52 protein-coding genes (1 of these 52 running past the window's edge) are annotated in these 56,258 nt (G+C 73.6%); 21 read left to right on the top strand and 31 right to left on the bottom strand.

The features are described from left to right. A protein-coding gene (locus tag ACFWIS_RS10270; protein ID WP_380450982.1) for an ATP-binding protein crosses the window boundary here: on the bottom strand, positions 1-867 show its 5' portion. Its footprint begins 843 nt before the window's first position; 867 of the gene's 1,710 nt are visible here — the first part of the coding sequence; its start codon is at positions 865-867; its stop codon lies beyond the left edge, outside the window. A 164-nt stretch (positions 868-1,031) separates the two neighbouring features. Here ACFWIS_RS10270 and ACFWIS_RS10265 point away from each other — a divergent pair, with 164 nt between their 5' ends. Beyond that, the gene (locus tag ACFWIS_RS10265) at positions 1,032-2,441 is read left to right on the top strand and encodes a cation:dicarboxylate symporter family transporter (protein ID WP_380450984.1); all 1,410 of its coding nucleotides are present in this window, start codon (positions 1,032-1,034) and stop codon (positions 2,439-2,441) included. A gap of 198 nt (positions 2,442-2,639) precedes the next feature. Here the strand turns inward: ACFWIS_RS10265 and ACFWIS_RS10260 are convergent, their stop codons facing one another. Together ACFWIS_RS10260 and ACFWIS_RS10255 are read right to left on the bottom strand one after the other, a co-directional pair. After that, positions 2,640-3,605: a hypothetical protein gene (locus ACFWIS_RS10260; protein ID WP_380450986.1), complete on the bottom strand. Its 966-nt coding sequence runs from the start codon at positions 3,603-3,605 to the stop codon at positions 2,640-2,642. Positions 3,606-3,786: 181 nt separating this feature from the next. Further along, on the bottom strand, positions 3,787-4,380 hold the full coding sequence (locus ACFWIS_RS10255) for an RNA polymerase sigma factor (RefSeq protein WP_380450988.1): 594 nt from the start codon (positions 4,378-4,380) through the stop codon (positions 3,787-3,789). A 225-nt stretch (positions 4,381-4,605) separates the two neighbouring features. Here ACFWIS_RS10255 and ACFWIS_RS10250 point away from each other — a divergent pair, with 225 nt between their 5' ends. Beyond that, positions 4,606-4,977, top strand: coding sequence for a hypothetical protein (locus ACFWIS_RS10250; RefSeq protein ID WP_380450990.1), 372 nt, complete (start codon positions 4,606-4,608; stop codon positions 4,975-4,977). A 121-nt stretch (positions 4,978-5,098) separates the two neighbouring features. Here ACFWIS_RS10250 and ACFWIS_RS10245 read toward each other — a convergent pair whose 3' ends face one another. From ACFWIS_RS10245 to ACFWIS_RS10215, 7 genes are all read right to left on the bottom strand, one after another. Next, positions 5,099-5,713, bottom strand: coding sequence for an ATP/GTP-binding protein (locus tag ACFWIS_RS10245; RefSeq protein WP_380450992.1), 615 nt, complete (start codon positions 5,711-5,713; stop codon positions 5,099-5,101). An 85-nt stretch (positions 5,714-5,798) separates the two neighbouring features. Then, positions 5,799-6,146, bottom strand: a complete 348-nt coding sequence (locus ACFWIS_RS10240; RefSeq protein WP_380451171.1) for a DUF742 domain-containing protein — start codon at positions 6,144-6,146, stop codon at positions 5,799-5,801. Between the two features lie 161 nt (positions 6,147-6,307). Further along, a complete protein-coding gene (locus tag ACFWIS_RS10235) occupies positions 6,308-6,718 on the bottom strand; it encodes a roadblock/LC7 domain-containing protein (protein ID WP_380450994.1) in 411 nt (136 codons plus the stop codon). Continuing rightward, positions 6,715-9,606: a nitrate- and nitrite sensing domain-containing protein gene (locus tag ACFWIS_RS10230; RefSeq protein WP_380450996.1), complete on the bottom strand. Its 2,892-nt coding sequence runs from the start codon at positions 9,604-9,606 to the stop codon at positions 6,715-6,717. Before ACFWIS_RS10230 ends, ACFWIS_RS10235 begins: the two co-directional genes overlap by 4 nt. A 130-nt stretch (positions 9,607-9,736) precedes the next feature. Beyond that, a complete protein-coding gene (locus tag ACFWIS_RS10225) occupies positions 9,737-10,585 on the bottom strand; it encodes an MHYT domain-containing protein (protein WP_380450998.1) in 849 nt (282 codons plus the stop codon). A 362-nt stretch (positions 10,586-10,947) separates the two neighbouring features. Next, positions 10,948-12,309: a cytochrome P450 gene (locus tag ACFWIS_RS10220; RefSeq protein ID WP_380451000.1), complete on the bottom strand. Its 1,362-nt coding sequence runs from the start codon at positions 12,307-12,309 to the stop codon at positions 10,948-10,950. Positions 12,310-12,493: 184 nt separating this feature from the next. Continuing rightward, positions 12,494-13,561, bottom strand: a complete 1,068-nt coding sequence (locus ACFWIS_RS10215) for an RNA ligase (ATP) (RefSeq protein WP_380451002.1) — start codon at positions 13,559-13,561, stop codon at positions 12,494-12,496. A 389-nt stretch (positions 13,562-13,950) separates the two neighbouring features. On the opposite strand from ACFWIS_RS10215, the gene modA reads away from it, so the two are divergent. The 4 genes from modA (at position 13,951) to ACFWIS_RS10195 (ending at position 17,076) form a co-directional block, all read left to right on the top strand. Further along, on the top strand, positions 13,951-14,829 hold the full coding sequence (gene modA, locus ACFWIS_RS10210) for a molybdate ABC transporter substrate-binding protein (RefSeq protein WP_380451004.1): 879 nt from the start codon (positions 13,951-13,953) through the stop codon (positions 14,827-14,829). Positions 14,830-14,954: 125 nt separating this feature from the next. Then, the gene (locus ACFWIS_RS10205; protein ID WP_380451173.1) at positions 14,955-15,785 is read left to right on the top strand and encodes an ABC transporter permease; all 831 of its coding nucleotides are present in this window, start codon (positions 14,955-14,957) and stop codon (positions 15,783-15,785) included. Continuing rightward, entirely contained in the window at positions 15,782-15,970 is a 189-nt protein-coding gene (locus ACFWIS_RS10200; protein WP_380451005.1) for a hypothetical protein, read from the top strand. The genes ACFWIS_RS10205 and ACFWIS_RS10200 overlap by 4 nt, the downstream gene beginning before the upstream one ends. Next, positions 15,967-17,076, top strand: a complete 1,110-nt coding sequence (locus ACFWIS_RS10195) for an ABC transporter ATP-binding protein (RefSeq protein ID WP_380451007.1) — start codon at positions 15,967-15,969, stop codon at positions 17,074-17,076. Before ACFWIS_RS10200 ends, ACFWIS_RS10195 begins: the two co-directional genes overlap by 4 nt. 113 nt (positions 17,077-17,189) lie before the next feature. Here the strand turns inward: ACFWIS_RS10195 and ACFWIS_RS10190 are convergent, their stop codons facing one another. Further along, entirely contained in the window at positions 17,190-17,849 is a 660-nt protein-coding gene (locus tag ACFWIS_RS10190; protein ID WP_380451009.1) for a response regulator, read from the bottom strand. Positions 17,850-17,916: 67 nt separating this feature from the next. After that, complete coding sequence (locus ACFWIS_RS10185; protein WP_380451010.1) at positions 17,917-19,200, bottom strand: sensor histidine kinase; 1,284 nt, start codon at positions 19,198-19,200, stop codon at positions 17,917-17,919. 203 nt (positions 19,201-19,403) lie between these two features. Between ACFWIS_RS10185 and ACFWIS_RS10180 the strand changes: the two genes are divergently transcribed. Genes ACFWIS_RS10180 through ACFWIS_RS10170 form a run of 3 tightly spaced genes read left to right on the top strand, consistent with a single transcriptional unit; the run spans position 19,404 to position 21,856 of the window. Further along, positions 19,404-20,321: an ATP-binding cassette domain-containing protein gene (locus ACFWIS_RS10180; RefSeq protein ID WP_380451012.1), complete on the top strand. Its 918-nt coding sequence runs from the start codon at positions 19,404-19,406 to the stop codon at positions 20,319-20,321. Then, positions 20,318-21,055 (top strand): hypothetical protein, encoded by a 738-nt coding sequence (locus ACFWIS_RS10175; RefSeq protein ID WP_380451014.1) that lies wholly within the window; start codon positions 20,318-20,320, stop codon positions 21,053-21,055. Before ACFWIS_RS10180 ends, ACFWIS_RS10175 begins: the two co-directional genes overlap by 4 nt. A gap of 45 nt (positions 21,056-21,100) precedes the next feature. Next, a complete protein-coding gene (locus ACFWIS_RS10170; protein ID WP_380451015.1) occupies positions 21,101-21,856 on the top strand; it encodes a hypothetical protein in 756 nt (251 codons plus the stop codon). A gap of 256 nt (positions 21,857-22,112) precedes the next feature. On the opposite strand, the gene ACFWIS_RS10165 is transcribed toward ACFWIS_RS10170, so the two are convergent. Then, positions 22,113-23,252 carry a PucR family transcriptional regulator gene (locus tag ACFWIS_RS10165; RefSeq protein ID WP_380451017.1) on the bottom strand — a complete coding sequence of 380 codons (1,140 nt, stop codon included), beginning with the start codon at positions 23,250-23,252 and terminating at the stop codon, positions 22,113-22,115. Positions 23,253-23,339: 87 nt separating this feature from the next. Between ACFWIS_RS10165 and ACFWIS_RS10160 the strand changes: the two genes are divergently transcribed. From ACFWIS_RS10160 to ACFWIS_RS10150, 3 genes are all read left to right on the top strand, one after another. Next, positions 23,340-24,419 carry a ferredoxin reductase gene (locus tag ACFWIS_RS10160; RefSeq protein WP_380451019.1) on the top strand — a complete coding sequence of 360 codons (1,080 nt, stop codon included), beginning with the start codon at positions 23,340-23,342 and terminating at the stop codon, positions 24,417-24,419. 6 nt (positions 24,420-24,425) lie between these two features. After that, positions 24,426-25,544 carry a fatty acid desaturase family protein gene (locus tag ACFWIS_RS10155; RefSeq protein WP_380451020.1) on the top strand — a complete coding sequence of 373 codons (1,119 nt, stop codon included), beginning with the start codon at positions 24,426-24,428 and terminating at the stop codon, positions 25,542-25,544. Between the two features lie 75 nt (positions 25,545-25,619). Beyond that, positions 25,620-26,573, top strand: coding sequence for an aminoglycoside phosphotransferase family protein (locus ACFWIS_RS10150; protein ID WP_380451022.1), 954 nt, complete (start codon positions 25,620-25,622; stop codon positions 26,571-26,573). 68 nt (positions 26,574-26,641) lie between these two features. Here the strand turns inward: ACFWIS_RS10150 and ACFWIS_RS10145 are convergent, their stop codons facing one another. The 5 genes from ACFWIS_RS10145 to ACFWIS_RS10125 form a co-directional block, all read right to left on the bottom strand. Continuing rightward, a complete protein-coding gene (locus ACFWIS_RS10145; RefSeq protein WP_380451024.1) occupies positions 26,642-27,982 on the bottom strand; it encodes an NADH-quinone oxidoreductase subunit D in 1,341 nt (446 codons plus the stop codon). A 254-nt stretch (positions 27,983-28,236) separates the two neighbouring features. Continuing rightward, positions 28,237-28,509: a hypothetical protein gene (locus ACFWIS_RS10140; protein WP_380451025.1), complete on the bottom strand. Its 273-nt coding sequence runs from the start codon at positions 28,507-28,509 to the stop codon at positions 28,237-28,239. 568 nt (positions 28,510-29,077) lie between these two features. Then, on the bottom strand, positions 29,078-29,866 hold the full coding sequence (locus tag ACFWIS_RS10135; protein WP_380451027.1) for a peptidyl-tRNA hydrolase: 789 nt from the start codon (positions 29,864-29,866) through the stop codon (positions 29,078-29,080). Between the two features lie 93 nt (positions 29,867-29,959). Further along, positions 29,960-30,496, bottom strand: a complete 537-nt coding sequence (locus ACFWIS_RS10130) for a hypothetical protein (RefSeq protein ID WP_380451029.1) — start codon at positions 30,494-30,496, stop codon at positions 29,960-29,962. 71 nt (positions 30,497-30,567) lie between these two features. After that, positions 30,568-31,500, bottom strand: a complete 933-nt coding sequence (locus ACFWIS_RS10125) for a hypothetical protein (RefSeq protein ID WP_380451031.1) — start codon at positions 31,498-31,500, stop codon at positions 30,568-30,570. Positions 31,501-31,625: 125 nt separating this feature from the next. Between ACFWIS_RS10125 and ACFWIS_RS10120 the strand changes: the two genes are divergently transcribed. Then, the gene (locus tag ACFWIS_RS10120) at positions 31,626-31,997 is read left to right on the top strand and encodes a YbjQ family protein (RefSeq protein WP_375890615.1); all 372 of its coding nucleotides are present in this window, start codon (positions 31,626-31,628) and stop codon (positions 31,995-31,997) included. A 58-nt stretch (positions 31,998-32,055) separates the two neighbouring features. Further along, positions 32,056-33,252, top strand: a complete 1,197-nt coding sequence (locus ACFWIS_RS10115; RefSeq protein WP_380523804.1) for an NAD(P)-binding domain-containing protein — start codon at positions 32,056-32,058, stop codon at positions 33,250-33,252. Between the two features lie 11 nt (positions 33,253-33,263). On the opposite strand, the gene paaE is transcribed toward ACFWIS_RS10115, so the two are convergent. From paaE to ACFWIS_RS10075, 8 genes are all read right to left on the bottom strand, one after another. Next, positions 33,264-34,391 carry a 1,2-phenylacetyl-CoA epoxidase subunit PaaE gene (gene paaE / locus ACFWIS_RS10110; protein WP_380451034.1) on the bottom strand — a complete coding sequence of 376 codons (1,128 nt, stop codon included), beginning with the start codon at positions 34,389-34,391 and terminating at the stop codon, positions 33,264-33,266. Next, positions 34,392-34,979, bottom strand: coding sequence for a 1,2-phenylacetyl-CoA epoxidase subunit PaaD (gene paaD / locus ACFWIS_RS10105; RefSeq protein ID WP_380451036.1), 588 nt, complete (start codon positions 34,977-34,979; stop codon positions 34,392-34,394). It abuts the gene before it with no gap. Then, positions 34,973-35,908, bottom strand: a complete 936-nt coding sequence (gene paaC / locus ACFWIS_RS10100) for a 1,2-phenylacetyl-CoA epoxidase subunit PaaC (protein ID WP_380451038.1) — start codon at positions 35,906-35,908, stop codon at positions 34,973-34,975. The genes paaD and paaC overlap by 7 nt, the downstream gene beginning before the upstream one ends. Further along, complete coding sequence (paaB, locus tag ACFWIS_RS10095) at positions 35,892-36,185, bottom strand: 1,2-phenylacetyl-CoA epoxidase subunit PaaB (RefSeq protein ID WP_030234269.1); 294 nt, start codon at positions 36,183-36,185, stop codon at positions 35,892-35,894. Before paaB ends, paaC begins: the two co-directional genes overlap by 17 nt. Further along, the gene (paaA, locus tag ACFWIS_RS10090; protein WP_380451040.1) at positions 36,182-37,222 is read right to left on the bottom strand and encodes a 1,2-phenylacetyl-CoA epoxidase subunit PaaA; all 1,041 of its coding nucleotides are present in this window, start codon (positions 37,220-37,222) and stop codon (positions 36,182-36,184) included. Before paaA ends, paaB begins: the two co-directional genes overlap by 4 nt. 266 nt (positions 37,223-37,488) lie before the next feature. Next, positions 37,489-38,847, bottom strand: coding sequence for a M20/M25/M40 family metallo-hydrolase (locus ACFWIS_RS10085; RefSeq protein ID WP_380451042.1), 1,359 nt, complete (start codon positions 38,845-38,847; stop codon positions 37,489-37,491). Between the two features lie 717 nt (positions 38,848-39,564). Further along, on the bottom strand, positions 39,565-40,224 hold the full coding sequence (locus ACFWIS_RS10080) for a response regulator (RefSeq protein WP_380451044.1): 660 nt from the start codon (positions 40,222-40,224) through the stop codon (positions 39,565-39,567). Beyond that, positions 40,221-41,549, bottom strand: coding sequence for a sensor histidine kinase (locus ACFWIS_RS10075; protein WP_380451046.1), 1,329 nt, complete (start codon positions 41,547-41,549; stop codon positions 40,221-40,223). Before ACFWIS_RS10075 ends, ACFWIS_RS10080 begins: the two co-directional genes overlap by 4 nt. Positions 41,550-41,878: 329 nt before the next feature. Between ACFWIS_RS10075 and ACFWIS_RS10070 the strand changes: the two genes are divergently transcribed. The 4 genes from ACFWIS_RS10070 to ACFWIS_RS10055 all read left to right on the top strand — a co-directional run bounded on the left by ACFWIS_RS10070 (position 41,879) and on the right by ACFWIS_RS10055 (position 45,583). Then, entirely contained in the window at positions 41,879-42,640 is a 762-nt protein-coding gene (locus ACFWIS_RS10070) for a class I SAM-dependent methyltransferase (protein ID WP_380451048.1), read from the top strand. Between the two features lie 211 nt (positions 42,641-42,851). Then, complete coding sequence (locus ACFWIS_RS10065; RefSeq protein ID WP_380451050.1) at positions 42,852-43,865, top strand: aldo/keto reductase; 1,014 nt, start codon at positions 42,852-42,854, stop codon at positions 43,863-43,865. A gap of 84 nt (positions 43,866-43,949) precedes the next feature. Continuing rightward, complete coding sequence (locus ACFWIS_RS10060) at positions 43,950-44,540, top strand: TetR family transcriptional regulator (RefSeq protein WP_380451052.1); 591 nt, start codon at positions 43,950-43,952, stop codon at positions 44,538-44,540. Positions 44,541-44,653: 113 nt separating this feature from the next. Next, entirely contained in the window at positions 44,654-45,583 is a 930-nt protein-coding gene (locus ACFWIS_RS10055) for an ADP-ribosylglycohydrolase family protein (RefSeq protein WP_380451054.1), read from the top strand. Positions 45,584-45,665: 82 nt separating this feature from the next. Here ACFWIS_RS10055 and ACFWIS_RS10050 read toward each other — a convergent pair whose 3' ends face one another. Next, positions 45,666-45,932 carry a GlsB/YeaQ/YmgE family stress response membrane protein gene (locus tag ACFWIS_RS10050; RefSeq protein ID WP_380451056.1) on the bottom strand — a complete coding sequence of 89 codons (267 nt, stop codon included), beginning with the start codon at positions 45,930-45,932 and terminating at the stop codon, positions 45,666-45,668. A gap of 199 nt (positions 45,933-46,131) precedes the next feature. Between ACFWIS_RS10050 and ACFWIS_RS10045 the strand changes: the two genes are divergently transcribed. After that, the gene (locus tag ACFWIS_RS10045) at positions 46,132-47,397 is read left to right on the top strand and encodes a glycosyltransferase (RefSeq protein WP_380451058.1); all 1,266 of its coding nucleotides are present in this window, start codon (positions 46,132-46,134) and stop codon (positions 47,395-47,397) included. A gap of 86 nt (positions 47,398-47,483) precedes the next feature. Here the strand turns inward: ACFWIS_RS10045 and ACFWIS_RS10040 are convergent, their stop codons facing one another. The 4 genes from ACFWIS_RS10040 to ACFWIS_RS10025 form a co-directional block, all read right to left on the bottom strand. Further along, positions 47,484-49,025 carry an NCS1 family nucleobase:cation symporter-1 gene (locus tag ACFWIS_RS10040; protein ID WP_380451060.1) on the bottom strand — a complete coding sequence of 514 codons (1,542 nt, stop codon included), beginning with the start codon at positions 49,023-49,025 and terminating at the stop codon, positions 47,484-47,486. Positions 49,026-49,161: 136 nt separating this feature from the next. Then, positions 49,162-50,175, bottom strand: coding sequence for a TIGR03842 family LLM class F420-dependent oxidoreductase (locus tag ACFWIS_RS10035; protein WP_380451061.1), 1,014 nt, complete (start codon positions 50,173-50,175; stop codon positions 49,162-49,164). Positions 50,176-50,244: 69 nt separating this feature from the next. Continuing rightward, complete coding sequence (gene hydA, locus ACFWIS_RS10030) at positions 50,245-51,675, bottom strand: dihydropyrimidinase (RefSeq protein ID WP_380451063.1); 1,431 nt, start codon at positions 51,673-51,675, stop codon at positions 50,245-50,247. A gap of 11 nt (positions 51,676-51,686) precedes the next feature. Continuing rightward, on the bottom strand, positions 51,687-52,529 hold the full coding sequence (locus tag ACFWIS_RS10025; protein ID WP_380451065.1) for a nitrilase-related carbon-nitrogen hydrolase: 843 nt from the start codon (positions 52,527-52,529) through the stop codon (positions 51,687-51,689). A gap of 438 nt (positions 52,530-52,967) precedes the next feature. Between ACFWIS_RS10025 and ACFWIS_RS10020 the strand changes: the two genes are divergently transcribed. Then, positions 52,968-55,982, top strand: coding sequence for a hypothetical protein (locus ACFWIS_RS10020; RefSeq protein WP_380451067.1), 3,015 nt, complete (start codon positions 52,968-52,970; stop codon positions 55,980-55,982). A 194-nt stretch (positions 55,983-56,176) separates the two neighbouring features. After that, positions 56,177-56,254, top strand: a complete 78-nt coding sequence (locus tag ACFWIS_RS10015) for a putative leader peptide (RefSeq protein WP_101948289.1) — start codon at positions 56,177-56,179, stop codon at positions 56,252-56,254. Positions 56,255-56,258: the final 4 nt, after the last annotated feature.

Here is a 56,258-nt window from a genome sequence, read left to right as displayed (position 1 = left end):
CTCGCCGAGCACGGCGGCCACCAGCGTCTCCGGCAGTTCCAGTTCCGCCACCGGGCGACCGTCCAACTCGCCTTCCAGCCCCAGCAGTTCGCGGGCCGCGTCGTTGCAGAGCACCACCCGGTGCGCACGGTCGAGCAGGATCAGCCCCTCCCGCACCGAGCGCAGGGTCGCCTGGTGGTACTCGTAGAGGTGGCTGAGTTCGTCCGGCCGCATGCCGTGGGTGTGCCGCCGCAGCCGGGAGTTGGCGAGGTAGGTGCCCACCCCGCCGAGCGCGAGAGCGGCGACCGCGACCCCCACCAGGGCGAGCAGCGGGCCGCTCAACTGGGCGGAGATCGACTCCAGCGTCAGCCCGACGCTGACCAGCGCGACCACCCGGTGCCGGTCATCCAGTACCGGGGTGACCACCCGCACGGACGGGCCGAGCGTGCCGGTGTACGTCTCGCTGCGGGTCTCGCCTGCCAACGCCCAGTCGATGTGCCCGAGGTAGCGCTTGCCGATCTGCTCGGGCAGCGGGTGGGTCCAGCGCACCCCGTCGGTGTCCATGACGGTGATGAAGGAGACCCTGGAGTCCTGGCGCACCTGCTCGACGTACGGCTGGAGCACCGCGGTCGGGTCGGGCCCGGCGACGGCGGACCGCACCGCGGGGGAGTCGGCGACGGCGTGGGCGATCGAGGTGACCTCGCGGCGGGCCGCGTCCTCGGTGCGCTCGGCGGTGAACAGGTACGCGAGCACCGCGCCGCCGGCGACCACGGCGGCGACGATGACCACCTGGACGACGAACAGCTGCCCGGCCAGGCTGCGGACCAGCCGGCGCGGCAGGGGGATCCACCGGCGACGCGAGCGGGTGGGGGCGGTGCTCACGGACATGCATGCCAGTGTGCACCACGGCCCCGGACACCCCCAGCGGCCCGACGGTTCCCGCCCACCGTGAACTCTATGAACGCAAACGTGACCTCCGTCACGCCAGAACCCCATAGTCAAAGCGGCCCACCACCCGGGGCCGCCAGGACTGCAGGGCGAAGGAGCCGCAGATGTCGATCACCGAGTCCGCCACGGCGGGGGGACCCAGACGCAAGGACCGGACCCACTACCTCTACCTCGCGGTGATCGCCGCGGTGATCGCGAGCGTGGTGGTCGGACTGGTCGCCCCCGGCTTCGCCGTGGAGCTGAAGCCGATCGGCACCGGGTTCGTCAACCTGATCAAGATGATGATCAGCCCGGTGATCTTCTGCACCATCGTGCTGGGCATCGGCTCGGTCACCAAGGCCGCGAAGGTCGGCAAGGTCGGCGGCCTCGCCATCGGCTACTTCCTCGTCATGTCGACCATCGCCCTGGCCATCGGCATGGCCGTCGGCAACCTGCTGGAGCCCGGCGGTGGCCTCCACCTGACCGCCGCCCTCGCCAAGTCCGGCCACGCCCAGGCGACCGCCGGCGGCGCCCAGTCGACCACCGACTTCCTGCTCGGGATGATCCCCGACACCCTCTTCTCGGCCCTCACCCAGGGCAAGGTGCTGCAGACCCTGCTGGTCGCGCTGCTGGCCGGCTTCGCCCTTCAGGCGATGGGGACGGCCGGCGCCCCGGTACTGCGCGGGATCGAGCACCTCCAGCGGCTGGTCTTCCGGATCATGTCGATGATCATGTGGGTCGCGCCGGTCGGCGCCTTCGGGGCGATGGCCGCGGTCGTCGGAGCGACCGGCGTCGACGCGCTGAAGAGCCTCGCCGTGATCATGATCGGCTTCTACGTGACCTGCGTGCTGTTCGTCGTCGTGGTGCTCGGCGCACTGCTCCGCCTGGTCGCCGGGGTCAATGTGTTCGCGCTGCTCAAGTACCTCGGGCGCGAGTTCCTGCTGATCCTCTCCACCTCCTCCTCCGAGAGCGCGCTGCCCCGCCTGATCGCCAAGATGGAGCACCTGGGCGTCAGCCGCCCGGTCGTCGGCATCACCGTGCCGACCGGCTACAGCTTCAACCTCGACGGCACCGCGATCTACCTCACCATGTCCTCGATCTTCATCTCCGAGGCGATGGACAAGCCGATGTCGATCGGCGAGCAGCTCTCGCTGCTGGTGTTCATGGTGATCGCGAGCAAGGGCGCCGCCGGGGTCACCGGCGCCGGACTGGCCACCCTCGCCGGCGGACTGCAGTCGCACAAGCCGGCACTGGTGGACGGGGTCGGTCTGATCGTCGGCATCGACCGCTTCATGTCGGAGGCCCGGGCGCTCACCAACTTCGCCGGCAACGCCGTCGCGACCGTGCTGATCGGGCACTGGACCGGCGAACTGGACGCCGAGCGCGCCCAGCGGGTGCTGGGCGGCGAGCTGCCGTTCGACGAGCTGACGCTGGTCGACAGCCACGGCGGCACCAGTGCCGCCGACCCCTCGGGCCCCGCACCGGAGACCGTCCCCGCCGGGGCCGGGGCCGGAGCCGGGACCGCCGTCGCCTGAGCGAGCACCCCGCACTCCCCCGGTCCGGCGCCTCACACCATCCCCCGGAAACGGCGCCGGGCCGGGGGTCCCCGCTTTCCCGCCACCAGCGGGAGCCCTCGGAGGGAGCGCTCGGAGGGAGCCCTCGGAGGGAGCGCTCGGGGGGAGCCCTCGGAGGGAGCGCTCGGGAGCAGCCCTCAGGAGCGCTCAGGGGACCGCTCAGAAGTCCTGCGAGCCGCTGACCGCCCAGGCCACCCCGCTGGCCGGATCCTCCAGCGCGAGGTGCAGATGGCGCAGTCCGGCAGCCGGCTCCTGCCAGGTGAAGCAGCGCATCCGGGCCACCAGCGCGCCCACCTCGGCGCGGCCCGGCCCGTCCGCGCCGGCCATCGCGCCCAGCGCCCGCCAGAGCCGCAGCCGCCCGTGCGCGCAGCCGTGCGTCCGGCCCACCACCGCGGCCTGCACCAGGGCCGGGTAGGCGAGCGCGAACGGCAGGAACCCGCCGACCACCCGCCGCCGCCGGGCCAGCACGGCGGCCGCCAGCGGAGCCGGACCGCGCACGCACACCACCTCCGCCCAGGGCACCAGCGCGGCCAGTTCGCCCAGCCCCCGGGTGACCCGCTGCCCGCCCGGCCGGGCCACCGGCTGCGGCAGCTCGACCTCGCCCAGGCCCTCGCGGCTGGCCGGCAGGGTCAGCACCGCGCTACGCGCTCCACCGCCGGGCAGGTACTCGCGCACCCGGGAGGCCTCGTCCCAGCCCGCCTTCTCCCAGGGCTCCAGGCGCAGCGGCACGCCCTCCGGGTCGGGCTCGGCCCCGTACGAGAGGTCCTCCCCGAGCAGCACCCGGGTGTGCGCGACCAGTCGACGCACCCGGGCCGGACCGAGCAGCGGAGCCAGCCGCAGCCAGGAGTGGCGGGTCGCCAACACCTCCCAGAGCGGACCGGCGTCGTGGTCGCCGACCCCGGCGACCGTCCCCTCGCCGCCGTCCGCGTCGAACAGCCGGACGGCCAGTTCGGGCGGCGCCGCGTAGGCGATCAGGTGGCCGAGCGGCGCGGTCAGAACCACCGCGGCCTCCTCCCCGGCCTGCGCGACGGCGACCGCCCGGCCCTGCCGGTAGGCGGCGAGCAGCTCGGGCCAGCGGCCGTCCTCGGCCAGGGCGTGGAGACTGTGGTCCTCGTACGTGATCACGATTCGCAGAGTACGGGCCGGGGTGACGCATCAGCCGACTTGCCGTCGGCTCGGTGCGTCGGGGACGGGCCCTGCGCCGCGGGGCCGGTCCGATACGGCCGGGAGCCGTCCGGGTGCGTCGGGGACCGGCCGGTGCGGCGGAGCCCGGCCGGTGCGGCAGAGCCCGGCCGCGACAGGGCCGTCAGGGCTCGTGCCGGCGCTCCCGCTCCAGGACGGCGCGCAGCCGACGGTGAGCGCGGCGACGGGTGACGGCCAGGGTGCTGCGGTGCAGGCCGAGCAGTTCGGCGGCCTCGTCGACGGAGTAGCCGTCGAGGTCCACCAGCACCACCACCCGGGCCTGCTTGACGGTCAGGAAGCCGAGCAGCCGGACCACCTCCCAGCGCGCCTGCAACTCGGCCATCCCGTCGGCCGGCGGGTCGAGCGCCGACCGGCCGCAGCCTGCCGCCTCGCCCGACTCCGGCACCTCGGGCAGGGCCACCCGGCGCCGCTCCCGGCGCCACTGGTCGCGCAGGATGTTCGTCATCGTGGTGAACACGTAGGCGTACGGCTGCGGATGGCTGAGGAAGCGCTCCGGACTGCGGGCGATCCGCAGGTACGCGTCGTGGACGACGTCACCGGCGGCGAGCGGGCTGCCGGCCAGCATCGTGGCCGCCTGCTGGAGCCTGGGCAGCAGCTCGGTGAACACCCGGTTGAAGTCGGCGGGTTGGCGCTCCGGCGGCTCCGGACCGAAGTCCTTGCGCCGACCGCCCGTGTACCGTCCGCTGCATTCCGCCATGCCGTTCTCCCCGGAAATCGGCATCCCGACCGCCCAGTTGGAACTGTCCCCAGCCCCGTCGGACATGCTGTGACACAGGTCACATCATAAGCCGTCCTCCCACGCAGCGCAGTCATTCGTGTGCAATTCGTCATCGACCGGACGAAGTGGGGGAGTTCACCTCCCCAGCACCACGCCGGCCGGGGCACCCCACCCGACGGGAACCGCTGAGCGAGGAGAACCACCATGCGAGGCTGCATCGCCAGGAAGATCGCCATGTTCGGGATGGCCGGAGCGGCCGCCCTGGGCATGCTCGGGACCGCCACCCTGCCGGCCGCCGCGGCGCCGGCCGCCGACCAGACCATCACCTCCGGCGCGGCCGCGTCGTCGCCGGAGGTGACCGCCACCGGCTACCACTGCGTCATCACGGCCAACTACGGCTGGCGCTGGGAGGGGTACTGCAACGTCTACTCCGGCCAGCTGCGCACCATCACCTACTGTGCCAACGGCACGTCGTCCGTCGGCCTGTGGATCGGCGCCCGACCGCAGGCGTGGGACGTCTGGGGCAACTGCCCCGGGTCGACCTGGACCAAGGTCGTGTTCCAGTGGCACAGCTGAGCGGGTAGCGGCTGCGCGGAACGGGTGACGGCTGACAGCTGACGGATTTCGAAATCTGTTATCTGTCAGCCGTCATCTGTTTTCTGTTCGCTGTTTTCTGTTCTCGCGCGTCCGTCAGCCGTCAGCCGTCACCGCCCGCCGTCACCGGCGAGACCTCCGCCAGCAGCCGGGCGGAGTGCACCCGGCCCGCGTGTTCGACCAGGTTGATCAGCACGTCCTTGCCCGAGGCGCGCCGCCGGGCGTCGCACAGCACCACCGGCGTACCGGAGTCCAGGTCCAGCGCACGGGCGACCTCCTCCGGGCCGTACTCGCGCGTCCCGGCGAAGCGGTTCACCGCGACGACGAACGGGATGCCCCGGTGCTCGAAGAAGTCGACGGCCGGGAAGCAGTCGGTCAGCCGGCGGGTGTCGGCGAGCACCACCGCACCGAGCGCCCCCTGCGCCAGCTCGTCCCAGAGGAACCAGAACCGGTCCTGCCCCGGGGTCCCGAACAGGTAGACGGCCAGCCCCTCGCGGATGGTGATCCTGCCGAAGTCCATCGCCACCGTCGTGGTGGTCTTGCGCTCCACCCCGTCCAGGTCGTCCACCGCGCGCCCGGCCTCGGTCAGCCGCTCCTCGGTGCGCAGCGGGCGGATCTCGCTGACCGCGCCGACCAGCGTCGTCTTGCCGACCCCGAAGCCGCCCGCGACCAGGATCTTGAGGGCGAGCACGGAGTCCCCGGGATCCCCCGGATCCACGGGACCCACCGGATCGGACGGCCAACGCCCGGACGGACGCCGGTCGGACGGGTGCCGGTCGGACCGATGCCGTTGGGACGGGTGGTCAGAGTGCGCGGAGCCCATGGATGACCTCCTGGAGGATGCGCTCGTCGGGGAGCAGGGCGGGCGGGACGGGGCGGCTGACCCGGATGAGCCCGGCCGCCAGCAGATCGCCGAGCAGCACCCGCACGACGCCCACCGGCAGGTCGAGGTCGGCGGCCAGCTCGGCCACGGACAGCGGGTTGCCCCGGCACAGTCCGAGGATGCGCGCCTGCTCGGGGCCGACCGGCGGCTCGGGCAAGTCCGGGGCGAGCAGCGGGTCGGGCAGGTCGGACACGACCACGGCGATCAGGTCGAACTGCTGCTCGCCGATCCCCGTCCGGCCTCCGGTCATGGCGTACGGGCGGACCAGCGGCCCGGCCTCGTCGTCGTACCAGCGGGCCCGGTGGGCGGCGGCGAGCGGGTTGCGCGGCGGTCGGCCGGGGTCGGAGCGGGGATGCTCCGGATGTCGTTGGTGGTACGGGTGGAACGCGTCCTCCGCCTGGTCTGGGCGGTCCGGGTGGGTCACCGTGTTCATCCTCCGTGCACCGAGCGGGGCGGGGCGCTCAGGTGCTCGCCGACCCGGCGGACCAGTCTCGCCATCTCGTAGGCGACCAGCCCGAGATCGGCCCTGGCGGTGGCGAACACGGCCAGGCAGGTGCCCTCCCCGGCCGCCGCCACCAGCAGGTAGCCGCCCTCCAACTCGACCATGGTCTGCCGGACTTCACCCGCACCGAAGTGCCGTCCGGCGCCCTTGGCGAGGCTGTGGAAGCCGGAAGCGACGGCAGCCAGGTGCTCGCCGTCCTCGCGAGACAGACCGGCCGAGCTGCCCATCGCCAGGCCGTCGGCGGAGAGCATCACGGTGAACCGGACCTCGGGGGCGCGCTGGACCAACTCGTCGAGGAGCCAGTTCAGTTCCCCCGCGCGGTGAGTGGTGCCGATCACGGCCGGTCTCCTTCGGGTCGGATGTCGAGTCGCTCTTGGGATCGCTCTTGGGATCGCTCTTGGGATCGCTCTTGGGATCGGAGATCCTGTCGGAGGCCCGGTCCGGCTGCCGACGGCTCCTCGGGCCACCGGCCGGACCGCAGGCCGCGCGCCCAGCCGTTCTGGAAGGCCGACATCGCCGCCTGCGCCGCCTCCGGGCTGCGGGTCACCGGCCCGACCCCTCCCCCAGCGCCCTCCCCGAACCCGCGGTCCGCAGCGCGGCGGCTGCGTGGGGCGGCGGCGCTCGGCGTCTCCCGAAGCTGCGGCACCAGGCTCGCCTGACGCACCCGGCGCGGCAACTCCACAGGAACGTCGCCGACTTGCCGTTCGCCCGGTGGCACCGCGGTCGCCACGCGGTGGGACTGCGGCGGACCGGGCTGCGGACGGGAGGCGGCACCCGGGCCTCCGTCCGCAGCCGGTCCGGCCGTCCGGGCAGCGGCGGCCCGGACGGGGGTGCGCCGCACCGGCCCGGGGTCTCCGCCCCGGACGCCGAAGGGCAGCAGCGCCCCGCCCTCCGGCAGCGGCCCACCCGCCGCCGGAAGTTCGATCTCCGCCGCCCCGCCGCCCGGAAATCCGGTGGCCGGGGTCGCGGGCGCGGTCGGTGCCACGGTCGGGACCGGTTCCGGTTTCGCCGTCGCCGTCGGTACCGGTGCCGGTGCCGGTGCCGGTGCCGGTGCCGGTGCCGGTGCCGAAACCGGCCAAGGCTGCGACCACCAGTCGGCATCCGACTCCGGGGCCCCGCCCGTACCATCCGGAACCGGCACGATGTCCAACTCCGGTACGGCGTCCAACTCCGTTACGGCGTCCTGCCCGAGCCCCTCCCGCCCGTCGGCCAGCAGTCCGGTGGGCAGCAGCACCACGGCGGTGGTGCCGCCGTACGCGGAGGTCACCAGCGAGACCCGGACGCCGTGCCGCCGGGCCAGCCGGCTGACCACGAACAGGCCGAGCCGGTCGCTGTCGAACAGGTCGCTCTGTTCGACGGCGGCGATCCGCCGGTTGGCGGCGGCCAGGGCGGCCGGGCCCATGCCGAGGCCACGGTCCTCGATCTCCAACGCGTAGCCGTTGCCGACCTGTTCACCGCGGATGTGCACCCTGGTGTGCGGCGGGGAGAACCCGGTGGCGTTCTCGACCAGTTCGGCCACCAGGTGAGTGAGGTCGGCGACGGCGTGGCCGACGACGGCGGCGCGCGGCAGCGGGTGCACCTCGACCCGGGCGTACTCCTCGACCTCCGAGACGGCCGCCCGCACCACGTCCACCAGCGGGACGGGCCGGCGCCAGGCCCGACCGGGGGCGGCACCGGAGAGGATGATCAGGCCCTCGGCGTGGCGGCGCATCCGGGTGGTGAGGTGGTCCAGCCGGAACAGGTCGGCCAGCTCGGACGGGTCCTCGGTGCGGCGCTCCATCGTGTCCAGCAGGGTGAGTTGGCGGTGCACCAGGACCTGGCTGCGGCGGGCGAGGTTGACGAACACCCCGGAAACCCCGGACAGCACCTCGGCCCGTTCCACCGCCGCCGTGACGGCCGCCCGCTGTACGGTGCCGAGCGCCCGGTGGACTTGGCCGATCTCGTCGTCGCGGCCGCTGGGCCGGGGCGCCTCGGCCTCGATGTCCACCTCCTCACCCGCACGCAACTTCCTGATCGTGGCCGGGAGTTTGCGACCGGCCAGGTCAAGTGCCGAGTCGCGCAGGCCGGTCAGCTCGGCGACCAGGCCGCGCCCGATCCGCACGGAGATCACCAGCGAGGCGACCACCCCGAGCAGACCGAGCAGCACCGCGATCCCGGCAGGGGCGAACAGCCCCTGGGCGTAAGGGTTCTGGGCCTCGGCTCCGATCCGCCCGGCTCGGTCCTCGACGCCGCGCAGCCCGTCGGCGACGTTCCCGGCCGCCATCGCCCAGCGGTCGGGCGGCACCGCCGCGACGGCGGCCCGACCGTCGACGGCGGTACGGACCTTGTCCTCGTAGACGCCCAGCTCCCGGTGGTCCGCCCCGTCGGTGACGGCGAGCAGCGCGTCCCGGTCGGCGGGGCGCAGGTCGGCGGCCGCGCCCTGCTCGAACGCGCGCCGGGCGAAGGCCGTACCGGCGAACTCGCGCAGCTGGTCGTCGCCGAGCCCACCGGAGAGCTGGGCGGCACGCAGCAACGCGTCCTCCCGGGCGAGGAGTTCACGGGAACGGTCCAGCTCCGACGGTACCCGGACGTCGACTCCGGCCCGGCCGCCCTGCGGCGGGGCGGCGGCGCCGGACACCGCCAGCGCCTGGTCCACGGCAGCGCCGTAGGCGGCGTACACCTCGGGCCAGCCCACGCTCCGGGTCAGCACCCGGCCGCGCAGCTCCGGCAGTGCGGCGAGCGAGGCGGCCAGGGCGTCCAGCCGGGCGGCCGCGTCAGCGCCCAACCCCTGGGCGTCGGCACGGTTGTAGCCCTGGCCGGGGTGGCGGGGATCGGGGAACAGCAGGGCGAACGCCCGGTCGGTGGTCGCGGCGGCCTCGCGCAGGGCGCTCTCCCGCCCGGCGGCGGGGACGGTCCCCGGGACGAGCCCCGGGCCGGCCAACAGCTGTCCGGCGGCGGCACGTTCGGCCTGCAGGCCGGCGACGGTGTCGGCGACGGGGGTGAGCAGACTGCGCTGGGTGTCGCGCAGGCGCAGCAGGTCCCAGACGCCCTGGGCCGTGGTCACGGTGGCGAAGCCCCAGAGGGCGATCACGGAGACCACCGGGACCATCAGCAGCGCGATGATCCGGGCGCGGACGGTCCGGGGGCGCAGCCCGCGCAGCCAGGGGCCGGGCAGCGGCGAACGGGCGGGCGGGCCGGCGTGGGCACCCCGGCGGGCGCCGGGGGCGGTACCGCGGTCTTCGCGCATGGGTGATGTGGGGCCTTTCGGGCGGGGGACAGCACTCGGGCGGGACAGGGCTGGGCCAGGACTGGGACAGGGCTGGGACGGGGCTGGCTCTGGCGGGACGCAGGTGGGACGAGGCTCGGGCGGACGGGGATCAGGCCGCGCGGTCGTGGCCGTACCGCTCCGGGAATCCGGGGTCCGCGTGCTCGGCCTCCGGGTGGACGGCCGGCTCGGCGAACTCCTCGATCACCAGTTCCTCCGCCGCTGACCAGCCGGCCCGTTCCTGGGCCGCCGGGGAGAGCGCGACGAAGGCCGAGGCGAGGAAGAGGAACGAGCCGAGGCCCACGGCGAGCGGGAAGACGAAGTCCATCGGGCTGACCCCGCCCAGGGCGGTCCGGGCGGGCTCCAGTTGGACGTGGACGGCGGCCATACCGGTGTAGTGCATGCAGCTGACCGCGAGGCCCATGCCCAGTGAGGCCGCCGCCGCCGCGTATACGTTGCGGATGGTGACGGCGGCCCAGAGCGCGGCGGTGGCGGCGCCGACCGCGACCAGCACGGACAGCGCGACCGTCCCCGCGTCGTAGTGCAGTCCGCCGTGCATGCGGACGGCGGCCATGCCGAGGTAGTGCATCGCGGCGACGCCGACGCCGGTGGTGCAGCCGCCGCCCAGCAGCGCGAGGCCGCGGTGCCGGCCGTAGCAGACCACGGTCAGGCCGAGGCCGGTGACCAGCACCGCGACCAGCAGGCTGAGGACCGTCAGCGGCACGTTGTAGCGCAGCTCGGTGCCGTCGACGGCGAAGCCGAACATGGCGACGAAGTGCATGGTCCAGATGCCGGAGCCGATCGCGGCGGCGGCGGTGAGCAGCCAGTTCCGGCGGGTGGCGCCGGTGGCGGCCAGGCCACGCAGGGTGCAGCGGAGCCCGAGGGCGGCGCCGGCACAGGCCATCGCGTACGAGACGACGGGTGTCAGCCAGCCGAAGCTGAAGTGGTTGAGGGCGCCCATGGGACCTCCGGTCGACCGGTCGGGCCCGGGGCGGTAAGCGGTGCCTCCGGGCACCCCAGGCCGGGCGGACTGCATCCGACGGGCATATGCCAGTCGCATGTGCGCTTTCGGCTTGGGGTGCGTGGGACGCTATCGAGCGGCCGGAATCAGTCAAGCGAAGATCTGAAAAGCTGCCCGCGCACCGAGGGCGGTGTGTTCGAATGAAACTGTCCTGTGCCCAGATGCCTGGCAGGCGGCGCATGCGCCCGACGGTCGGCGGAGGACAACAAACAGCAGACACAGCGGACAGCGGACAGATAACAGATTTCGAAATCTGTTATCTGTCCGCTGAACGTTGAAACCCGAACCCGAACCCACCCCCGTCACCCGACGGGCGTCACCCGCACCCGCATCGCACTCGCCGCACGGAGCGTGATCCCCTGCGCGAGCGCCACCCGCCGGTCCACCACCTCCACCTCGAAGTCCCGCAGCAGCACTCCCAGCGCCAGCACTGACTCCAGCATCGAGAAGTGCTGTCCGATGCAGGCCCGCGGTCCGCCGCCGAACGGGAACCAGGCGTACCGGTGCCGCGCCTTCTCCTCCTCCGGCAGGAACCGGTCCGGGTCGAAGCGCTCCGGCTCCACCCAGTGGTCCGGGTGCCGCTGGGTGACCAGCGGCGCGATGATGACCTGCGCTCCCGCCGGGATGGTGTACCCGTCGATGACCGTCGCCTCGACCGCCCGCCGCCCGATCAGCGCCGCCGCTGGGAAGAGCCGCATCGCCTCCTTGATCACCCGGGTGAGGTACGGCAGCCGCTCCAGGTCCGCCGCCGTCGGCGCCCGCCCGGCCAGGACGGTCCGCGCCTCCTCCTGGGCGAGCTTGCGCTGCTCCGGGTGCTTGGCCAGCAGGTGCAGCGCGAAGGCCAGCGAGGTGGCCGTGGTCTCGTGCCCGGCGAGCAGGAACACCAGGACCTGGTCCCGGAGTTCGGCCGGATCCAGCCGCTCGCCGTCCTCGCCGCGCGCCTTCCCGAGCAGGGTCAGCAGATCGTCGGCCCCGTCGTCGCCGCCGCCGCGCGCGGCCCGCTCGGCGATGATCCGGTCGCACACCTCGTACAGCGCCCGCTGCGCCTCCAGGCCGCGCCGGTTGCCCGGCGTCGGCCAGGTCCGCGGGAGGCGGACCGGCGCGAAGCCGCGCTCCTTGACGAACTCGCCGAGCACCGGGAAGTTGTGGTTCACCACCTCCACCGCCTCCTCGACGTCCGCGCCGAAGAGGATCCGGGCCACAGCGCGCAGCGCGAACCGCGACATCTCCTCCGCCACGTCCACCACCCCGCCCGGCACGGCCCGCCAGCGCTCGGCGAGCGCCTGCGCCTCCTCGGCGAGCGCGTCCGCGTAGCCGTCCACCCGGCGCCGGGTGAACAGCGGCTGGACCAGCCGGCGCTGGCGCTGGTAGACCTCGTCCTGACTGGTCAGCAGGCCGTTGCCGACGCTGATCCGCAGCTCGTCGTAGAAGTTGTTCTCCTTGCGGAAGTTCGCCGCCTCGCTGCCGAGCACCTGGTGCACGCCCTCGGGCGAGAACACCCCGTAGAACTCGACGCGCAGCCCGGGCGGCCCGGCGACGATCCGGACCACGTCCCCGTGGTCGCGCCGGGCTGCGAGGTAGGTCCGCAGCGGGCGGCGGGTGAGGTCGAAGAGCGAACCGACCAGGGGGTTCCCGACCGGTCCGGGTATGGCGGCGGCGGCCATCGGCACTCCTTCTGGGCTTCCTCGGCGCTGACTGCGCTTGGTGACCCTTCGACCTTACTGACGGGTATTCAGCCGGGGAAGCCGGCGGGAAGCCCGTCGGCCGGGAAGCGTGCCGGTGAGAAGCGCGCCGGCCGGAAGCGCGCCGGCCGGAAGCGCGCCGGCGGGAAGCCCGTCGGCGGGCGGCTCACTCGTACTCGGTGCCGCCCTTGCGGGTCAGGTACGCGTCGCTGACCACCTTGGCGATCGCCCGCCCGCCGAGCACCGGGCTCCAGCGCTCGACCACCGGCCGCACCACCACGCCCTCGCGCAGGTGGAGTTGGCGCCCGGAGTGGCTCTCCTTGCCCTGCGCATGGGCCAGCACCGTCGCGGTGTCGAACGGGCCGCGCCACAGTTCGGGCACCAACGGCAGCTCACCGTCCAGCAGTTCGGCGGCCGGCAGCCAGTTCAGCTGCCCGTCGACCACCGCCGACACGTCGAAGGCGGCGTACCCGGGGCGCTCGCTGCGCGCGGAGGACCCGTACGTCAGGTCCTGCACGCCCTCGCCGAACACCTCGCCGAAGATGCCGACCCGTTCGGCGCCCAGCCGTTCGGCCAGCCGGGCCGCCACCGCCGGGATGTCGTACGCGCGCACCGCCCGCCAGTAGAGATTGCGCTCATCCTCGGCCAGCGCCAGTCCCTGGGCGCCGATCCCCTTGGAGGAGACATGCACCTCGCCAGTGGCGGCGGTGTAGGTGACCAGGCAGCAACTGCCGTGCAGCTTCTCGGTCAGCACCACGGGCTCGCCGGGCGCGAAGATGTCGGGGTGGCGCTTGAGGTTCTCGATGTCCACCCAGGGCAGCAGGTCCGGCGCGCTGACCACGTCGCCGCTCATCGACGTCGGCACCGGCGGCTGCCACTTGACGATGCCGAGCAGCTCGGCGAAGTCCTCGCCCCGCTCGGCGGCCCCGGCCAGGTCGGTGCCGGCCAACGCGCCGGGCCGGCAGACGATGCCCTGCGACAGCTCGCCGCGCAGCCGTACCGCCTTCACCCGGTTCGCCGCGCCGCCGGCCAGCTTGCCGGTCAGCCCCAGCTCCTGAACCAACTCATCCGGCAGGACGGCCTGTTCGGGGATGTAGACGGCGTGGTCGCCGGTTCGGTACGCGCCCTTCGCGACCACCGCCCGGTAGAGGCCGACCTGGGCCAACTCCAGGGCGTCGGCGTTCGGGTGCTCCAGGATGACCAGCCTCTCGGCGGTGACGCGCAGCGTGGACATGGACGGACTCCTCCCGTTGATCCGCATGGATCGACCGTCGGGCCCGGGCGGCCGACGGTCGGCCGCGCCTACGGGCTGCGCCCCACTCTGTCCGCTCCGCCGGCCCGGACGCGACGGGTTTTCCGCCCGAACCGGCCGCCCCCGACCGCCGCCCTCGAACCGGCCACCCCCGACCACCGCTCCCCCGCACTCCCCGGCACCGCCCCCGACCCGTCCGTGCACGTTTGAGCCTTCACACAGCAGCCCCGAGGCCCCCGCCCCACCCCAGCTGTGCGATGCGACAGAGGATTTATCACTCGCATCTGCGGCACTATGATCGCCGTAATGGCCGCACCTGCGGTCACACCTCCGCGCCCCTTCCGGCGCGAACCCTGGAGGGGAAGCCACCGATGAGCGCCCGCACCACCGCCCCCCGCAGACTCGCCGTCGCCGCCGCTGCGGCCCTCGCCCTCAGCCTCGGGGTCACCGCCTGCGGCAGCGACGGCGGCAAGTCCGCCGGCTCCGCCTCCTCTACCGCGAACACCGCGAGCACGGCAGGTGCCGCGAGCACCACGGGCGCCGCCGGCACCGACGGCGGCAGCGTCCCCAAGGCCAAGGGGGACATCACCGTGTACGCCGCCGCCTCGCTCAAGGAGACCTTCACCGATCTCGGCAAGAAGTTCGAGGCCGCCAACCCTGGCGCCAAGGTGAAGTTCAACTTCGGCGGCAGCTCCGCCCTCGCCGCCAGCATCAACTCCGGTGCCCCGGCGGACGTGTTCGCCGCCGCCAGCCCCGCCACCATGAAGACGGTCACCGACGCGGGCGGCGCGAGCGGCCAGCCGAAGACCTTCGTCAGGAACACCCTCACCATCGCCGTGCCCAAGGGCAACCCCAAGCACGTCACGGGCCTGAAGGACCTCACCGGATCCGGCGTGAAGGTCGCGCTGTGCGCAAAGGAGGTGCCGTGCGGCGCCGCCGCCCTCACCGCGCTGAAGGCCGCCGGCGTCGACCTCACCCCGGTCACCCTGGAGCAGGACGTCAAGGGCGCGCTCACCAAGGTCGAACTCGGCGAGGTCGACGCCTCGCTGGTGTACAAGACCGATGTGCGGTCCGATGCTGGGAAGATCGACGGCGTGGACTTCCCCGAGGCCGCCAAGGCCGTGAACGACTACCCGATCGCCGCGCTCGCCAAGGCGCCGAACAAGGACGGCGCGGCCGCCTTCGTCTCCTACGTCCAGTCGGCCGAGGCCAAGCAGGTGCTGACCGCGGCGGGCTTCCAGGCGCCGTGAGGGACCGCACCACCGACAGCGGCCGGCCGGGCGAGCTGAACCGCCGGACCGGGCCGGCCCCGGACCACCACGCCCCGACACCGGCACCGGCACCGACACCGCCACCGGCAGAACCCGCGCAGGCCCTGCCGGGCCGCCGAGGGTCGCGCCGCCGGGGCGCACGCCGCCGCCCGGGGGCGCAGCGCGTCCCGGTCACGCTGCTGCTCCCGGCGCTGCTCGGTCTGGCGTTCCTGATCCTCCCGCTGGTCGGACTGCTGATCCGGGCGCCGTGGAGCGGCCTGTCCGAGCAGCTGACCAGCGCCGCCGTCTGGGACGCCCTGCGGCTGTCGCTGATCTGCGCGACGGCCGCCACCGCGGTCTCGCTGGTCCTCGGCGTGCCGCTGGCCTGGCTGCTCGCCCGTACCGAGCTGCCCGGCCGGCGGGTGGTGCGGGCGCTCGTCACCCTGCCGCTGGTGCTGCCGCCGGTGGTGGGCGGAGTGGCGCTGCTGCTGGTGCTCGGTCGGCGCGGGATCGTCGGCTCCTGGCTGGACTCGGCTTTCGGCATCACCCTGCCGTTCACCACCACCGGGGTGGTGATCGCCGAGGCCTTCGTGGCGATGCCCTTCCTGGTGATCAGCGTCGAGGGCGCGCTGCGGGCGGCCGACCCGCGCTACGAGGAGGCGGCCGCGACCCTGGGCGCCTCCCGGCTGACGGTCTTCCGCCGGGTCACCCTGCCGATGATCGCCCCGGGGATCGCCGCCGGGGCGGTGCTCGCCTGGGCGCGGGCGCTCGGCGAGTTCGGCGCGACGATCACCTTCGCCGGCAACTTCCCGGGCCGTACCCAGACCATGCCGCTTGCCGTCTACCTGGCCATGGAGTCCGATCCGGAGGCCGCGATCGCGCTGTCGCTGGTGCTGCTGGTGGTCTCCGTCGCCGTCCTCGTCGGCCTGCGCGACCGCTGGATGTCGACCCCGTGACCCCGGGCCGGACCATCGACGCCAGGACCGACGTCGCCCCACCCGCCCCGGGCCGCAACATCCAGGCCAGGGCCGCCGTCGACCCCGTGACCCAGGACGCCGCCCCCGTGACCCAGGACGCCGCCCCCGTGACCCAGGACGCCGCCCCCGCGCCCCAGGACGCCGACAGGAGGCCGAACCGATGAACCCCCCGACGAGCCCCCCGCCAAGCCCCCCGACGGCGACCGCCGCCGCGAACCCCGCCCTCGACGCCCGCCTCCGGGTCGACCGCGCCGCCTTCGCCCTCGACCTCGCGCTCACCGCCGCCCCCGGCGAGGTGATCGCCCTGCTCGGCCCGAACGGCGCCGGCAAGTCCACCGCGCTGCGCGCCCTCGCCGGACTGCTCCCGCTCACCGGCGGGCACCTGCACCTGGACGGCCACGTCCTGGAGGACCCGACCGAGCGCCTGCACACCCCGGCCGAACAGCGGCCGGTCGGCGTGGTGTTCCAGGACTACCTGCTGTTCCCGCACCTCAGCGCGCTCGACAACGTCGCCTTCGGCCCGCGCTGCCAGGGGCGGCCCAGGCGCGAGGCCAGGGCCGAGGCCGCGGCCTGGCTGGAGCGGATGGGGCTGGCCGAGCACGCCTCGGTGCGCCCCGGCCGGCTCTCCGGCGGCCAGGCCCAGCGGGTGGCCCTGGCCCGGGCGCTGGCCGTCCGCCCCCGGCTGCTGCTGCTGGACGAGCCGCTGGCCGCCCTGGACGCCCGCACCAGGCTCGACGTACGGTCCCAACTGCGGCGCCATCTGGCCGAGTTCGAGGCTGTGGCGGTGCTGGTGACGCACGACCCGCTGGACGCCATGGTGCTGGCCGACCGGCTGGTGGTGATCGAGGACGGCCAGGAGGTGCAGTCCGGCAGCCCAGCGGAGGTCGCCCGTCGGCCGCGCACCGACTACATCGCCCGACTGGTCGGCCTGAACCTGTACCAGGGGCTGGCCGAGGGCACCCGGGTCACCCTCCCGGACGGCACCGTCCTGACCACCGCCGAGGACCTGTCCGGCCCGGCGTTCGTCGCCTTCCCGCCTTCCGCCGTCACCCTCTACCGAGAGCGCCCGCAGGCCAGCGCCCGCAACCTGTGGGAGGCCGAGGTCACCGGCCTGGACCTGCACGGCGACCAGGTGCGCGCCGAAGTCTCCGGCGCCCTGCCGATGGCCGCCGACCTCACCCCGGCCGCCGTCGCCGAACTGCGACTGGCGCCGGGGGCGGTGGTCTGGGCCTCCGTCAAGGCCACCCAGACCCACGCCTACCCGGCTTGACCGCACACCCACCCGCAAGCGCCTGCGCCCCGGCCCCAGCACCAGCACCCCACCCGCACCTCTACCGGACGACGACGGCGCCACCGCTACTCCACCGCGCTACTCCACCGCCGCTACTCCGCCGGCTCGACGAACCCCGACTCGTACGCGGCGATCACCGCCTGGGTGCGGTCCCGCGCGCCGAGCTTCGCCAGCACGCTGCTGACGTGGGTCTTCACCGTCTGCACCCCGAGGACCAGCCGCTCGGCGATCTCCCCGTTGCTGAGCCCACGCGCCATCAGCCGCAGCACCTCGGCCTCGCGCCCGGTCAGGGCCGCCCGCTCCATCGTGGCGCGGGCGGCGGGGTTGCCGTGCCCGGCGGCCAGCCTGCGGATCGCGGCCGGGAACAGCAGCGACTCGCCGGCCGCCGCCAGCCGCACCGCGTGGGCGATCTCGGCCGGGCGGGAGCGCTTGAGCAGGAAGCCGTCCGCGCCCGCGCGCAGTGCCTGGTAGACGTAGTCGTCGTTCTCGAAGGTGGTGACGACCAGGATCCGCGGCGGCCGCTCCCCCGGCGCACCGGGGCGCAGCAGTTCGCGGGTGGCCGCCAGGCCGTCCATCACCGGCATCCGGACGTCCATCAGCACGACGTCCGGGCGCAGTGTCCGGGCCATCGACACCGCCTCGGCGCCGTCGGCGGCCTCGCCGACCACCCGTAGGTCCCCCTGCGCCTCCAGGACGGCCCGCAGCCCGAACCGGACCAGCTCCTCGTCGTCGGCGAGCAGAACGTCCGTCATCCCCGCACCAGCCTCCCCACGGTCCCCGTGCCGCCTCCCGCCGGACCGTCTCCGGCAAGATCATCCGTTACGAGCCCAAGCGTAGGGGCAGCCGGACGTCGAGCACCCACTCCCCGCTCCCGTCGGCCGCCGCCCCGGCCATGGCCTCGCCACCGAGCAGTGTGGCGCGCTCGCGGATGCCGCGCAGGCCCTTGCCGCCCTTGCGCCCATCGCCCCCCTGGCGCGGCGCGCCCCCACCGCCCCCCTGGCGCGGCGCGCCCCCACCGCCCCCCTGGCGCGGCGCGCCCCCGGCGCCCCCGGCGCCGCCCGTGCCGTGCGGCGCCCGGTTGGCGCAGCGCAGCTCCAACTGCCCTGCCCGGACGGCGATCCGGACCCCGATCGGCTCGCCGGGCGCGTACTTCAGCGCGTTGGTGACACCCTCCTGGACGATCCGGTAGGACTCGCGGGCGAGCACCCCGGGCAGTGCGCCGGCCGGCACGTCGATCCACGCCTCGACCGGGCTGCCGGCCGCCCGGGCGGTGTCGAACAGCGCGGGCAGTTGCTCGATCCCGGGCCGCTCGGTGGCCGTGCCGTTCTCGCCGGGCGGGGTCTCGCGCAGCAGGACGAGGGTGCGTTCGAGGTCGTCCATGGCTCGGCGCCCGGTCTCCTCGATGACTTCCAGCGCCTTGGCGGCGAACACCGGGTCCCCGACCTCGCGCGCGGCCCCGGCCTGGAGGACCGTCACCGTCAGGGCGTGGCCGATGGAATCGTGCAGCTCGCGGGCCAACCGGTTGCGCTCCAGCAGCCGTTCGGCCCGCAGCTCGGCCTCCGCCAGCCGCTCCGCCGGGGACGGGCCCAGCAGCCTTGTCGCCATGGCGAGTTGGAGGCGTCCCGCAGCCACCACCAGCCAGCCGTACCCGAACAGCGCCACCGGCAGGAGCAGGAGGTAGCTCTGCCCCCGGGGCCCCGCCAGCAAATGGCCGCCGGCGTTGACGCCGAGTACGGTCGTCATCCCGACGACCGAGCCGAGCGCGACCCGGCCGATCAGCCAGAGCGCGGTGCGCCACCGGTCGGCCCAGCCGCGCGAGGGGTCGGCGGCGATGTCCTGCTCGCGGTCGGGCACCAGCAACAGCCGGGCCTGGATCCCCTCCGCCCGCCGGGCCGCCGGGACGAGGGCGACGAGCATCAGCAGGACGGAGTCCACGGCGACGCACTCCGCGACGATCCGGGCGAGCGTCAGCCCGTACGTCCCCGGATAGATCAGCAGGACGACGCCCATGAAGATCCATCCGACCAGGAGGTGCAGCAGGCGCGCGTAGGTGGCGCCGGCCAGCAGCGGCGCGAGGATCCTGGGCACGGCGATCTCGGTCACCGCGTCATCCTGTCAGTCCGGCGCCGGTTCGCGGCTCCCGCCCCGGGTCCGGACGCGCTCCCTCCCGGGAGGGAGACGGCTCCACTCCGGTGCGGGATCCGCAGGTGGGGCCCGCTCCGGTCGAATGTGACCAGTCGAACGTGACCACCGGCCGGAAGCGCCGGCAGCAACGCACCACCGAACGACCCGAAGGGAGCGCGGCCGTGATCGAGATCCAGGGCCTGACGAAGGAGTACGAGGGCCGGCGGGTCGTCGACGACCTGTCCTTCGAGGTCCGCCCCGGCGTGGTGACCGGCTTCCTCGGCCCGAACGGCGCGGGCAAGAGCACCACCATGCGTCTGCTTCTCGGCCTGGACCGCCCCACCGCCGGGCACGCCCTGATCGACGGCCGTCCGTACGCCGGACTGGCCGACCCGCTGCGGCAGGTCGGCGCCCTGCTGGACGCCCAGGCCCTGCACGGCGGCCGGACGGCGCGCGGCCACCTGCGCTGGCTGGCCGCGAGCAACGGCCTGCCGGAGCGCCGGGTCGGCGAGGTGCTCGCGCAGGTCGGCCTGGCGGACGCCGCCGGGCAGCGGATCCGACGCTTCTCGCTGGGCATGCGCCAGCGCCTCGGGGTGGCGGCCGCGTTGCTCGGCGATCCGGTGGCACTGCTGCTGGACGAGCCGGTGAACGGCCTCGACCCCGAGGGCATCCGCTGGATCCGCACCCTGCTGCGCGAACTGGCCGCCGAGGGCCGGGCGGTGCTGGTCTCCTCCCACCTGATGAGCGAAATGGCGCTCACCGCCGACCACTTGGTGGTGATCGGCCGCGGCCGGCTGCTCGCGGACGCCGCCACCTCCGACTTCATCGACCGGCACGGCCGCACCCGGATCCGGGTCCGCGCCGTGGACCCGACCAAACTGGCCGCCCTGTTCGCCGGCCCCGTCCACGGCCTCGACGCCACCCAAGTCGACGGCGGCGCCTGGGAGGTGACCGGCGCCGAGCCCGAGCGGATCGCGGCGCTCGCCGCCGCCGAAGGCGTGGTGCTGTACGAGATCGCGGTCCAACAGGACTCGCTGGAGGAGGCGTTCATGCGGATGACCGCCGACAGCGTCGAGTACCGCGCCGAGGCCGCCGCATGAGCGCCCTGTCCTGCGCCCTCCGCGCCGAACGGATCAAGCTCACCACCCTCCGCTCGCTCTGGCTCCCGCCGCTGATCGCCGTCCTGCTCACCGCGGGTGTCACCACGGCGGTCGGCGCGGCCCTCGGCGGCAAGGACCGCAACATCACCGACGACCCCGGCGTCGGCGTCTTCTACGGACTCAACTTCGGCCAGGCCGTCCTGGTCGCGTTCGGAGTCCTGCTGATCGGGCAGGAGTTCAACACCCGGATGCTCGACGTCTCGCTCACCGCCGTCCCCCGGCGCGGGCGACTGTACGGCGCCAAACTGGCGTTGGGCGCACTGGTCGGTCTCGGCGCCGGCGCGCTCGGCACGGCGGGCGCCTTCGCCGGCTACGCGGCCACCGTCCCCGCCGACTGGCACGGCCCCGCCTTCGCCCGCGCGGCCACCGCCGGGGTGCTCTACCCGGCGCTGCTGGTGGTGCTCTGCCTCGGGGTGACCACCCTGCTCGGCAATCTCACCGCCGCCATGGGCCTGCTGGGCCCGACCGTGTTCCTGCTCTCCCCCCTGCTCGCCGGCGTACCCGGCGCCCGGGACGCGGTCCAGTTCCTGCCCGACCGGGCCGGCCAGTACGCGCTGCACTACGCCGACGACCCGCACACCGTGTACGGGCACTGGACCGGACTGCTGATCATGACGCTCTGGACGGCTCTGGCCGCGTACGGCGGCCTGCGGGCCCTGAAGCGCGCCAAGTGACCTCGCGCGCAGGAGAGATGAAGAGAGATGAAGGAGAAAGGAGAGATGAGGATGCCCGGCTTCGGCAACGCCCTGCGCGCCGAACGGATCAAGTTCACCACCCTGCCCTCCCAGTGGGCGGCCCCGCTGGTCGCGCTGGTGCTGACCGTCGGCATCACCGCCGCCGTGAACGCCGCCTACGGCGCGAAGGACCACACCCCCGGCGAGGACCCGGCCGGGGGGATCTACTACGGCCTGCTGTTCGGCCATGTCGCCCTGGCCTGCCTCGGGATCCTGCTGATCGGGCAGGAGTTCAACACCCGGATGATCGACACCTCGCTCACCGCCGTCCCCGGGCGCGGGCGGCTGTACGGCGCCAAGCTCGCCCTCGGCGCCGGGCTGGGCCTGCTGCTGGGCCTGGTCTCGACCGCATGCTCCTTCCTGGTCGTCGGCGCCACCGTCGGCATCGACCTCTCCACCCCCGGCCTGGTCCGCAGCTTCCTGGCAGGGGTGCTGTACCACCCGCTGATGGTGCTGCTCTGCCTCGGACTGACCGCCATGCTGGGCAACTTCACCGCGGCCCTCGGACTGCTCACCCCGACGGTGTTCCTCGGCACCACCTGGCTGGCCGCGATCCCCGGTGTCCGCGAAGTCGGCCAGTTCCTGCCCGACCGGGGCGGTCTGTACGCGATGCGCACCCGGACCGAGCCGGGCATCCACTACGGGCACTGGACCGGGCTGCTGATCATGGCGCTCTGGACGGCCGCGGCCGTCTACGGCGGGCTACGGGCGATGCGCCGGCACCAGGCCTCGGGCGGGTAGCGGGCGAAGGGGGTCGCCGAGCCGGGGCGGCCGACAGGTCACGGGTGACAGGTGGCGGCGAACGGATGACAGCGAACAGATTTCGAAATCTGTTCGCTGTTATCTGTTCGCCGTTATCTGTCACCCGTCGTCCGCCATCTGTCATCCGTCGTCCGTCATCTGTCATCCGTCATCTGTTCGCCGTCATCTGTTCGCCGTCATCTGTTCGCCGTCATCTGTTCGCCGTCATCCGTTACCTGGCACCTGCCAGTACGCATCAGCCGCCCCGAAGACCCACCGCCAGGGTCAGCTCAAGGACCCGTTGCGGCGATGCGAGATCCGGAAAGAGCTCCCGCAGCTGCGACATCCGGTACCGCACTGTTTGAGGATGGACGAACAACGCCGCCGCCACCTCGTCCCGCCTGCCCTGGTACAGCAGCCACGCCCGCAACGTCTCCTCCAGCCGCCGAGCGGTCGTGACCGGCAAGGCCCGCAACGGCGCGAGGGCTCGGGCACGCAGGTCCGCGAACGCGTCCACGTCGGCGCTCAGCACCAGCTCGGGCAGGTGCTCCTCGGTGTCGCGGATATCAGGGGAGAGGGAGCGCGCGCGTACCGCTCGTGCGTACGAGGCGGACGCACGGGTCCATGGCCGCGCCGGGCCGACCACGGCGGTGCGGTCGGTCAGCTGCCGCAGGAGGTGCGACCGGTCGGCATCGGGGACGAGCAGCACACCGGTGGCGTCCGGCAGATCGTCGAGGACGAGGGTGCTCGGGTCGAGCGCGCGGTACGCGGGCCGGGCCTGGGCGGCGGGCAGCAGGACCGCGGTCAGCGAAACCGGAGGCTGCCACCCGGCCCGCTGAACCGAGGCCCGCAGCACGTCCGGGCTCGCGCCGGCGAGGAGGTCACGGACCAGCTGTTCCAGGTGGCGCTCGCGGGCCCAGCCCCGGGCGGCCAGTTCGTCGGCGTGGCCGGCGGCGCTCGCGGCGGAGAGCTCGTCGATGTAGGCGAAGGTCAGTTCGGCGAACTTGGCGACCTCGGCGGCGGGCAGGCCGGCGGGTACGGCACCGGCGGCCAGGCATCGCCAGGCCACCCGGGCGCCGACGCGGTAGGCGCTGAGCAGGGCGTCCATCGAACGGCCGTCGCGCACCTCGCCGCGGCCCAGCTCGTAGGCCGCGTCACCGGCGTCGCCGCCGGTGGCGTTCCCGCTCGCCCGGTCCAGGTAGTGCCCCAGGGCGGTGCGGACGGCTCGGCGGATGGTGCCGCCCATGCGGCCCGAAAGGGCGTTCGCGTAGGGAGGGACCTCGTCGATGATCGCCTGGACGACCTCGTCGGCGGTGGCCGTCAGCGCGGCCCGAAGCGCGGTGACCGTCGTCTCGTCCAGGACCAGCTCGCCGGCCCTCCGGTTTGCATGGCTCACGTTTTTGTTCCCTGCGAACAATTCAGCCGACCAGATTTACGTCCTACGGTCAGGACTTTACGCCTTGAGGCGCAGCAAGCTGGAGTCATGACGAGTTCAGCCCTCCGCAGCAGGGCGTGGAAACTGCTGGAGATGGTCACGACGCCGCTGCTGCCGTCGGACTACCTCGACCTGGTCAGCCCGCTCCGTGCGGGCGCCGACCTGCGTGGGCGCATCGAGGCCGTGCACCCCGAGACGGGTGACGCCGCGACCATCGTGATCAGGCCGGGACGGGGCTGGCGCGGCCACACGGCCGGTCAGTACGTGCGGATCGGGGTCGACGTCGACGGGAGGCGGCTGTGGCGCTCCTACTCCCTCACCTCACCGACGGACCGCCAGGACGGCCGCGTCACGATCACCGTGAAGGCGGTCCCGGACGGCAAGGTCAGCAACCACCTGGTCCGCAGGGCGGCACCGGGCACACTGGTCCAGCTCGAGCAGCCGGCCGGTGACTTCGTGCTGCCGCAGGCCAAGCCCGCCAAGGTGCTCTACCTGACGGCCGGCAGCGGCATCACGCCCGTGATGGGCATGCTGCGCGACGTCGAGTTCGCCGACGCCGTCATGGTCCACTGCGCGCCCCGGCCGCGAGACGTGATCTTCCGCAACGAACTGCACGACCTGGTCGCGGCCAAGAAGCTGCGCCTCACCGAGGTGCACACCGAGACGGACGGCAGGCTCGACATCGCCCGTCTCGGCGAACTCGTGCCCGACTGGGCCGAGCGCGAGACCTGGGCCTGCGGGCCCGCGGGCCTGCTCGACGCCGCGGAGGAGCACTGGACCGAGCACGGCGTCCGAGAGCGCCTGCACACCGAACGCTTCCGCCCCCGTATCGCCGTGACCGGCGACGGCGACAACGGCGACGGAGGCGGCGGCGGCGAGGTCACGTTCAGCGCCACCGGCAAGACCGTCGACGCGGACGGCGCCACGCCGTTGCTGGACATCGGCGAAGAGGCCGGCGTGCTCATGCCCTCCGGGTGCCGCATGGGCATCTGCTTCGGCTGCGTCACGCCGCTCAAGGCGGGCGCCGTCCGCGACCTGCGCACCGGCGAGATCACCGAGGCCGAGCCGGGCGTCCTCATCCAGACCTGCGTGTCCGCCGCGGCGGGCCCCTGCGACATCGAACGGTAGAAGCACTTGACCGCTATCGACCCCACCGCCCACCTGACCGCGGAGCAGATCGAGGAGCTCGGCCGTGAGCTGGACGCGATCCGCGACGAGGTGATCGCCGGCCGCGGCGAGAAGGACGCCGCCTACATCCGCAAGGTCATCTCGGCGCAGCGCAAGCTCGAACTGGCCAGCAGGGGCGTGCTGCTGTTCTCGATCTTCCCGCCCGCGTGGCTGCTCGGCACCGCCGGTCTGTCCGTGGCGAAGATCATGGACAACATGGAGATCGGCCACAACGTCCTGCACGGCCAGTGGGACTGGATGCGGGACCCGAAGATCCACTCCACCACCTGGGAGTGGGATCACGTCTCTCCGTCCGAGCAGTGGAAGCACTCGCACAACGAGCTGCACCACACGTACACCAACGTGATCGGCAAGGACAACGACCTCGGCTACGGCATCATGCGCGTCGACGAGGACCAGAAGTGGTACCCGTTCCACCTCGGCCAGCCGCTGTGGAACTTCATCAACGCCTGCTTCTTCGAGTACGGCATCGCGGCGTACGACCTGGAGCTCGGCAAGAACCTGCGGAAGCGCCGCCGCAAGGACCCGGAGTTCCGCGCGCGGGCCGGGGCCGTGGGCCGCAAGATCCGCAAGCAGGTGCTCAAGGACTACGTGATCCACCCGCTGCTGTCGGGCCCGTCGTTCCTCACCACGCTCGCCGCCACGTTCACCGCGAACCTGGTCCGCAACGTCTGGTCCCACTCGGTGATCATGTGCGGGCACTTCCCCGAGGGCGTACGGGTCTTCGAGCGCCAGTCGATCAAGGGCGAGACGCGCGGCCAGTGGTACCTGCGCCAGATGATGGGCTCGGCGAACATCAGCGGCAGCCGGGCCATGCACTTCATGACCGGCAACCTTTCGCACCAGATCGAGCACCACCTGTTCCCGGACCTGCCGAGCAACCGGTACGCCGAAGTCGCGGTGAAGGTGCGCGCGCTGTTCGAGAAGTACGAGCTGGAGTACGTCACCGGGCCGCTGCCCAAGCAGGTGTTCTCCGCGTGGCGCAAGGTCTTCCGGCTCTCGCTGCCGAACAGGAAGCCCAAGGTCGGGACGCCGAACCGCGAACAGGAACTCGTCGCGGCCTGATTCCCCGCCGCCCCGGGCGAGGCGCCGCACGAAAACGCCTCGCGAGGTCGGTGTGGCTGCTGGTCCAATGTGTGGATGGAGAACTACCCGAACGCGGAAGCCCCGCTCTCCGACCCATGGCCCGCGTACTTCGCCGACCGCGGGCACCCGGGTGTCCGCCGTATCGGCGCTGGTGTCGAGGGCGTCGTCTACGGGCTGGGCGATGGCCGGGTCGCCAAGGTGTGGAGCGGTCGGCCGCCGGCCGATTTCGCTCTCACCCGCCAGGTGTACGCGGACATCGCGCGGCACCCGCTGCCGTTCTCCACCCCGGAAGTCCTCGACGCCGAGGACCACGAGGGTGTCCTGGTGACGTACGAGCGTGAGCTGCCCGGAGACTCGATGCGAGTCGACTCCGCGCGGGCCGCCCACGAGCGCGAGGTACCCACCCGGCACAGCGACGCGCTACTCGCCGTTCTGCGTGGCCTGGCCTCCGTCCCGGGCACCGACGCCATGCGCCGGTTGACCGTTCAGGGTGACGACCGTCCACTGTGGCGGGACCACGACAGCTTCCGCGACGCGCTCGCGGCCCTGGTCGCCCGGGCCGCAGCCCGGCACGGTGCCGCCTTGGCCGCCTGTGTGCCGGACTTCGAGGCGGGTGTCGAGCGCACGCGAAAGGCGCTGCGGTTCCTCCCCGACGCGCCGGTGACCGCGATCCACGGCGACCTCGTCCCGCCCAACATCCACCTCGACGCGGCCGGTCGGCCCGTCGCAGTGCTCGACTTCGGCTTCTACACGACCGCGGGCGACCCGGCCTTCGAGGCCGCCGTCACCGCTGCCGTCTACGACATGTACGGGCCGCACGCCGAGGAGCACACGGCGGAACTCACCGAACTCTTCGCCCGGGAGCTCGGGTACACCTCAGAGACCCTCACCGCCTATCAGGCCGCATACGCCCTCACGACCTACGACCTCTTCGGCCTCGACGACCGTGACCGGCACTTCCGGTGGTGCGCGGAACAGCTACGCCGCAATGCCGTGTTCAGCGCCTGACGTGAGCGGCCGTCACGGCACTCGTGGGCCGTTTCGGCGGCCACGGCGCGTCCGCGGTGCGACGACTCTCACCGGTCCACGCCTCCCATCACCGGGTCGATGCTCGCCACCGCGACGATGACGTCCGCGACCTGCCCGCCCTCGCACATCGCGGCCATCGTCTGCAGGTTGGTGAACGAGGGGTCGCGGAAGTGCACCCGGTACGGCCGTGTGCCGCCGTCGGAGACGACGTGCACGCCCAGCTCGCCCCTGGCTGACTCGACCGCCACGTAGGCCTGCCCCACCGGGACGCGGAAGCCCTCCGTCACCAGCTTGAAGTGGTGGATCAGCGCCTCCATGGACTCACCCATGATCTTTCGGATGTGCTCGAGCGAGTTGCCCAACCCGTCCGGTCCGACTGCCAGTTGGGCGGGCCAGGCGATCTTCTTGTCGCCCACCATGACCGGGCCTGGGGCCAGCCGGTGCAGGCACTGCTCGACGATCCGCAGCGACTGGCGCATCTCCTCCAGCCGGATCAGGAACCGGCCGTAGGAGTCCGCGGTGTCGGCGGTCGCGACCTCGAACTCGTAGTTCTCGTAGCCGCAGTAGGGATCGGTCTTGCGCAGGTCGTGCGGCAGGCCGGTGGCCCGCAGGATCGGGCCGGTGGCTCCGAGCGCCAGGCAGCCGGCCAGGTCCAGGAAGCCGACGTCGACCAGCCGGGCCTTGAAGGCCGGGTTGGCGGTGGCGAGCTTGTCGTACTCCGGCATCCGCGAGCGCAGCAGCTTGACCGCCGCGCGGATCTGGTCCACCGCTCCTGGAGGCAGGTCCTGCACCAGGCCGCCCGGTCGGACGTAGCCGTGGTTCATGCGCAGGCCCGTCACCAGCTCGAAGACGTCGAGGATGACCTCGCGGTCACGGAACCCGTAGACCATCAACGTGGTGGAGCCGATCTCCATCCCGCCGGCGGCCAACGCCACCAGGTGCGAGGAGATCCGGTTGAGCTCCATCATCAGCACCCGGATCACGCTGGCCCGCTCCGGGACCTGCCCGGTGATGCCGAGCAGCTTCTCCACCGCCAGGCAGTAGGCGGTCTCGTTGAACAGCGGAGCCAGGTAGTCCATCCGGGTCACGAAGGTGGTGCCCTGGACCCAGTTGCGGAACTCCATGTTCTTCTCGATGCCGGTGTGCAGGTAGCCGATGCCGCAGCGGGCCTCCTTCACCGTCTCGCCGTCGGTCTCCAGGACCAGGCGCAGAACGCCGTGGGTGGACGGGTGCTGCGGCCCCATGTTGACGATGATCCGCTCGTCGTCCGCCCGTTCTCGCCGCTGCTCGGCGTCGGCGACCTCGTCCCAGTCACCGCCGGTGACGGTGTAGACGCGGCCCTCGATCGTGTCCCGCGCTCCTGCCGGCTCGTGCTCGCTGCCGCTCATCAGCCGTATGACCTCCGCTCGGGCCGCCGGTCACGTCCCGGTGCCGGTGTGGCGGCGCGCGATCGGGCACGACGGCCCGCGGCCCTTCTCGGCCGGCCGGCCCTCGCCCCAGCCACCGGCACGACGTGGCGACTTGGGCCGCTCCAGTCCAGGATCACGCACATCTACGGCGGGCGCCTGCCTGCCGGTTACCGTCCCCTCACCTCGTCGCGCTGCCGCCGGGCGGAATCGGCATCGGCCGCGGGCCAGGTGCTTCACGTCTCCTCGGGCGGCGAGGGGCTGCCGTACTCTTCGAGCACGTCGAGCACGGTCCGTAGGTCCAGCTCGGTGTCCGTGCTGCCAGGGCCATCGGCCCTGGCGGACGCGAACCGGCCGTCCGGGGAGAATTCCACCCGCAGCGTCCAGTCGAGCAGTGAGAACCGCATCGTCTCGTCCTGCTCGCGCACGACCTGCCAGCCGTAGAGGCGGGCGGTCGCGCCGAGGTAGTGGGCGTCATGGCTCACCGGTGAAGGCTCGGGTTCCGTCATGGCCAGATGCTCGCGTGGCCGGCACCCTGGCGCCAGCCGGCATGCCGCAGGCGGTTGTGGGCTCGGCGGGGCATCGCCCCGTGCTGACCTGCCGCTGCGGAGCGCCCGCTCTACCGTGAAGACGTGGGCGGCGGCCAGGCGCCCCCGGGCTTCGACGCTTCTGCGGGCCCCCGGCCGAACCCGTCGCGCTGCCGTCACGGCGGACACGGTCCCGCGGAAGGAAGTGGCCGACGGGCGGGGCGGGTCCCCGGGATCGTGCTCGCCGCGATCGGCGTCTGCCTGACGGTGTCCGCCGGGTTCCTGGGCTGGATGCTCGTCCAGACGTACCGCGTCGGCATCACCATGACTCCGTGCCAGGAGCAGTTCGAGGCGGCGGTCCAGTCCGAGCCGGTCCTGCGAGCGGTTCGCACCCACCCATCACCGAGCCGCCTGAGTCATCACCGACCATCACGGGATTGCTCCGCCCCGGCACCCAGCAGTGCCAGGGCCGGGCCGCGGCGAGGAAGGTGCGGGCCGGGTCGCCGACCGCGGACGGACCTGGGGCCCGCAACGGGTCAGAGCGGTGCGTTCACGGGCGCCGGAGGCGCGGGGTGGGGCAGTAGCGCGTGCCGCCTTCGACTGCGACGGTCGGCCCGGGGGCGATCTCCGTGAACCCCGCGTCCTGCACCACCGGCAGCCCGCTGCGGACCAGTTCCTCCCACACCTCCGGCGCCGCCGTGCGAACCGCGAGCGCGAACCCCGACTCCGCCCACTCCTTGCGCTGCGCCCCGTCCAACCGCCACCAGGCGAGCTGCGCCGCGTGCCCGGTCTGGGCCATGGTCTTGCCGGCGCTCATCTCCAGCTCCGGGTTGAGCCACAGCACCGGCAGCCCCGGCTCGGGCGCGCCGACCTCGGCGGTCTCCGCCAGGTCCGTCCCGGAGACCTGCAACTTGGCGAGTTCCTTCGGCCAGCCGTCCAGTGGGATCGGCGGGAACACCCGCACCTCCGCCTCCCGGCCCCGCACCGTGATGCCCGGCAGCTCCTCGGCCCGGCGCCACTCCCCGCCCCGGGCCCGTCGGACCACCTTGCGGATCCGGGCGTCCTCCCAGGCAGCGACCCGTTCCGCCCACTCGCCGTCCACGTCGGTCACCCGGGGGTCGGCGAGCAGCGTGAGCACCGCCCGCGCCGAGGTCTCCAGCGCGTCCGTCCGCCCCGGTGGCGTGGCCTTCTCCAGTCGGACGACCATCGGCAGCACGTACTGCGGTCTCGCGTCGCGGTCCTCGGAGCCGGGAACGTGCTCCGGACCGGGAACGTCGTCGGGGGCCCGAACGTCGTCGGGGGCGGGCGCGGGGGCCGGGGCATCGAACGGAGAAGTCACCCGTCCAGGATGCCAGCCCCACCCCCACCGCCCCGGCCCACCCCCGGCGGTCCCCCTACGGCCCACCCGCACCGCACCGACCCGGCCACCCGCTCAGCGCAGCCGCTGCCGCAGTTCCTCCACCGCCGCCCGGATCCCCGTGCTGTACGCGTCCTCCGGCAGCGCGTCCAGGCTCCGCACCGCCCGTTCGAGCTGCTCGCGTGCCAGGTCGGGCTCCCCGAGCTTGAGGTGGTCGGAGGCCAGGTTGAGGTGCAGCGAGGGGTAGAAGGCCCGGACCTGGAGGGCGGACTCGTAGGTCGCGGCCCGCTCGACGGTCAGCGAGTCGGCCGCCGCGAGGGCCCGCCGGTCCCACTCCAGTTCGGCCCGGGGGTCGTCCTGCAGATCGGCCAGATAGTGCGCCAGGACGCAGCGGTGGAAGACGTCCCGCTCCCCCAGCTCCTCCCACAGGGCCTCGAAGCTGGTCCGCGCCTCGGCGGTCCGCCCGAGCTGCGCCGCCCGTACGCCGTCCAGCCCGAGCGCGATCCGCCCCAGCGCCGACTCGTCCCCCGCCGCCCCCGGACCGCCCGACCCCGACTCCCCCGGGCCCGGATCCCCCGTGGGCACACCCCGCACACCAGACACATCGGACATGTCGGCAGCCTAGCCGCCCGCCCCCGACCGACGCCCGCCCAGCGCCCGCCCGACGCCCGACCGACGCCCGCTCAGCGCCGGTAGCCGCGCTGCGGGTCCCGCTCCTCCGCGTCCTCGTACATCAGGAACCATCCCTCGGGGTGCGTCGCGGTCAGCAGCAGTTCGGTGCGCTGCTCGGCGCCGAGCTCCGGGTCCCCGTCGTCCGGCCCGTACACGCCGAACAGTTCGTCGTGGCAGCCGTCCCAGTCGTAGTCGTAGAGGTCGGCCGGCAGGTCGCCCATCATGTCGGCCACCGATTCGGGCTGGGAGCCCAGCAGGGTCCGGGCGTCCACCAGGGCCATCCGCAACGCGAGTTCCTCGGCCAGGCAACGCGGCAGCGGCCATTCGCCGAGCGCGAGGTCGTCGGCGAGGTCGTCGAAGGTCCGGGCCATGGTGCGCCGCCAGCCGCGGTGCAGCCGCCAGGTGCGCTGGGGCAGCCGGGCGAATACCGTCCAGTCGACGTCCTCGCCGTCGACGACCGGGTCGTCCCCGTGTTCGTCGAGGTCGTCGTAGGCGGCGTCGGCCAGGCCGAGCAGCTGTGCGTGCAGCAGGCAGGCGGTGCGCGGGGTGAGGGTCCAGTCCGCGCCCGCGCCGCCGTCCTCCTCCTCGCCGCCGTCCAGCGGGAAGAGTTCGGCGAAGTCCGGGGTGAAGTCCTCGGTGACGCTGATCTCCAGCGTGCCGCCGATCGCCTCGACCCCGGGGATCGCGGCCACCAGCCGGTCGGGGTGCAGCAGTGCGCCGAGGGCCGCGTTGGCGTCCTCGGCCACCTCGCGCAGCAGTTCACGGCGCTGGCCCGCCGGGTCGATGCCCTCGAAGTCCAGTTCCTCGACGGCCCTGATCGCGGCCGCGCGCAGCGCCGGCCAGTCGGTGATCCGCAGGCCCAGTACCACCGTCGCCTCGATCTCCGGCGCGTCGGAGTACTCCGCCGCGCCCGGCCCCTGCGGATGATCGCTTCGCTCGCCCATGGGGCTACGGTACGGCCTTTCGGCCGCCCGATCACCGGTCTGAACCAGCTTCCGGAGACCCATCTCGGCCACCTCCCCGCCGTGCCTCTGTCACTCGGACGCACGACACCGGCAGGATGACCCCCATGGCTGACATCAACGAGTACGGCGGCGGGCAGGGCCCGAACGCCGACGTCATGGTCGTGACCACCAATGACATCCCCGGTTTCCGGGTCGATCACGTGATCGGCGAGGTCTTCGGACTGACCGTGCGCAGCCGCCACATCGGCAGCCAGATCGGCGCCGGGCTGAAGTCGCTGATCGGCGGCGAGCTGCGCGGTCTGACGAAGACGCTGGTGGAGAGCCGCAACGAGGCGATGCAGCGCCTGATCGAGCAGACCAAGGCGCGCGGCGGCAACGCCGTCCTGATGATGCGCTTCGACGTCACGGAAGCGGCGGACGTCGGCACCGAGGTCTGCGCGTACGGCACCGCCGCGGTGATCTCCCCGATCGGCTGAGCCACCCGGCCCGCGCCCGGCGCGGGAACAGTCCCCGACCGTCCGATGTTTCACCGGCGTGACTGTTTACGGTGCAACCAAAGCGGCCGGTCCGCGACTCGTGGACGTCCTGGTGGTGGGCGCCGGACAGGCCGGACTGTCCGCCGCCTATCACCTCGGCCGCCGGGGCTTCGCCCGCTACCGGGAGGGAGTCGACGGCGGCTTCGTCGTCCTCGACGCCAACGCCACCCCCGGCGGTGCCTGGGCGCACCGCTCGCCGTCCCTGCGGATGGCCACCGTGCACGGCTTCCACGACCTCCCGGACGCCGAGCTCCCGGCACCCGACCCCCAGGCCCGCGCGCGCGACGTGGTGCCGGGGTACTTCACAGCGTACGAGACCCGGCACGCGCTCCCGGTCGTACGCCCGGTAGCGGTCCGCGCGGTGCACGCCGAGTCCGAGCGCCCCGACTCCCGGCTGCTGGTCGAGACCGACCGCGGCACCTGGTCCACCCGGGCTCTGATCAACGCCACCGGCACCTGGACCCGCCCCTTCCTCCCCCACTACCCGGGCCACTTCGCGGGCCGCCAGCTGCACTACGCCGAGTACCGCGGTCCCGAGGAGTTCGCGGGCCGGCGCGTCCTGGTGGTGGGCGGCGGTGCCTCGGCGGTCCAGGTGCTCTCGGAGGTCGCCGCGGTCGGCGAGACGGTCTGGGTCACCCGCTCCGAGCCCGTCTACCACGAGGGCCCGTTCACCCCCGAGTACGGTCGCGCGGTGGTCGCCAAGGTGGAGGAGCGGGTCCGCCTGGGGCTGCCGGTGCGCAGCGTGGTGAGCGTGACCGGCCTCGGCCCCTCGGTCGCCTACCGCCGGGCCGAGGAACTGGGCGCACTGAAGCGCCGACCGATGTTCGACCGGCTCACCGAGCACGGCGTCGCCTGGGGCGACGAGGAGCTGACGGTCGACGCGATCGTCTGGGCGACCGGCTTCCGCCCCGAGGTGGGCCACCTCGCCCCGCTCGGCCTGCGCTCCCCCGGCGGCGGGATCGCCCTCACCGGCACCCGCGCCACCGCCGACCCGCGGGTCCACCTGGTCGGCTACGGCCCGTCGGCCAGCACCATCGGCGCGAACCGGGCCGGCCGCGCCGCCGTCAACGACCTGGTCGGACTCCTCGGGGACCCGGCCGGCGAGACCGAGCCCACCCACCTCGCCGCCCACGTCCCCGCCACCGTCCCCGGCCAGGTCCCCGCTGCCGTCCGAACCACCGGATCAGCCGGCTGAACCAGCGGGGATCAGCGGTCGTAGTCGACGGTGACCCGGTCGGTGACCGGCCGAGCCTGGCAGGTGAGGACGTACCCCGCCGCCAGCTCCTTCTCCTCCAGCGCGAAGTTGCGACGCATCTCCACCTCGCCCTCGGTGACCAGCGCCCGGCAGGTGCCGCAGACCCCGCCCTTGCAGGCGAACGGCAGGTCGGGGCGGGAGCGCTGGGCGCCGTCCAGGATCGAGCGGTCACGCGGGAGGGCGAGGGTGCTGCCGCGCCCGTCGAGGACGACGGTGACCTCGCTGCGCTCGCCGGTCGTACCCGAGCCCTCCGAGCCGTCCGCGCCGTCCCAGTCCTCGTCGCGCTCGGCGAGCGGCTCGTCCTCGGCGTGGAACAGCTCCTGGTGCACCCGCTCGCCGGGCACCGCCAGCTCGGCGAGCAGTTCCTTCGCCCCGGCGACCATGCCGAACGGGCCGCACAGCCACCAGTGCCCGACCCCGTCGACGTCCACCAGCGCCGTCAGCAGCGCCCGGACCCGATCCGGGTCCAGCCGACCGCTGAGCAGTTCGGCGTCCCTGGTCTCCCGGGAGAGCACGTGGACCAGCTGGAAGCGGCCGAGGTAGCGGTCCTTCAGGTCGGCCAGCTCGTCCGCGAACATCACGGTGTCGGAGCGCCGGTTGCCGTAGAGCAGCGTGACGGTGGAGCGGCGGTCGGCGGCCAGCACGGAGGCGGCGATCGACAGCATCGGGGTGATGCCGGAACCGGCCGCGAGCAGCACGTGGTCGGCGGGCTCGCCGAGTTCGGGGCTGAACAGGCCGGACGGCGTCAGCACCTCGACCTCCTCGCCGGGCCGGGCCTCGCGGACCAGCCAGCGCGAGAACAGTCCGCCGGGCACCTCGCGGACGGCGATCCTCAGCGGCCCGCCGACCGGGGCGCAGATCGAGTACGAGCGGCGTTCGTCGGCGCCGTCCACCAGCTTGCGCAGGGTCAGGGTCTGCCCTGGCCGGAACGCGTACTCGGCCGCCAGGTCGTCCGGCACCGCGAAGGTCACCGCCACGGCGTCCTCGCAGAGCCGCTCCACCCGGTCGATCCGCAGCCGGTGGAAGGTCGGACGGCGGGCCGGGCGGACGGGGTCCGACACTGGGGTCGCGGCGGGCATTCAGATCTCCTTGACGCGTTCGAACGGCTCGCGGCAGGCGCGGCAGCGCCAGAGCGCCTTGCAGGCGGTGGAGCCGAAGCGGGACAGCTCCTCCGTCTCGGTGCCGCCGCACTGCGGGCAGGGCACGGGAGCCGCGGCACCGGTGCGGGTGGGGCCCAGCAGGAGCGGGACCGGCCCGGCGGCGGGCGCCAGGGCCGAGGTGGGGCGCGGCGGGGCGATGCCCGCCGCGGTGAGCTTGCGGCGGCCCTCGGCGGTGATCAGGTCGGTGGACCAGGGCGGGTCCAGCCGCAGCCGCACCCGGACGTCCGGGTACCCGGCGGCGCGCAGCCGGCGGTCGACGTCGGCGGCCATCTCGGCGACGGCCGGGCAGCCCGAGTAGGTCGGCGTCAGCCAGGCGGTCACCGTGCCGCTGCCGTCGTCCACCTCGACCCCGGCCAGCACGCCCAGGTCGGCCAGGGTGAGCATCGGCAGCTCCGGGTCCGGGACGGCCGCGGCGACCTCCCAGGCCGGTCCGCGGACGGTGGCCGCAGTGGCCGCAGTGGCCGCAGTGGCTGCGGTGGCCGCGGTGGCCGCGGTGCCCGTCACCACGTCGCCCCCGGGTGCGCGCGGGCCACCGCCTGCATCTCGGCGAGCAGCGGGCCGAGCTCCTCGGTGTGCACCCCGTCGCGGCCGGCCCGGCCCAGCACGGTGGCCAGCGGCGGGACGTCCGGCACGGTCAGCCCCGCCTCGGCGAGGACGGCGGCGAGCTCGCGCAGCACCGGTTCGCGCAGCCGCGCCGGGTCGACACCGGCCCGCAGCTCCACCGGGTGCGCGGTGAACAGCTCCTCCAGCAGCGGCCAGACCGCGTCCAGCCCCGCCTGCATCCGCTCCGCCGAGTACGGCGTGCCGTCGCCGAGCCGCAGCGTCCAGGCGGTGGCGTACTCGCGGTGGTACGCCAGCTCCTTGACGCCCCGGGCCGCGACCGCGGCCAGCACCGGGTCCGGGTGCGCGCTCAGCGCCTCGTACAGCGCACCGCGGGCGGTGGCGAACAGCAGCAGCCGGGCGACCGAGTACGCGAAGTCGCCGTTCGGGGTCTCCACCAGGCGGACGTTGCGGAACTCGTGCTCCTCCCGCCAGTACGCCAGGTCGTCCTCGGTTCGGCCGGAGCCGTCCGCCTGACCGGCCCGGGTGAGCAGCAGCCGGGCCTGGCCGAGCAGGTCGAGGCCGAGGTTGGCGAGCGCCACCTCCTCCTCCAGCTCGGGCGCCCGGGTGCACCACTCGATCAGCCGCTGGGCGAGCACCAGGGCGTCGTCGCCGAGCATCTGGCAGTAGGCGGCGAGGTCCGGGCCGGCCAAGCCGGCGGGCAGGGCGGTGTCCACGCCGAGCAGCGGGTCGGCGAAGCCGGTCCCGTAGGCCCAGCGGCCCTCGCCCTCGGGACCGGGGGTGGCCCCGGCGAGGCTGAGGTAGACGTGGTCGTCCTCGGTGGCGGACGCGGTGTGGTCGTGCACGGTGGCTCCCCCGTCAGATGTGCGGGACATCCTCGGGGATGTCGTAGAAGGTCGGGTGGCGGTAGACCTTGTCACCGCTGGGCTCGAAGAACGGGTCCCGCTCGTCCGGGGTGGAGGCGGTGATCGCGTCCGAGCGCACCACCCAGAGGCTGACGCCCTCGTTGCGGCGGGTGTACAGGTCGCGGGCGGCGAGCAGGGCCATCCGGTCGTCGGAGGCGTGCAGCGAGCCCACGTGGACGTGGTTCAGGCCGCGCCGCGGGCGCACGAACACCTCGTACAGCGGCCAGCCGGCCTTGGACTCGGTCACTTTCCGTTCTCCTGTTCGGGGGTCTGCCGCTCAGCGGCTCCGGCTGCGGCTGCCGTTTCGACTACGACCGCGGGTGCTGCAGCGGCCTCGGCGGCGCGCTTGGCCGCGTAGGCGACGGCCGCCTCGCGGACCCAGGCGCCCTCTTCGTGGGCGGCCCGGCGGCGGTCGATCCGCTGGGCGTTGCACGGGCCCTGGCCGTGGATGACCCGGGTCAGCTCGGACCAGTCCGGCTCGCCGAAGTCCCAGCCACCGCGTCCCTCGTTCCAGCGCAGCTCGGGGTCGGGGAGGGTGACGCCCAGGTGCTCGGCCTGCGGCACGGTCATGTCGACGAAGCGCTGCCGGAGCTCGTCGTTGGTGTGGCGCTTGATCCGCCAGGCCATCGAGCGGGCGGTGTTCGGCGAGTCGGCGTCCGGCGGGCCGAACATCATCAGCGACGGCCACCACCAGCGGTCCACCGCGTCCTGGACCATCCGGCGCTGGCCGTCGGTGCCGCGCATCAGGGTCATCAGGAGCTCGTAACCCTGACGCTGGTGGAAGGACTCCTCCTTGCAGATCCGCACCATCGCCCGGGCGTACGGACCGTAGCTGCAGCGGCAGAGCGGGACCTGGTTGCAGATCGCGGCACCGTCCACCAGCCAACCGATCACGCCGACGTCGGCGAAGGTCAGGGTGGGGTAGTTGAAGATCGAGGAGTACTTCTGACGGCCGCTGATCAGCTTCTCGGTCAGCTCCGCGCGGTCGACGCCGAGGGTCTCGGCGGCGGCGTAGAGGTAGAGGCCGTGCCCCGCCTCGTCCTGGGCCTTGGCCAGCAGGATGGCCTTGCGGCGCAGCGAGGGGGCCCGGGTGAGCCAGTTGCCCTCGGGCTGCATGCCGATGATCTCGGAGTGGGCGTGCTGGGCGATCTGGCGGATCAGGGTGGCCCGGTAGGCGTCGGGCATCCAGTCCCTGGGCTCGATCCGCTGCTCGGCGGCGATCACCGCGTCGAACCGGTCCTCCGGCGTCTGCGCGGGGACGGCCTCGGCCACCTCTGCTCTCACCACGGTCCCCTCTCACGTCACACGATCGACCGACCGACTGACCGTTCGGTCGGTACCATTCTGCGCGGCAAGGTGGAGGGATGGCAAGGGACGGGCCAGGGAGCCGGAAACGGATAACAGCTGACAGAATCTGAATTCTGTCAGCTGTTATCCGTCATCTGTGATCTGTTACCTGTGAGCCGTCGGCTGTGGACCGTCAGCGGTCAGCGGCCACCTGTTGCCAGTCGCTTGTTGCCTGTTGCCTGTTGCCTGTCAGCCGCCCCCGCTCACCCCTCCCCCCGGTCCCGAAGCCGTGGCAGTGGCACCGCGAGCAGCGCGGCGAGCAGGGCGATCCGCGGAGCGAGCTGGTCCAGCCGGATGTACTCGTGCCGGGCGTGGGCACCGGCGCCCACCGCGCCGAAGCCGTCAAGCGTCGGCAATCCGCGGGAGCCCGGCAGGTTGGTGTCCCCGGCCCCGCCCGCCGGTCCGCCGTCCAACTGCTGCCCGAGCACCGCGGCGAGCGAACGCACGTGCCTCAGCAGCGGGTTGCCGCTCCGCTCGGGCCAGGCCGGCCGACTGGACAGCACCTCGGTCCGCACCCGCGCGCCCGGCCGCAGCGCGGTCAGCCGGGTCAGGTTGTCGAGCGTACGGCGCTGCGCCTCGATCGTGGAGAACCGCAGCCCCAGCTCCGCCTCGGCCCGACCGGCGATCACGTTGGCCCGCGAACCGCCGCTGATCCGACCGGCGTTGAGCTCGGTGCCGGGCTGGCCCGCCAGACCCCGGACGAGCACCAGCTGGTCGACGAGTTCGTCCACTGCCGACACCCCGTCGTGGGCGTCGTTGCCCGCGTGGGCCTCCCGCCCGGTGACGGTCAGCCGCACCCGGGTGCTGCCGCGCCGCGCGGTCTTCAACCGACCGTCCGGGTGCGGCGGTTCCAGCCCCAGGACGGCCGCCGCACCGCGCAGTTGGCGCTCGACCAGGCGCCGCCCGTCCGGGCTGCCGACCTCCTCGTCGGACACCACGACCAGTCGCACGGTGCGGTGCGGCCGCTGCCCCAGGTCCGCGAGCAGCGCCAACGCACCCTCCAGGACGGCCAGTCCGCCCTTCATGTCGACCACGCCGGGCCCGGTGAGCCGCCCGTCCTGCTCGGCCACCGGCCAGTCCGCCAGGGTGCCGACCGGCCAGACGGTGTCGTGGTGGCCGACGATCAGCAGGTGGGGCAGGGTCTCGTCCCGTCCCTCCCACTCCAGCACCAGGTGGTCCCCGGCCGGACCGGGTTCGCGGCGGGCGGTGGCCCCGGTGGCCCGGAAGCCGGCCGCCAACTCTTCGGCCAGCGCGTCGAGTCGGGGCGCGTCACCGCTGGGCGACTCGATCCGGGCGAGGTCCGCGCAGCGCCGCCGGACGGCGCCGGCCAGGGTGCGGGCCCGGCTGCTGAGCGCCTGCGGAAGTCCGGGCAGCGCCGCGGTGGCACTGGCGGCGGCCGAACCGGTGGCGGCCGAGCCGACCGCCGTGGCACCCGAGTTGGCCGGAGCGGCCACGGAGACCACGGAGACCACGGCTGCAGCGGCGGGGGCGGGGGCGGGGGCAGGGGCAGGGTCGGCCGCGCCGGCCAGGGCTTCGCCGTCGGTGGCGGCGGGAACGGTCACCGATACGCGGTCGGGTTCCGCGGCGGCACCCGGTGCGGCCGGCGACCCGACGATCTGGGGACTCAACGCTCGCCTCCGCGGCCGCAGCCGGTATTCAGCGGCCGTACCGGCCGACCGCTCCCGCCCGGGTACCAGGCCCGGCCGGACCGCACCGGCCGGCCGGGATGTTGCACGGCCCGTCGGAACGGTCCCTCTGGCCCAAGTGCGGTGGAACGGTTGGGCGGCGTGCTTGGCATTGCGTCCTCCTCGCTCGATCCGGTGGCCCCGGTCCGCCCGGAGCCCCGTGGACGGCGGCCTCCTGTTGGCGGGCGCAGTGGCCGCACCGCCGCAGGGAGGCCGAGATGTGAGCCTAGAAGAACCGTTCGGTCCCCTGCGAGGTGGCCCTGTTCCCAGCGTGCCGGTACGGGCCCCGGTTTCGGGCGCCCGTGGAAGGAAGCGGCGGGCGTTCGGCGGGCCGGGCCCGGATCGACGCGCGGGCGCGGTCGCCGGATCGCACCCATCTCCACCATGGACCCGCCGCCCGGGTTCGGCAGCGCAAACGGCCAAGGCACGGCATTTCCACGCCGGATGGGTGACATCGGCTCAGCAGGCGGTACCAACCGGAGGCACGAGACGGCTCAGGGAAGCCCGCGGCGACACCCGAACCGACACCCCGGGAACATCCGCGTGAACGCCGTCCGACGCTGCGCCCCGCCCTGCCCTCGCGAGCGCCCGCCGTCAGGCACCCTCCCCGACCAGCCCCGCATCCCGTGCGAGCAGCGCCGCCTGGACCCGGTTGGCCACCCCGAGCGCGGTCAGGATCCGACTGACGTGCGCCTTGACGGTGCTCTCCCGCATGCCCAGCACGCCCGCGATCTCGGCGTTGGAGAGCCCGTCGGCGACTTCGCGCAGCACCTCGGTCTCGCGCGGGGTGAGCCCGGCGATCCGGCCGCGCGCGGCCACGGACCGGGGCGCACCGACCCGGTGGTACCGGTCGATCAGCCGTCGCGCGGCCGCGGGGTGCAGCATCCCCTGCCCGGCGGCGACCACGTGGACGGCCCGGGCGATCTCGGCGGGCGGGGTGTCCTTCAGCAGGAAGCCGTCCGCCCCGGCGGCGAGCGCCTGGTACACGTACTCGTCCAGGTCGAACGTGGTGAGCGCGATCACCCTTGGGGTGTCGGGGAGTTGGCGCAGCCGCCGGGTGGCGGCGATCCCGTCCAGCCGGGGCATCCGGATGTCCATCAGCGCGACGTCGATCCGGTGGCCGCGGGCCAGCTCGACGGCCTGCAGCCCGTCGGCGGCTTCCGCGACCACGGTCAGCGCCGGGTCCTGGGTGAGCAGATCGACCAGGCCGAGGCGCACCAGCGCGTCGTCGTCGACCACCATGGTGCGGATCAAGTGACGTCCTCCGGCTGCGGGGTCTGCGGGGGCTGTGGGCGCTGCGGGTGCTGCGGGTGCTGCGGCGGCGGGGAAAGCGGGGGCGGCGGGGGCGCCGGGGGGGGCGGGGGGGGCGCCGCCCCCGGCGGCCGGTCCGGCGCGGGCAGCCGGGCGGAGAGCCGGAAGCCCCCGGCACCGTCCGGGCCCGCGTCCAGGTGGCCGCCCAGTGCGCCGACCCGTTCGCCGAGCCCCACCAGCCCGTACCCGCCGCCGGTGCCCGACCCGTTCGGTGCGGGCTCGCCCGGGCCGTTGCGGATCTCGACGGTGGTCGCCGGCGCGCCGTAGCCGACCCGGACGGTGACGGGCGCGGTGTGGGCGTGCTTGCGGGCGTTGGTCAGCGCCTCCTGGACGACCCGGTGGACGGCGAGCCGGTGGGTGGTGGGCACGGCCTCCGGATCGCCGGCGAGGGCGAGTTCGACGTGCTGACCGGCCTGGTTCGCCTCGGCGACCAGCTCGGTGAGGTCGCGCAGGGCCGGCGCCGGGACGCGGGCGGGTCCGACCGGTGCGGGCGGTTCGGCCGCGTTCGCTGCGGCGGTCGGCTCCGGCGGATCGGCGCGCAGCGCGCCCAGCACGTCCCGCAGGTCGTCGAGCGAGCGGGCGGCGGCGGTGCGCAGCAGTTCGAGGCGGTGGGTGAGCCGGTCCGGGTCGGCGGCGACGGTACCGGCGCGGGCCTGGTCGCGCAGCACTCCGGCGTGCAGCACCAGCAGGCTCAGCCGGTGGGCGAGCACGTCGTGCATCTCCCGGGCGATCCGGGCGCGTTCGGCCGAACGGGCTTGCTCGGCGCGCAACTCCCGTTCCCGCCGAAGGGTTTCGACCTGGGTGTGCAGGGTGCGGATCAGCACCCGGCGGCCGTGCAGCCACAGACCGAAGCACAGCACGGCGGCCTGGACGAAGAGTTGGGAGCCGGTGGTGCCGGCCCAACCGACCAGCGAGTCCGCCCTGGTCGCGCTGACCACGGCGATCACCGTACCGCCGACCGCAGCCGGGCCGACCCGGCCGAGCGAGGCGAGGTGGTAGACGCTGAACAGGCCGGGGAACGCGCGGTTGAACAGCCCACCGGTGAGTACCGGCAGGACGGCCGAGGCGAGCGGGTAGCGGCGGACGGCCAGCAGGGAGAGCGCGGCCAGCGCGGCAGCCGCCGTACGGGGCAGGCACAGCGGGCCGTCCGTATGCAGCCACTGGAACAGCCCCTCCTCGCCGGCGAGACCGAGGATGCCGAGCAGCAACAGGGTGTCCGCCCAGGGCCGGCGGTCCGGGCCGTACCAGCCGAGCGGACCTGTGCGCATCGAACCCCTCCCGCCCGGGCCGTCCGGCTCCGGTCCCCTCGCGTCGGTCCGCGCCCCACGCGTCCGTCCGCGCCCCTCACGTAAGTTCTCGCCCCACCGGCGGGTCCACGTCCCGCGCGTCGGTCCGTGCCCGTGCGCTTCGGCGCGCTTCAGTTCGCGTCCGTCCGCCGTCGCGTCCGTCCACCGTCGCGTCCGTTCGCTCGATGCTACGGGCGGGCGGCGGCGCGGCGCCCCCTCCTCCCGGGCGGCCGCACCCTCGACTTTCGTCGGGGGGCGGCGCCGCTCACCGGCCGATCCGGGCCGGTCGCGGCCTCCCTAGCGTCGACGGCATGACGACCGGACAGCTCCATCCTCACCCCGACTCCCCTCCACCGCAGCGCAGTTCGTACGGTTCACGGTACGGCGGGGACCGCCTGCTGTTCCTCGCCGAGGCGCTGCGCACCTTCCATGACACCGGCGCGCTGGTGCCGAGCGGGCCGGATCTGGTGAACGCCCTGGCGGTGCCGGCCACCAGCCGTCCCAACCGGCCGATCTCGGTGCTGGAGGTCGGCGCGGGGACGGGCGTGGTGACCCGTCGGCTGGCCCGGGTGTTGCGCCCGGGCGACCGGCTGCACGCGGTCGAGGCGAATCCGCGGTTCGCCGACCGACTGCGGGAGGATCCGGTGCTGGCCGCGCGTCGGCCGGGGGTGGGCCTGCGACTGTCGGCCTGCCGGGTGGAGGAGCTGCCGGAGGCGGCCGGGGCGCCCGGGACCGGACCCGAGGGCTCCGGGGAGGGGAGCGGCGGCGAGCGGTACGACGTGATCGTCTCCGGAGTGCCGTTCACCAACTTCGAGCCGGCCCTGGTGCGGGACCTTCTCGACCTCTACCTGCGGCTGCTGGCCCCCGGCGGCGAGCTGACGTACTTCGGCTACCTCGGCACCACGACGGCACGAACCCTCCTCTCGGGCCCGCGCCGGGGCGCCCGCCACCGGGCGGTGGTACGGCTGCTGCGGCGGTTCGAAGCGACGTACGGGCTGGGCGAGCGCACGGTGTGGCGCAATCTGCCGCCCGCCCGCGCCTATCTGCTGCGCTCGCCGGGGCCGTACGCCTAGCTGGACACCCAGCTGTACGCCCAGCGAACCACCCCTGCCTCGCGCCACCGCTCCCCGCCAGCCCGCCACTTCGCCACTTCGCCAGTGGTGGTGCGAACAAATGACAAAAGACAGCGAACAGATTTTGAAATCTGTTCGCTGTCGTGCCATAGTGAGACCCGGGTCACACTGCCCCCGCCTTCCGGCGCCGCACTCGCCCCCCGGAGCACCCATGCCCTCCACCACCCGCCCCGCACAGCGCACCCTCGGCGCCTCCGGGCCCGTCACCTCCGCCCTCGGCCTCGGCTGCATGGGCATGTCCGACCTCTACGGCCCCGCCGACGAGGCCGAGAGCATCGCCACCGTCCACGCCGCCCTGGACGCCGGGATCACCCTCCTCGACACCGGCGACTTCTACGGCATGGGCCACAACGAACTGCTGATCCACGAGGCCCTGCGCGGCCGCGACCGCGACAGCGTGCAGATCAGCGTGAAGTACGGCGCCCAGCGCGGGCCCGACGGCCAGTGGGTCGGCTACGACACCAGCCCGGCCGCGACCAAGACGGCGCTCGCCTACACCCTGCGCCGCCTGCGCACCGACCACGTCGACGTCTACCGCCCGGCCCGTCTCGACCCGAGAGTCCCGATCGAGGAAACCGTCGGCGCCATCGCGGACCTGGTCAAGGCCGGCTACGTCCGCCACATAGGCCTCTCCGAGGTCGGCGCCGACACCCTGCGCCGCGCCGCCGCCGTCCACCCGATCAGTGACCTGCAGATCGAGTACTCCCTGCTCACCCGCTCGATCGAGGCCTCCGTGCTGCCCGCCGCCCGGGAGCTCGGCATCGGCATCACCGCGTACGGCGTGCTCTCCCGCGGCCTGCTGAGCGGCCACTGGACCCCGGAACGCCCGCTCGCCGGCACCGACTTCCGCGGCGACAGCCCGCGCTTCCAGGGCGAGAACCTGGCCCACAACCTCGCGCTGGTCGAGGCGCTGCGCGCGGTCGCCGACGCGAAGGGCGCGAGCGTCGCCCAGGTCGCCATCGCCTGGGTGGCCTCGCGCGGCGAGGACGTCGTCCCGCTGGTCGGCGCCCGCCGCCGGGACCGGCTGGCCGAGGCCCTCGGTTCGCTGGACGTCACGCTGACCCCGGCCGACCTCACCGCCGTCGAGGCGGCCGTCCCCGCCGGCGCCGCCGCCGGCGACCGGTACGCTGCCGCGCAGATGGCACGCCTGGACAGCGAGCGCTGACCGAGCCCCCCGCTGACCAGCGGAAACCCTCCGCACCAAACCGACCCGCACCACCCGACCCGCACCACCCTAAGGACGGCCCCCGTGACCACGGACACCGCACTCACCGCCGAGCAGATCCTGATCGCGGCGGAGGAAGTACTCCGGCGGTTCGGCCCGGCCAAGGCCACCGTCGTGGACGTCGCCCGGGAACTCGGCGTCAGCCACAGCAGCGTCTACCGCCACTTCCCCAGCAAGGCGGCGCTGCGCGAGGCGGTCACCCAGCGCTGGCTGGACCAGGCGCACCACGAGCTGGAGACCATCTCGATCGACGGCGGCGGCGCCGCCGAGCGCCTCGAACACTGGCTGATCACGCTGTTCGCAGCCAAGCGCAAGAAGGCGCTGGACGACCCGGAGCTGTTCGCCACCTACCTCGTGCTGGCCGAGGAGAACAGCGCCATCGTCGACGCGCACATCGAGACCCTGGTCAACCAGATCGCCCAGATCGTCCACGACGGCACGGACCGCAAGGAGTTCAGGCTCGCCCACATCCTCACCACCGCCCGCGCCGTCTTCGATGCCACGGCCCCCTTCCACGACCCGGTGTTCGCGGCCAGCTGGTCCGAGCCGGGCGCGGACGAGCGCTTCGCGGCCGTCTGGAAGCTGATCCTCAACGGTCTGAACGCCAAGCACTGACGACCGCGGGCGACGCCGCACGGGGCGCCGGCGACCGGGACGATATCCGGTCGCCGGCGCCCCGGCCGGTCGGGCAGACTGTCGCACACAGTTGATCTCACTCGGAGGATGACATGGGTGCGGCCGGTCCGGTCCTGGACGGTCTGCGGGGGCTCGCGCTCGGCGACGCCTTCGGCGACCGGTGGTTCTCGGTGCCGGTCGACGAGGCGCCCGTCGCACTGGCCGCCCGGCTGGTCCGCCCGGCGCCCTGGCACTGGACCGACGACACCGCGATGACCCTCGTCCTGGTGCGCCACCTCACCGCCCACGGCGAGGTCCGACAGGCCGCGCTGGCCGGGGAGTTCGCGGCCGAGTACGCCCGCGACCACCAGCGCAAGTACGGCCCGTCGATGCACCGGGTGCTGCGCGGGATCGGCGCCGGCGGAGACTGGCGCGCCATCACCTCGAGCCAGTTCGAGGGCCAGGGCTCGTACGGCAACGGCGCCGCGATGCGGGTCGCCCCGCTGGGCGCCTGGTTCGCCGAGGACCTCGACGAGGTGGTCCGGCAGGCCGAACTCCAGGCGCTCACCACCCACTTCCACCCCGAGGCGGTCGCCGGAGCGGTGGCGGTCGCCCTGGCCGCAGCCCTCGCCGTCCGCAGCCGGGGCCGGCCGGCGCCCGGCCGGGCCGAGTTGCTCACCGAGGTGGCCGGCCGGCTGCCGGAGAGCGACGTCCGCTCCGGCCTGCGGATCGCCGCCCGGCTGCCGGAGCACACCAGCATCCGGCACGCCGCCAACGTGCTGGGCTCGGGGCTGATGATCTCCGCCCCGGACACCGTCCCGTTCGCCCTCTGGTCCGCCGCCGGGCACCTGGACTCACTGCCGGAGGCGATCTGGCACACCCTGGCGGGCTGGGGCGACATGGACACCACCTGCGCCATCGCCGCCGGCGTGGTGGCCGCCCGCACCGGGCTCGCCGAGGTACCGGCCGACTGGCTCACCGCCTGCGAGGTCCTGCCGGACTGGGTCGCCCAGGCCCCGGCCCCGTCCGGGGCCCCGCGCTAGCGGCCGGGCCACCGCGGCCGCACGTCGGCGGGCCGGCTCCCTCCCCGGGGGCCGACCCGCCGATGCGTGGCGAACGCCCCTATCAGCGGCGCGAGTTGCCGAAGATCAGCCGGTAGGCGATCAGCAGCACCAGCGCGCCGCCGATCGCGGACACCCAGGTCGGCCCGTCGAAGAACCGGGCCGTGATCGACCGGTGCATGAAGTGCGACGCGATCCAGCCGCCGACGAAGGAGCCGGCGATCCCGATCAGGGTCGTCACGATCAGGCCGCCCGGATCCCTCCCGGGCAGCAGCAGCTTGGCCAGGGCTCCGGCCACCAGGCCCAGCACGATCCACGCGATGATGCTCATCCGACCCATCCCTCCCGTCCACGGCGCGACGGCCCCGTCCCGCGCGCTCCGCAACCGAGGACGCCACCGCCCCCAGGCCCGGTTCCGGGCGGCGTGATCCGGGCGGCGTGATCCGGGCGGCGTGATCCGGCCACCCGGAGCCGACCGGTCCGCGCGTGGCGTCCTTCCGACCGGACGCACCCGCCGAAATACTGCGGCCATGCGCATCCTGATCGCCACCGTCGGCTCCCGGGGCGACGTCGCCCCCTTCACCGGGCTCGGCGTCCGCCTGCGGGCGGCCGGACATCAGGTGGCCGTCGCCACCCACACCACCTTCGCCGAGTCGGTACGGGCCGCCGGGCTGGAGTTCCGCCCGCTGCCGGTCGACCCGCGCACCGTACTCGCCTCCACCGAGGGCCGACGGCTGCTGCGAGCCGGCAGCGGACCCCTGAGCGTCCTGCAACTCCTGCGCCTGGGAAGGCGGTTCATGCCCGCCCTCGGCGACGGCATCACCGAGGCCACGGCACTCGGCACCGACCTCCTGCTCACCACCAGCACCACCAGCGCACTCGGCCAGGTCGCGGCCGAGGCCGCCGGCATTCCCAGCATCGGACTGTACCTCCAACCCCTCTCCCCCACCCGCGAGTTCGCGCCCGCCGTGACCGGCGCCCGCTCGCTCGGGCGGTCCGGCAACCTGCTCGCCGGGCAGGCCGTGCAGGCCGCCACCGACCAGTTGTTCGTCCCGGCCGTGCGCGGGCTGCGCCGACGGCTCGGGCTGCCGCCGCTGGGCGTCGCCCGCGCCCGGCGCGACCACCCCGTCCTGCACGGCTTCTCACCGCGGGTCGTCCCCCGGCCGATGGACTGGCACCCCCGGCTGGACGTCGCCGGGTACTGGTGGCCCTCCGCGCCGCCCGACTGGCGACCCCCGCAGCGGCTGCTGGACTTCCTGGCCGCCGGACCGCCACCGGTCTTCATCGGCTTCGGCAGCCTGGTCGTGCCCGAGCCCGAGCGGCTCACCGCGACCGTCCTGGCCGCCGCCCGGGCCGCCCGGGTCCGCGTATTGCTGCAGTCGGGCTGGAGCGGATTGGCCGCCGAGGACTCCGACTCCGTACTGACCATCGGCGACACCCCGCACGACTGGCTGTTCCCCCGCACCTCGGTCGTCGTCCACCACGCGGGTGCCGGCACCACGGCGGCCACCCTGCGCTCCGGCACCCCGGCCGTCCCGGTGCCCGGCCAGCTGGACGCCCCGTTCTGGTCCGCCCGGCTCACCGCCCTCGGTGTGTCCCCCGGCCCGGTCCCACTGCGCGCCCTGACCGCCAGCCGCCTCGCCACCGCCATCCGCCACCTCCTGGACGACCCCCACTACCGCACCCGCGCCCGTTCCGTCGCCGCCGCCCTCGCCACCGAGGACGGAGCCGCCAAGGTCCTGGCCGCGGTGGAGGCGGTGGAGGCGGCGGCGAAGGGGATGACGAGAAACAGCTGACGGATAACAGCTGACGGATAACAGCTGTCGAAATCTGTCAGCTGTCATCCGTCGGCCGCTATCCGTCGGCCGCCATCTGTCTGCCGTCAGCTGTCGCCCGCCCGCCGCCCCGGAACGCTCAGCGCCAGGTACACCGCCCCCGCCGACACCAGCCCGACCGCCCAGCCGTAGTCGGCGAGCGGCTTGAGGAAGGGGATCACGCCGTCCACCGGGAACGGCCCCTGCTTGACGCCGTGCCCGTCGACGGTGGAGTACGAACCCCCCACCGCCAGCAGGCCGCCGACCAGCAGGGCGGCCACCGCCCGCCAGTTCCAGCCGGCCGCGTACCAGTACGCCCCGAACGGCCGGTACAGCTCGGTGAGCCGCAGCCGGGTGCGGCGCAGCACCCAGTAGTCGGCGATCAGCACCCCGGCGACCGTCCCGAGCAGTCCGCCGACCACGCCCAGCCAGACGTAGATGTAGACGTGCGGGTCGGCGGTCAGCCGCCACGGGAAGAGCGCGATCCCGACCACACCCGTGATCAGCGCCCCGGTACGGAAGTTGACGAACCGGGGCAGCAGGTTGGCCAGGTCGTAGGCCGGGGAGACGACGTTGGCGGCGATGTTCACCGACAAGGTGGCGACCAGGACGGTCAGCAGCGCGAACAGCAGGGCGACCGGGCTCTCCATCTTCGCGGCGAGCTTGATCGGGTCCCACACCGGCTCGCCGTAGACCGCTGCGGAGCCCGAGGTGACCAGCACCGACAGCAGCGCGAACAGCGTCATCGTGGTCGGCAGCCCGAGCGCCTGGCCGCGGATCTGGGCCCGCTGGCTGCCGCCGAAGCGGGTGAAGTCGGGGATGTTGAGCGCCAGCGTGGACCAGAACCCGATCATCCCCATCAACGACGGGAAGAAGACCTGCCAGAACCCGCTGCCCCAGCCCAGTTTCGACGGCTGGTCCAGCAGCGGCCCCAGCCCGCCCGCCTTGACGCCGATCCACACCAGCAGGGCGAGCGCGCCGACGATGACGAACGGCGCCGCCCAGTTCTCGAAGCGCCGAAGCGCCTCCATCCCCCGGGCGATGATGACCATCTCGACCAGCCAGAACAGCAGGAAGGAGGCCCACTGCGTCCACGGGTATCCGCCGAACTCCGTTGCCGTGCGCCAGGATTCGCCGAGCAGTCGGCCGGCGAGCAGGAAGATCCCCTCGCCACCGATCCAGGTCTGGATGCCGAACCACGCGCAGGCCACCGCCGCCCGGATCAACGCGGGCAGGTTGGCGCCGCGCAGTCCGAACGAGGCCCGGGCGAACACCGGGAACGGGATGCCGTACTTCGTCCCGGCGTGCCCGGTGAGGAGCATCGGCGCGAGCACGATCAGGTTGGCGAGCGCGATGGTCAGCACCGCCTGCTTCCAGTCCATCCCGATCGCGATCAGGCCCGAAGCCAGCGTCCAGGACGGAATGTTGTGGGCCATCCCGACCCAGAGCGCGAGGAAGTTGTAGGTGGTCCAGGTGCGCCGCCGCACCGGGACCGGCCGGAGGTCGTCACTGGTGAAGCCGTTGGGTGGCAACACCCCCTCGGCCGGGTCGGGTTCGACCCGGCCGTCGGGGTGCTGCCGCTGTCCGCCGCCGGTCGCGGTGTCGGCCATGGGCAACTCCCGTCTGCCGCATGCGGGATCAGGGGTTCAAGGGATCAGGGGTTCAAGGGATCAGGGGTTCAAGGGATCAGGGCTCAAGGGATCAGGGCTCAAGGGATCAGGAGCTCACGGTCCAGGGGTCACGGGTTCAGAGGTGCGGGATGACGTCCGTCCCGTAGGCGTCGATGGTGGACTCGACCGCGTCGTGCATCGCGTAGACGGCGAACTGGTCGACGCCGAGGGAGCGGAGTTCCGCGAGCCGGGCGCGCTGGGTCTCGGCCGGCCCGATCAGGCAGAACCGGTCGACGATCCCGTCCGGGACGAAGGCCGTGTCGGGGTTCCCGGCCCGGCCGTGGTGGCTGTAGTCGTAGCCGTGGCGGTCCTTGATGTAGTCGGTGAGGGCGTCCGGCACCAGGTCGGAGTGCTCGCCGTAGTGGCTGACCAGGTCGGCGACGTGATTGCCGACCATCCCGCCGAACCAGCGGCACTGCTCCCGGGCGTGGGCCAGCGCGGCGGGCGAGTCGTCGGCGGTGACGTACGCGGGCGCGGCCACGCAGATGGTGACGTCGGCCGGATCCCGGCCCGCCTCGACGGCCGCGGCCCGGACCGCCTTGACCATGTACTCGGTGAGGTAGGGGTCGGCCAACTGCAGGATGAATCCGTTTGCTTGACGCCCGGTCAGGGAGAGTGCCTTGGGTCCGTACGCGCCCATCCAGATCGGCAGCGCGGCGCCGGGGCCGACCCACGGCAGGTGCATCTCGGTGCCGTCCACCTCGACGGTGCGTCCCTCGGCCAACTCCTTGATGGCGTGCATGGCTTGGGAGAGCCGGTCGAGCGTGGCGGGCCGGCGGCCGGCGACCCGCATGGCGGAGTCGCCGCGGCCGATGCCGCAGACGGTGCGGTTGCCGTACATGTCGTTGAGCGTGGCGAACAGGGAGGCGGTGACCTCCCAGGTGCGGGTGGAGGGGTTGGTGACCATCGGGCCGACGGTGAGCCGCTCGGTCTCGGCGAGGATGCGGCTGTAGATGACGAAGGGCTCCTGCCACAGCACGCAGGAGTCGAAGGTCCAGCCGTGGCTGAACCCGGCCCGTTCGGCGCGGATCATCCGGTCGATGAGCAGGCGGGCGGGCGGGTCGGTCTGCAGGACGAGGCCGATGTCCATGGTGGCTCCGGGAGAGGGATCGGGAGGGCGGTCCGGGGCCGGCGTGCGGCGCGGCCCCGGACGGGGGGATCAGGTCAGGTACTGGCACGTGTCGCGGCGTAGGAAGGTGCCGTGTCCGGCCCGGCCGAGCCAGCGGCGGTCGTCCAGCACCACGGTGCCGCGCGAGAGCACCGTCCGGGCCCGGCCGGTGAGTTGCCGGCCCTCGTAGGCCGAGTAGTCGACGTTCATGTGGTGGGTCGCGGCGGAGACGGTCTGCACGGCGGTGGGGTCGTAGACCACGAGGTCGGCGTCCGCGCCGGGCGCGATGGTGCCCTTGCGCGGGTGCAGCCCGAACATCCGGGCCGGGGTGGTGCAGGCGATCTCGATCCAGCGGCGCCGGCTGATCCGCCCGTCCACCACGGCCTGGTGGAGCAGGTCCATCCGGTTCTCCACGCCCGGGAGACCGTTGGGGATCTTGGAGAAGTCGCCGCGGCCCAGTTCCTTCTGCCCGACGTAGCAGAACGGGCAGTGGTCGGTGGAGACCACTTGGAGGTCGTTGGTGCGCAGCCCGCGCCAGAGCGCTTCCTGGTGCTCGCGCGGCCGCAGCGGCGTGCTGCACACGTACTTGGCCCCCTCGAAGCCGTCCGCGCCCTCCTCGGCGAGGTTGTCGGTGGAGAGGAAGAGGTACTGCGGGCAGGTCTCGCCGAACACGGGGAGGCCGGCGTCGCGGGCCCGGGCGAGTTCGTCGAGCGCCGAGGCGGCGGAGACGTGCACCACGTAGAGCGGACTACCGGCCACCTGGGCTAGCTTGATCGCCCGGTGGGTGGCCTCGGCCTCCAGCAGTTCGCGCCGGACCTCGCCGTGGTAGCGCGGGGCGGTGCGTCCGGCGGCGAGGGCCTGTTCGACCAGGACGTCGATGGCGATGCCGTTCTCGGCGTGCATCATGGTCAGCCCGCCGTTGGCCGCCCCGCGCTGCATGGCGCGCAGGATGCGGCCGTCGTCGCTGTAGAAGACGCCGGGGTAGGCCATGAAGAGCTTGAAGGAGGTGGACTCGCCGGAGTCGACCAGCGCGTCCATCTCCTTGAGGACGGCGTCGTTGACGTCGGAGACGATGGTGTGGAAGGCGTAGTCGATCGCGCAGTTGCCCTCGGCCTTGGCGTGCCAGGTGTCCAGGCCCTCGCGCAGGGCGCCGCCGACGGGCTGGACGGCGAAGTCGACGATGGTGGTGGTGCCGCCCCAGGCGGCGGCGCGGGTGCCGGTCTCGAAGGTGTCGGAGGCCGCGGTGCCGCCGAACGGCAACTCCATGTGGGTGTGGGCGTCGACGCCGCCCGGGATGACGTAGTGGCCGGTGGCGTCGATGACGGTGTCGGCGGTCCAGGCCTCGGCGGCGGCGCTGCCGGTGGCGGCGAGGGCGGCGACGCGCTCGCCCTCGATCAGGACGTCGGCGTGGAGTTCGTCGGCGGCGGTGATGACGAGGCCGCCGCGGACGACGGTGCGCTGCCGCGGGTCACGGGTGCTCATCGGGCTGCTCCTCAGGCCTCGGCGAGCGGTCCGTAGGCGTCGGGCCGGCGGTCGCGGTAGAACGCCCACTGCTGGCGGACCTCTTCGATCAGGCCGAGGTCGAGGTCGCGGACGACGAGCTCCTCCTCCTTGTCGGAGGCGACCTCGCCGACGAACTGGCCGCGCGGGTCGACGAAGTAGGAGGTGCCGTAGAAGTCGTTGTCGCCGTACTCCTCGGTGCCGACCCGGTTGATGGCGGCGACGAAGTACTCGTTGGCGACGGCGGCGGCGGGCTGTTCGAGCTGCCACAGGTAGCCGGACAGGCCGCGGCTGGTGGCGGAGGGGTTGTAGACGATCTGCGCCCCGGCCAGGCCCAGGGCGCGCCAGCCCTCGGGGAAGTGCCGGTCGTAGCAGATGTAGACGCCGACCCTGCCGACGGCGGTGTCGAAGACCGGCCAGCCGAGGTTGCCGGGCTTGAAGTAGTACTTCTCCCAGAAGCCCTTGACCTGCGGGATGTGGTGCTTGCGGTACTTGCCGAGGTAGCTGCCGTCCGCGTCGATCACCGCGGCGGTGTTGTAGTACACACCGGTCTGCTCCTCCTCGTAGACCGGTACGACGATCACCAGGCCGAGTTCGCGGGCGAGGTCCTGCATCCGGCGCACGGTCGGGCCGTCCGGCACTGCCTCGGCCCAGCGGTAGTGCTCGGCCTCCTGGACCTGACAGAAGTACGGGGCGTTGAAGACCTCCTGGAAGCCGATGATCTTCGCGCCCTGGGCGGCGGCCTCGCGGGCGTACCGCTCGTGGAGCGCGATCATGCTCTCCTGGTCGCCGGTCCAGCGGGTCTGGACGAGCGCGGCACGGACGATCTGCGACATGGGTACCTCCGCAACTCCGCGTCCCGGCCGTGCGGTCGGGCCCGCGGTCTGAGGGTTGACGGGGCGGGTCTCGCCTGCGGGTCCGCTCGGGGAACCACAGGGGTCTACGGGAAGGGTCTACGTGCGTAGAAAGCGATCTGTAGACGGTAGGCCGGGCCTCGGTGGCCTGACAATACGTCGGCGGTAACGCGTCTGGGGCGATCTCGTTACGCGGACACGCGAACGGTCCTGGGTGGGATGAAACGCTCATCTACCCCGTTGGTGACCTCCTTACTCATTCGAGTGAAAGCGGTCACCGGGGGTGCGGAATCGGCCACGGCAGGGTAAAACGCGCGTGGACGCTTCGACGGATCGTCATCTGACGGCGCTGCGGGGCGACTTCATGAGTCGGGCACGGGGATCGACGGTCGGCGGGGAGCCGAACGGGGGGTGGTGGGGATGGCAGCGGTGGGCGGGCACGAGGAGCGTACGGCGGACGCGCCGGACACGCCGGTGGCAGCGGCACCGGGGGCGAGCGCCGGCGGCGGCGCGGTGGGTCGGCCGCCGGCCCTGCCCGCCTGGGCGGGCCTGCTGCTCGCCCTCGGCGCGCTGCTGCCGCTCGCCCTCGGCCTTCTGCAGGCCTGCGGCCAGGCGCCGCACACCCGGCTGACCGCCCTGCAACTGGCCGGCTCCCGGGCGGCCGCCGAGGCGGTGGTCGGCGAGCACACCTCGGCGTACCTCGCGGCCCTGCGCGCCGAGCTCTGGCTGATCGGCGGCTACGGGCTGACGCTGGTGGCCGCGGCGCTGCTCGGCGGCTACGTGCTCGGGCACCGGCGCCGGGTCGGCCCGGCGCTGGCGGTCGGGGTCGCCGGGCTGCTCGCCGCGGGCTGCGACCTCGGCGCCAACCTCCTGCTGCGCCTCGGGCTCGACCACGGCGGCTCGGACACCCCGTTCACGGTGGCCGCGGCGCTGGCCACCGTCACCTGGCTGCTGCTCCTGCCCGCCGGCGTGACGGCGGCCGGCCTGCTGGCGGTGACGGCCGCCCGGGCCACCCGCGGGCTGCGCCCCGGGGCGGCGAAACCCGGCGACGACGCCGACCCCGACCGCCCGGCGCTGATACCGCCGTGGCCCGTGCTCACCCGGCACGGCAGGCTGCCGCACCACCGCCCGCCCCGGGAAGCACCGGTGGCCGACGCCCCCGGCACCCACGCCCACTGGCGGGACGCCGGCCGGGTGCCGCCCGGCCGCGAGCCCGCCGAACTGGGCTTCTGCGCCTCCGGCGGTGGCATCCGCTCGGCCTGCGTCACCCTCGGCGCGCTCCAGGCGCTGCGTCCGTGGCTGAAACGGGCCCGCTACCTGGTGTCCGTCTCCGGCGGCGGCTACACCGTGGGCGCGCTGCAGCTCGCCCTCAGCGACGCCGCGCCCGGCAGCCCGGTGCACTCCGCCTCGGGCCTGACGGCCGACACGGTGATGGCGCCCGGCTCCCCGGAGGAGGACCACCTCCGCCGGCACAGCAAGTACATCGCCGACGGCACCGGCGAGTGGCTGATCGCCCTCGGCACGCTGCTGCGCGGCGTGCTGTCCGCACTCACCCTGCTGCTGGCCGCCGTCCTGGTGCTCGGGCTCGGCCTCAGCCGCTTCTACCACGCCGTCCCGCTCACCGACCTGGACGCCCTGGCCGCCGCCGGCCTGCGCCACCCGGGCGCCGTGCCGGGCGCGTTGGCGTTCCGCACCCCCGCGCTGGCAGCCCTCGGCGCACTGCTCGCGGCTGCGGCCGGGTGCTGGCTGCTGTGGCTGCTGGCCTTCCCGCCGCTCGGCTGGCACGCGCTGCTGCCACGCGCGCTGCGTCGGCTCAACTACACCGCGCTCGCACTGGCCGGGCTGCTCGCCCTCGGCGTGCTGGCCGTGCCGGGGCTGGCCTGGGGCGCGGTCCGGCTCCAGCAGGCGCTGGCGGCCGGCCCGCAGCTGACCGGCGCCGGCCTCAGCCTCACCGTGGCGCTCAGCTACCTCGCCCTGCTGCTCGGCATACTCTGGCGCGACCGCCGGACGATCGGCCGGAGCGTGCGCGCGGCCGCCGGGGCGCTGCGCGGCGCGGGCCGGATCGGCGGCGGGCTGACCGCCAACCTCCCCCAGTACGTGGTGGTCTGGGCGGCCCTCGGCACCCTGACGGCTGGCGCTCTGCTGGCCCTCGGCTGGGCGGTCGCCACCGGCTACGCCTGGCCGACGGCCGTCCAGGTGCTGCTGCCGCTGGTGCTCGGCGCGGTCGGGCTCAACCTCGACCAGACGTGGATGAGCCTCCACCCGTTCTACCGGCTGCGCCTGGCCTCGGCGTTCGCGGTCCGCCGGGTGACCGAGGGTGGCCGCTCGCTGGCCCGCCGGTACGACTTCCACCGGGAGCAGACCTGGCTGAGCCACTACGCCGCCCGGCACCCCGACTTCCCCCAGGTGATCTTCTCGGCGGCGGCCAACCTGTCCGGCAACTCCCGTACACCGCCGGGCCGTCGGGCGGTGTCCTTCTCGCTCTCGTACGACTACGTGGGCGGCCCGGACGTCGGGTACGCGCGCACCGACCTGCTGGAGCGGCGCACCCGCCGGCACATCGCCCGGGACCTCACCGTGCAGTCCGCGATGGCCGTCTCCGGCGCCGCCTTCTCCTCCGCGATGGGCCGCCAGTCCCGGGTCTACCAGGGGCTGTTCGCCGTGACCAACGCCCGACTCGGGACGTGGCTGCCCAACCCGGCACAGCTCGGCCCGGCCTGGTCCGGCACACCCGACTGGCGCCGCCCCGGGCAGCCCGCCGTCCGCCGGCTCCCGTACCAACTGCGGGAGCTGACCGGCCGGTTCCCCGCCGACGACCGCTTCCTGCTCACCACCGACGGCGGGCACTACGAGAACCTCGGACTGGTCGAGCTGCTGCGGCACCGGGTGCGGACCGCGGTGAGCATCGACGCCAGCGGTGACTCCGGCTACGCCGCCAACCTCGCCTCCGCGATCACCCTGGCCCGCGAGGAACTCGGCGTCGTCATCACCCTGCACCAGCCGGAGCTGCTGATCCCGGGCAGTGCCACCGCCGGACGGGACGGATCCGCTCCGCCCCTGCACGGGCTGGCGGCCCAGCTCTCCGACCGGCTCTCGGCCTGCGGCGTGATCACCGGGGACATCCACTACCCGGCCCTCGACGGCGAGCCCGGCTCCGAGCGGCACGGCACGCTGATCGTCCTCCAGGCCGTGCTGACCGCCGACATGCCGTACGAACTGCAGTCCTACGCGGCGGCCAACCAGGCCTTCCCGAACGACGGCACCAGCGACCAGTGGTTCGACCACCAGCAGTTCGACGCCTACCAGACGCTCGGCCGCTACCTGGGCGAGCAGGCCGGTCCGGTGATCGAGCGCGCCCTCTCGACCGTCGCGGACGGCTCCGCCACAGCGGCGCCACCGGCACCGCCGGGACCGCGGGTCCCCGCCGAGGGCTGAGCCGGGAGGGGGTCGGGAGCCGAGCCGGGGCCGAAACAGTGGCCGGGCAGGCGGTCGAGCCAGTGGTCGGGCAGGCGGTCGGGCCAGTGGTCGGGCAGGCGGTCGGGCAGGCGGTCGGGCCGCTGGTTAACAGGGCGCAACAAGCGGCCGCCCCGGCTTGACTTCCTCCGACCCGCTCGGAAAGGATCCCTGCCATGGACTCCGGCACCACTCTGGTTTGCCGCCTGCACGTCGATCTGCGGCGCCAGGCGAGTTCCATCTGTGCCTGTTGACCTT

This window comes from Kitasatospora sp. NPDC127060, from assembly GCF_042724935.1.
Taxonomy (GTDB): Bacteria; Actinomycetota; Actinomycetes; order Streptomycetales; family Streptomycetaceae; genus Kitasatospora.
This window is presented reverse-complemented; position numbering and strand designations above follow the sequence as displayed.

What these genes read in the sequence shown, in the direction of transcription:
- ACFWIS_RS10160 (WP_380451019.1), top strand. Translation starts at nt 23,340, where the DNA reads ATGACGAGTTCAGCCCTCCGCAGCAGGGCGTGGAAACTGCTGGAGATG.
- ACFWIS_RS10175 (WP_380451014.1), top strand. Translation starts at nt 20,318, where the DNA reads ATGAGCGCCCTGTCCTGCGCCCTCCGCGCCGAACGGATCAAGCTCACC.
- ACFWIS_RS10140 (WP_380451025.1), bottom strand. Translation starts at nt 28,509, where the DNA reads ATGACGGAACCCGAGCCTTCACCGGTGAGCCATGACGCCCACTACCTC.
- ACFWIS_RS10120 (WP_375890615.1), top strand. Translation starts at nt 31,626, where the DNA reads ATGGCTGACATCAACGAGTACGGCGGCGGGCAGGGCCCGAACGCCGAC.
- ACFWIS_RS10195 (WP_380451007.1), top strand. Translation starts at nt 15,967, where the DNA reads ATGAACCCCCCGACGAGCCCCCCGCCAAGCCCCCCGACGGCGACCGCC.
- paaE (WP_380451034.1), bottom strand. Translation starts at nt 34,391, where the DNA reads ATGCCCGCCGCGACCCCAGTGTCGGACCCCGTCCGCCCGGCCCGCCGT.
- ACFWIS_RS10265 (WP_380450984.1), top strand. Translation starts at nt 1,032, where the DNA reads ATGTCGATCACCGAGTCCGCCACGGCGGGGGGACCCAGACGCAAGGAC.
- ACFWIS_RS10075 (WP_380451046.1), bottom strand. Translation starts at nt 41,549, where the DNA reads ATGCGCACAGGTCCGCTCGGCTGGTACGGCCCGGACCGCCGGCCCTGG.
- ACFWIS_RS10025 (WP_380451065.1), bottom strand. Translation starts at nt 52,529, where the DNA reads ATGTCGCAGATCGTCCGTGCCGCGCTCGTCCAGACCCGCTGGACCGGC.
- modA (WP_380451004.1), top strand. Translation starts at nt 13,951, where the DNA reads ATGAGCGCCCGCACCACCGCCCCCCGCAGACTCGCCGTCGCCGCCGCT.
- paaC (WP_380451038.1), bottom strand. Translation starts at nt 35,908, where the DNA reads ATGTCCCGCACATCTGACGGGGGAGCCACCGTGCACGACCACACCGCG.
- ACFWIS_RS10150 (WP_380451022.1), top strand. Translation starts at nt 25,620, where the DNA reads ATGGAGAACTACCCGAACGCGGAAGCCCCGCTCTCCGACCCATGGCCC.
- ACFWIS_RS10220 (WP_380451000.1), bottom strand. Translation starts at nt 12,309, where the DNA reads ATGGCCGCCGCCGCCATACCCGGACCGGTCGGGAACCCCCTGGTCGGT.
- ACFWIS_RS10070 (WP_380451048.1), top strand. Translation starts at nt 41,879, where the DNA reads ATGACGACCGGACAGCTCCATCCTCACCCCGACTCCCCTCCACCGCAG.
- ACFWIS_RS10050 (WP_380451056.1), bottom strand. Translation starts at nt 45,932, where the DNA reads ATGAGCATCATCGCGTGGATCGTGCTGGGCCTGGTGGCCGGAGCCCTG.
- ACFWIS_RS10055 (WP_380451054.1), top strand. Translation starts at nt 44,654, where the DNA reads ATGGGTGCGGCCGGTCCGGTCCTGGACGGTCTGCGGGGGCTCGCGCTC.
- ACFWIS_RS10190 (WP_380451009.1), bottom strand. Translation starts at nt 17,849, where the DNA reads ATGACGGACGTTCTGCTCGCCGACGACGAGGAGCTGGTCCGGTTCGGG.
- ACFWIS_RS10020 (WP_380451067.1), top strand. Translation starts at nt 52,968, where the DNA reads ATGGCAGCGGTGGGCGGGCACGAGGAGCGTACGGCGGACGCGCCGGAC.
- ACFWIS_RS10015 (WP_101948289.1), top strand. Translation starts at nt 56,177, where the DNA reads ATGGACTCCGGCACCACTCTGGTTTGCCGCCTGCACGTCGATCTGCGG.
- ACFWIS_RS10040 (WP_380451060.1), bottom strand. Translation starts at nt 49,025, where the DNA reads ATGGCCGACACCGCGACCGGCGGCGGACAGCGGCAGCACCCCGACGGC.
- ACFWIS_RS10250 (WP_380450990.1), top strand. Translation starts at nt 4,606, where the DNA reads ATGCGAGGCTGCATCGCCAGGAAGATCGCCATGTTCGGGATGGCCGGA.
- ACFWIS_RS10035 (WP_380451061.1), bottom strand. Translation starts at nt 50,175, where the DNA reads ATGGACATCGGCCTCGTCCTGCAGACCGACCCGCCCGCCCGCCTGCTC.
- ACFWIS_RS10045 (WP_380451058.1), top strand. Translation starts at nt 46,132, where the DNA reads ATGCGCATCCTGATCGCCACCGTCGGCTCCCGGGGCGACGTCGCCCCC.
- ACFWIS_RS10065 (WP_380451050.1), top strand. Translation starts at nt 42,852, where the DNA reads ATGCCCTCCACCACCCGCCCCGCACAGCGCACCCTCGGCGCCTCCGGG.
- ACFWIS_RS10125 (WP_380451031.1), bottom strand. Translation starts at nt 31,500, where the DNA reads ATGGGCGAGCGAAGCGATCATCCGCAGGGGCCGGGCGCGGCGGAGTAC.
- ACFWIS_RS10230 (WP_380450996.1), bottom strand. Translation starts at nt 9,606, where the DNA reads ATGCGCGAAGACCGCGGTACCGCCCCCGGCGCCCGCCGGGGTGCCCAC.
- ACFWIS_RS10255 (WP_380450988.1), bottom strand. Translation starts at nt 4,380, where the DNA reads ATGGCGGAATGCAGCGGACGGTACACGGGCGGTCGGCGCAAGGACTTC.
- ACFWIS_RS10130 (WP_380451029.1), bottom strand. Translation starts at nt 30,496, where the DNA reads ATGTCCGATGTGTCTGGTGTGCGGGGTGTGCCCACGGGGGATCCGGGC.
- hydA (WP_380451063.1), bottom strand. Translation starts at nt 51,675, where the DNA reads ATGAGCACCCGTGACCCGCGGCAGCGCACCGTCGTCCGCGGCGGCCTC.
- ACFWIS_RS10145 (WP_380451024.1), bottom strand. Translation starts at nt 27,982, where the DNA reads ATGAGCGGCAGCGAGCACGAGCCGGCAGGAGCGCGGGACACGATCGAG.
- ACFWIS_RS10170 (WP_380451015.1), top strand. Translation starts at nt 21,101, where the DNA reads ATGAGGATGCCCGGCTTCGGCAACGCCCTGCGCGCCGAACGGATCAAG.
- ACFWIS_RS10215 (WP_380451002.1), bottom strand. Translation starts at nt 13,561, where the DNA reads ATGTCCACGCTGCGCGTCACCGCCGAGAGGCTGGTCATCCTGGAGCAC.
- ACFWIS_RS10225 (WP_380450998.1), bottom strand. Translation starts at nt 10,585, where the DNA reads ATGGGCGCCCTCAACCACTTCAGCTTCGGCTGGCTGACACCCGTCGTC.